We start from the raw sequence: 56,724 nt of genomic DNA, 5'->3' as shown, positions 1-56,724 counted from the left end.
CTTGGCGTAGCCCTTGGCGCCGGGCAACCGCGTTCCGGGGCCGTACGTCCCGTCGGCGATCTCGCTGCGGAGCTGGGCGGCAATCTCCCGGGCGTTGGGCTTCGAGTCCATCAGTAGAGCGTACCCAACCTAGGTCGTTTGGACTTTCCCACCCGGAGCCCTTGACGGCAACGAAGTGACCTAGGTAGCTTCTTCTCAGGCAACCGACCTAGGTTACCTAGTGATTGGTTCGGGGTGGCGCGTGGCAGCTCGGCTCCAGCCGAGTGAAGCGGACCCCAGGCCACCGCAACTGCATTCACCGCAAGCACCTGCACGACCCGACGGGCCCGGGGAGATCAGGCTCAGGAGCCCCGCATTGGACGGGGGGAGGTACCCGGCGCCTTTGCAGTCCGGAGGGCACAGACCGAAAGGTCACGTCTCTGCCTAAAACGGGCCATGGCCACGCTACCTGATACGGGCGCGGCAGTCCCGAAGGAGACATGCACAGCACTTGCTCAGCCTTCCGCAGCACCGATTCTGCGCTGCGGCCGGTTGCCTCCTTCGCCCGTCCGGCCGTCGTGGTCGTACGGGCGGGGTTGAGGGGAGCCGGGATACGGCTTCGCCCCGGGGTGGTCACCTCTCGCCAAAGACGTACGGCTGCCCCGGGTCCCTACCCCTTCCCGAAGGTCAGGAGATCCCTGCCATGAAGACCTATGTCGGCGGCCAGCGGGCCGCCAGTGCCGACGAGTTCATCGAGTTAGCGCTCGGTACGCCGCTTGAGCTGTGGCTCGGCGAGCCGGATGAGAGCGCGGAGGAGCGGGCGGCGCGTCTGGACGCGGCGCGGGACATCCTTGCGGACGACCCGGCTCTGGTCGACTCGGTCACCCAGCTCGCCGTGGAGGTCCTCGGTGCCCACGCTCCCGCGCTGCTCAACGTCACGGTGCTCGACCGGCCGCGCACGGGTCGGGGGCGGGCGTCGGGTAGGGCGGTGGCGGCGTGATGAACGCCTTGGTCACCGCATCGGTTGCCGCCGGTCCGCTCGCGGTCGGCTGGTCGCTCCACGCCCTGCTTCTCCGTCGCGAGGTCGCCCTTGCCCGGCGCGACCCGCTGACCGGCCTGCTTGGCCGTGACTCCTTCACCACCACCGCCCGCCGTCGGCTGCGTGCCCCCGGTGGGGTGGTCGTGCTGGTGGATCTGGACGGGTTCAAGCAGGTGAACGACACCTACGGCCACGCCGCCGGTGACGAGGTCCTGGCCACCGTCGCCGTGCGGCTGAAGTCGTGGGCGCAGGTGCGTGGCGGGTGCGCGGGGCGGTTGGGCGGGGATGAGTTCGCCGCCACGATCACCTGTCCGGCGCTGCGTGACCTGCCGTGCGAGCTGCACATCCTGTTCGACCTGCTGTGCGTCCCGGTCACCTTCCGGGACACGGCACTGCCCGTGGGGGCGTCCATCGGCGCGTTTCCCGTGGCCGGCCTCCCCGATCCCGTCTTGCACCGTGCGCTGCGGCGGGCGGATGAGGCGATGTACACCGCGAAGCGGGCCGGTGGCGGGTGGCAGATCGCCGACGGACCGATCCCCGCGATGACGACCACCAATGGCCGGCGTACCGGCCGCCCCGGCACCAACCCCCGGTCTGGAGGATCCCGATGACCGCGCTGCGCCACCGTCTCTACCGCCGTCTGCACCCGCGCCGCTACCGGGCCGGGCAACTGGCGGAACAGCGGCACCAGTTCCTCGACACCGACTCGCGGCCGGTGCCCGCCGACTACCCCCGGACCTGCAACCAGGCCACGGTCGCCCGCCAGGAGCTGGCGAACCAGGCCGGTGCGAACCCCTTCGGAGGTGCGGCATGAGCGCCCCGGCCCTGTCGGCGCTGAACGCTCCCCTGCTCGCTCTGCGGGTGTTCAGCACGGAGTTCGCGCACCTTCCCGCCCCCGCCCTGAGCGTGTCCACGATCTTCCCGGACCGGCTGGAGCTGTCCTTCCACGACGACCTTCGCGCGTTCGAGGCATGGCGCAGCGCCCTCGGGATCGCCCCTTCGTCGGTCAGCTACCACGAGCAGAGCGGTGGCCGTACCCGTGTCCTGACGGCAGAGACCGACTGCGAAAGCGCCCGGGTGCATCTGATCGGCTATGCCCAAATCCCCGACGATGGCGGGGGGCGTTCACGACAGGGGGCGGACCTGTGAACGCTGCTCAGGTCCGTTCAGCCGAGTGTGCTCTGTCGGTGGGGATGTGGCTGATCGTCGTCGGGGCCATGCTCTACTCGGTCCTCACCGTCACCCCGCTCATGGCCGCCCACACCCCGGACGCGTGGGACTGGACGTCGCCGATCCTGCCGCTGGTCGTGGATGCCGCTGTGGTGATCGTGGTCCGCCTCGACTCCGCCCTGGCCCGTCTCGGCGGGCGCGGCGGCCGGTGGCCCATCGCCCTGCGGTGGATGACCGGCGGCATGACGCTGGCCCTGAACGTGGGCGATTCCGCGCTGCTCGGCGACATGGTCGGCGTGGCCGTGCACGGGGTGGCGCCGTTGCTGCTGATCGTCACCGCGGAGACCGGGCTGGCCTACCGGCGGGCCATCGCCGCCGCCGTAACGGCCCTGGAAGCCCGGCAGCGGGACGAGCGCGAAGCGGCACGGAAGGCCGCTGCCGAGCGTGAGGAGGCGGCCGATCGGCGGGCCCGTGAACAGCGGGACCACGAAGCCCGGGTGGCCCGTGAACAGCGTGAACACGAGGCCCGTCTGGCCCGCGAGCAGGCCGAGCGGGAAGAGCGCGCGCGGCGGGAGGAACGCGACCGTGCGGAGGCCCGGGAGCGTCAGGAGCGGGCCGAGCGTGAGCGCCGTGAACAGGAGCGTGAACAGCAGCAGCGCGAGCATGAACGCCGTGAACGCGAGGCTGCCGAGCGTCGTGAACGCGAGCGTCAGCAGCGCATCGAGCGTGAGCGTCGTGAACGGCAGGAGCGTGCCGAGCGGGCCGCGCGTGAACGCGCCGCACTGCTGGCCGCCGGGCCGGCCACGGAGAAGCAGCCGGAGGAGCGGGCCCGCGCTACGGTCCGCGCCGCCTTCGAAGCGGGCCTGCCCGTGCGCACGGCGGCGGAGCTGACCGGCTGGTCTACCGGCTGGGTCTCCTCCCGCTACCAGGAGCTGCGCGACAACCCCACCCCGACGCCCCGGGTTCTCGAAGGAGTCGCCCCGTGAAGCCCTCGCCGAACGCCAGCCCGCTGGAACCAGCGGACTTGCTCATCCGGATGCACAACCTCGTCGGTGCCGCGGTCGACGTCACCGGCCGCAGCTACGGCAAGAACTCCCGGTGGACGTGCCACGGCTGCGGTGCCACTTCGGAACACCCCGTGCGCGACTTTCTGCCCTTCACCAGTGGCAGGGCCAACGCGCACGCCGCACAGTGCCGGGCCGCCTACCACCGCCTCGGCTGATGTCGCCGACCTTCGGCCGGTGCTACGACCCCACCGGGGCCCGGTACGGGATACCGACGTACCCGTGGCGCCTGGCCCCGGACGGCCTGGCCACCCGCCGACAGCTCCGCGCCCGCGGCCTACGCCCCGGTGGCCAGCCGATCGCGGCGCAGCTCATGCGCCAAAACCGCCGCCGGGGCGGAGTGCAGGTCGCCTACCTCTACCCGCTCACCGGGGCGAAGCCCGTCCGGCCGATGACACCCGGCCGGCGGGCCGCCCTCGACCGGGCCATGACGGCCCGCCGCACCTGCCCCAACTGCCGTGCTGACGCCGGTTACTGCATCCCGACCTCGCTCGGGATGTGCGTGACCTGCGCCTACCCCGAGGCGCAGCGCACCGCCTGACCACCTCAACCGTTCAAGGAGTTCTGCTGTGACCACCCAGACCGAGCAGAGCAGCATCCCGGCCGCCCAGACGCAGGGATCCCACCACTGGATCATCACCCTGGAGCTGCCGGGCCGTCTGACCTCCAGCCTCTACGGCACGTGGACCCCGCCGGCCGGAGCGACCCGCCACGACGTCTTCACGGCCATCAAGAACCACATCACCTCGGCCAACCCGGACCTGGCCGGAGCCAACACCATGTTCTTCGCCCTGGAGCCCAACCAGCTCTGAGGGGTGTCGACTTGAAGCGCCGACTCGGCCGTCTCCTCTTTCCCGCTGCCGCCACCGTCGGCGCGGGCGTCGCTGTCTCCTACGCGGTCCGCCTCCACGCCTGCAAGGTCCCCGCCCTGGACCTTGCGGCGTGTGTTCTGGCGCTCTTCGCCACGGTCACGACGGCGGTGCACCACCTGTTCGAGGCGGCCACCGCGACTACGCACCGGTGCCGCGTCGACGGCTGTGACTTCCGGGTGCGGATACGGACCACCGACCCGGGCGAGAGCCGCCGGTGGCAGGAAGCCGCCGCCTCACACCCCTCCCACACCCTCACCCAACGCCCCTGACCGGGAAGGACACGTCATGGATTGGAACTGCCAGCACTGCACCACCCAGAACCCCGCGGACGCCGAGAACTGCCGTTCCTGCGGCCAGCCCTGGGGTTCTCACCCCGCCCCGCTGGTCGAGCCGCGCGACTGACCCGCGCTGCCCGGACTGCGCCGGTGTTTCGGCGCCCCCGGCCCGCTTGTCTAGGGCCTGGCCGGGGGCGCCTTCTCTCACTCCGAAAGGAGAGCATCACCAGTGTCTGACACCGACTTCCTTGTTGACGACGACACCGAGATATCCGAGACAGATGAGCAGACCCGGCCCGGATCCGACCCGGGCTCCGGGCTGCGGCATCCGGAGCGGGCGTCGACTCCGACGCCGCATGTTCCTGGTGGTCTGCCGGCCGTGCCGCTGACGGTCATCGGCGCGAACACCACCGTGGCAGCCGCGTCCGCCGCTGTGGTCGCTGCTGGTGGCCTGGCCACTGGTCTTGCGGCCGGGGGTGTGGTGGCGGCTGCGGCCGGTGCGGCCGCGTTGCGCCGCCGTGCGGCTGCCAGGCAGGCCAAGGCCCTGTCCGCAGGCTCGGTTGGGGCGCGGGGCGGGGGCTTTCGGGCCCGTGCGGCTGCCGCCCGGGTCGCCCGCGCTGCTGGTGCGTCGGCAGCTGGCCGGCGCGGCGGATCCGGCGCCCGGACCGCCGCCGGGCGGGCCGGTGGCGCGACCCGCCCCGCCCGGGGTGCCGCGGGTTCGCGGTCGGTGGGGGCGGCGAAGGGGGCGGGCAGGAGTGGGGCGCGGTCGCTGCGTGCTGCCGGTGCTGCCGCTAAGCAGCGGGCTCGTGATGCGGGCCGCACGGCCAAAGGGGCATCTGCCCGGGCCAAGGGGGCTCTCGGTGCGGTTCGGGCGGCGCGGGCTGCCCGGCAGGCCGCGGGCCCGACGCGGGGGCAGCGGCGGAGCCAGGATTCGGCCGGCCAGCGGCGTCTGGCCGATGCGCGCCGCGCGGCAAAGGCCGCCCGCAAGCAGGACAAGCGCTCAAGGAAGGCCGCGAGCGCGGCCCGGGGCGGCTCCGGGCACGCGCCGGGCGGCAAACGTTTGGGCCTGTCGAAGTCCCCGAAGCCGGGGGCCGGTGGCCGCCGGGGCGGTGCCCGCGGTGGCCACGGCGGTACGGGCAGGTCCGGCCGTACTCGCACCCCGGTCCGGGAGAGGCTGCGGCAGGCCGGGCGGCAGGCGCGGGCCCGGGCCCGCGCGGTGCGGGACAAGGTGACCGCTGGTCGTCTCGCCCGTGCTCGTGCGGTGCGCAGGCGTGCGGGTGCCCGGGCGCGGATGTGGCGGCGCCTGACCGCCTCGGCCTTGCGGTGCTATGCCCGCAAGTTCCTGGCGGCCGCTGTCGCGGTGCCGTTCTTCGCGATCGGGATGCTCACTCATCCGCTGGGGGAGCGGCTGGGGTGGCGGTGGCTGATGTGGCCCGGCCAGCGCGTCTACCGGGCCCTCGCAGGCCAGGCGAACCGGGCCCGCCAGGCCCGTGACGCTGCCATCCGCGCCGACTACGCCGCGCAGATCAAAGCCGCCACCGCCCCGGCCGCCGCACCTGTCGCGGCGAAGGTCCGCCGGGCGCCCCGCACGCACACCAATCATCGTGCCAGTTTTGGAGGTTCGAGCATGACGACCCCCGCCGGTCCCGGCTTCCTGTTCAACGAGGCCGCCTCCGACATGGAGAACGCGGCCGCGTCCTACAACCCGGACGGCATGATGCACGTCCACGACACGATCCAGGGTTTCCCCGACGCCCTGGAATCCGTGGCGAATACGTTCGCGATCCTGGCGCGTAAGGCCGACGACGAGATGCCGTTGGAGCCGGAGGTCGGCGCCGCCCTGGACCAGATCTACAAGGCATTGCAGCAGGCGATCGACGAGGCCGAGGAAGCGTTCAAGGTCTTCCGCACGGTCCATGAGCAGGACATCAAGCGCCACGAGAGCCCCCGCAACGGTGACGAAACGGGCTGGGACACCACCAACAACTAACCCGCCTTCTCCACTCCGTCTGTCCGGGCCCGTACACCGCTTGGTGTGCGGGCCCGGGCCTTTCCGGCAGGAGCCGCAAGGTGACAGAGGAAACGACCACGGCCCGGGAGCGCCGCTCCAAAGATCTGGGCCTGAAGAGCACGAAGAAGACGTCAGGCGACGACAGTCGGTTGCCGCCGCTGGACTGGGCCCGGGGCCACGGCCCGATCACCGGGGCCCTGTCCGCGACGACCGGGGCGGCCGCTGTCGCGCTGCTGGGGACCGCTACCGGGATGCCCGACGGGTGGCCGCTGCTGATCGGCGCGGCCGGGGCGGCCGGCCACGGCATCGGGCACACCATCCACCGCAAGCTCACCATCCGGACCGCTGTGGCCCGCGCCGCGTCCTGGCTGGTCGCCGGTGGCTGGACCACCTGGGCCATGGCCCACGGCCCGCTGTCGTGGACCGCGGCCGGGACGCTCGCCGCGATCGGGGTCGGCACCTGGGCGGCCGCCTCGCACACCGCCATCTGGGAAGAGGCCGCGGAGGAGGAGCGGTTCAGCGCGGCAGCCAGGGCGGCGGCCGCTGGGATGGACGCCCGCCGCCGCGAGATCGCCCGCGTGTGGCAGGACCGGATCCAGCGCGTGACCACGGTCGACGTGAAGGTGATCGCGGTCGAGTTCTGGGACACCGGCGCCGGATACTCCCTGGAAGCCGAACTGCCCGGCGGGGGCGTCACTTGGGATCGCATCAGCACCCGCTCTCGCGCCCTGGCGGCCGATGCCCGGCTGCCGTTGGGCTGCACGGTGCATGTGGAAGAGGGCGAAGCCCAGGGGCTGGTCGTGCTGGACGTCATGACCGTGAACATCATGCGGGAAGAGAAGCTCTACCCCGAGGACTACAGCCCCCTGTCGGTCCTCACGGGTATCCCGTGGTGCCTGCGGCCCAACGGTGAAGAGATCCGGGTCTTCCTCCGTGAGGCGTGCGCGCTCTTCCTGGGTCCGCCCGGGTCGGGGAAGTCGACGTTCCTGGACGTCATCCTGGCGGGTTTCGCCCGCTGCACGGATGTCCTGACCTGGGTCATCGACCTCAAACAGGGCGCCGTCGGTATCCCGTGGGTGACCCCGTGGCTGGAGGCAGAAGGGCTCATCGAGCCGGACGACGCGAACAACAAGGCCCCGGCCGGCACCCGCCCGGGCGTCGACTGGCTTGCGTCCACTCCCGCCGAAGCGATCCGGATGCTCAAAGCCGCGCTGAGGATCAACAAAGCCCGCCAGCTCCACTACCAGAAGCTGATGCGCCTGAAGGACACCAACCTCCTGCCGGTCTCCGCGTACCTGCCGCAGATCGAGATCGTCATGGACGAGGGCGCCGAAGCCCTGGCCCACGCCAACAACCGCCGCCAGCCCGAGAAACGGGAGCTGGCAGAGCTGATCACAGAGGTCATGCGCACCACCCGGGCCATGGGCATCCGGGAAGTCCTCACCGCCGTCGACGGCAACCTCTCCTCGATCGGCGACACCGTCGTGAAACGGTTCTCGCCGGTGTCCGTCGCGCTGACCTCGGGGGAGAACAGCGGACACAACGTCGGCAAGCTCTTCCCGAAGGTGCGCATCGACTCCTCCCAGCTCAACGAGAAGGGCGCCGGCATCATCGCCGACAGCGGCGCGGACGGATTCGCCGCCACCGAGTTCAAGGGCTGGAAGTCCCGTCCGTCGATGGTCCGCCGGGCCGTCCTCGCCACCAACGCCCTGCGCCCCACGCTGGACCAGGTGTCGGTGGAAGCCGCAGGCGAGGACTACTGCAACCGCTGGAGCCCGGACCGGATCGGCTGGCTGGTCACCGCAGCCAAGACCACCACCGAAGATGACAGCGGGGACACCACGCAGACCCCGGCAACCGGAACGGCGACCGCCGTCCTGGACCCGCCCGAGACCGGCTCGGCCTCGTCCCGGCGAGACCGGTCGCTGAACCTCTCCTACCGGCGCAAGGACGCGGAAGACCCCGACGACCTTGCCGCCCAACTGCTCGCCGAGATCGACAAGACCTTCGGCACCACCGACGAACCCACCCACCCCACACCGCCACCCCAGCCCGAGCGACCCGGCCTGAACCTCTCCTACCAACGCCACGAGGATGAGGGGGAGCCGCCGGCCGAACCCGACGAACCCGGCCCGGAGCAGACCCCACCGCCGGAACCGCCCGCACAGTCAGGGGCGGCCGGGCCCGACTGGCTTCCCCGGGCCATCGAAGCGATCCGGGACGCCGGTCCCGACGGGCTCAAGCCCAGTGCGGTCGCGGACATCGTCGGCCGCTCCCGGGCCACCGTCCGCACCGGCCTGCAGAGCGCCGCGGACCGGGGAGAGCTGATCTACCGGGACAACGGCCCGTACTCCGTGTACATCCACCACTCTCACGCGGACGGTAACTGAGAGCTACTGGTCACTGGTCAGTGGACACCATCCACTGACCAGTAGAACCCGCGCCCACAAGCCAAAACGCCAGGGATCCCGGGTCTCCACTGGCTAACCACTGACCACTGACCAGTAGCCACTGACCACTAACCAGTAACGCAACGTCACTATCGCGGGCGGCCTCCACCACCACCGGGGGCCGCCCGCGTCCTGAGAGGAGCACCCACCACGTGATCGTCACCGCATCCGCCGCCGTCCTCCTGGCCGTGATCGTCGTCCTCCTCCTGCGCTCCAAACGCCTCCACTTCGGGCCCGGCCTCGCCGCCCTGTTGCTCGGGTTCTGCCTCGCCTCCACCGGCGCTGCCCCGACGGTCAACCGCTTCCTGCTCGCCTGCGCGTCCGCGCTCAGCAAGCTCGGCGCCTGAACCCCGCACCACCCCCAACCGAGAGGGAACCTGCATGCGCCACGAACCCCCGCCCGACGGGCGGTTAGGGCCGATGGCCCCCCACATCCCCGCCGACCTCTACCGCCAGGCGCAAGCCGACGGACGCCCGATCGTCATCGTCCAGCGCGCCGACCCTGCCCGCCCGGCGCGGTCCCACCTCGGCCCGGTCCTGATCGGCCTGGCCGTCGCCTTCGCCGCCATGGGCATGGCCGCCGCCGCCCTGGCCCTCTTCGAGTTCGCGGTGCGGACCGCCGCGATCATCGGCTCCCTCTCCGGACCGATCACCCTCGGTCTCGGCCTCAAGCTCTTCAACCCCAAAACCAAGTAGAGAGAGGGGACGACCATGCGAGCACTGCCCCGCGTGATCCGCCGCATCCTCGCCCGCCATCGCCTCGCGGTCCGCTGCTGGTCCGGCTGGGTCTCCACGAGCCGCTGGGGCCGACCCATCGGCCCCCGCCCGATCCTGGCCCTGCACCGCACCCCCGACCCGCACTGCACCACCTGCGGCGGCACAGGCACGGTGATGTGCGCTGGCCCCTACCCGGACGAGCCGGACTTCGACGAATGCGATTGCACGCCTTTCCTGCCCCTCGCCTGGATCTGGCTCCCCAAGCCGCCGGGCTGGGCGCGACAACACCTCCAGGCACGCCGCATCCGGCGCGCCGTCTACTCCGACGAACCGCCGTTCTAACCCCGAGAGGAAACGTCGTGTTCGAGATCCGCGCCATCCGCAAGGCGTACGCCGACGCCCCGAAAATCGTCGACGAAATGGCCGACGTCTTCACTCTGGCCATGCGCCTCCACAAGCCCGGCGGGCACAGCCCGGCCGCCGACCGGGAGTACAGGCTCCGGAAGGCGGTGCTACTCGACCGAGTCGCGCTGAGTAAGGGCAAGCCGTGGGACCCGGAAGCGGCGGCCGACGCCGAATGGGCCGCCGAGGAAGCAGCGGTGGCATTCACCTCCGCTGACCGACTCGACGGCTCCGACGCGGGGCCCATGACACCTGAAATCGCCCGCCAGCAAGGCGCCTACCGGGACTACGTGCGCCAGGAGTACGCCCGCTGGCTGGCTGACCAGTAGCTACGCCCGGGGCGGCCGCCCTCTCGCCAAAGACGCGCGGCCGCCCCGGTCTCTACCCCCCCGTTCCCGAAGGAACAGGAGAACCTCAGCATGGCCGAAGCCTCCGACGCTTTACGGGTCGGATCACTGTGCACCGGTTACGGCGGCCTGGATGCCGCCGTGATGGGCGAGTTCGGCGGGTCCCTCGCCTGGGTCGCGGACAACGACCCCGGCGCGAGCCGGATCCTCGCCCACCATCACCCCGCAGTGCCGAACCTCGGCGACATCACCACGGTCGACTGGTCAGCCCTCGAACCGGTCGACATCCTGTGCGGCGGCTACCCCTGCCAGCCGTTCAGCACCGCCGGCCGACGGAAGGGAACCGCTGATGCCCGCCACATCTGGCCCCACATCGCCCGTGCCCTTGGCGTTCTACGACCCCGATACTCGGTCTTTGAAAACGTCGCAGGGCACCTTTCCCTCGGATTCGACACCGTCCTCGCCGACCTTGCCCGCCTCGGGTTCGATGCGGAATGGGTGTGTGTACGCGCGTCGGACATCGACGCCGCCCACCAGCGCAAACGCCTCTTCCTCCTCGCCCGCCCTACCGACGCCCAGGGCCCGCGACTCCAAAGGCCGGGGCTTCCCCGACGGCCTGCCGACCGGGGCAGCCCTGTTGCCCACCCCCTCCACCTCGGAGCACACCGGGGCGGGACACGCGGCACAGGGCGGGATGAACCTGCGGCACGTCGTCTCTCTGCTGCCCACACCGGCGACAGCGGACTCGAGGGACACGGCGAATTTTCGTCCGGACGGGACGCCCTACGGAAGCGGATACGGGATGACCCTGACCGACGCCACGCGGCTGCTCCCGACACCCCGGGCCTCGGACGGGGAGAAGGGCGGTCCGAACCAGCGCGGATCAAAGGGGGACCTGCCCCTGCCCTCGGCAGCTCACCGGATTGGGGCCCCTACTCAGCCGCCATCGCCCGATGGGCAAACGTCATCGGACGGCCCGCTCCCCGGCCAACTGACGCTCTGGGACGGCTGAACCCACACCTGGTGGAATGGCTGATGGGCCTGCCCGCCGGCCACGTCACCAGTGTTCCCGGCCTTTCCCGCGCGGCCCAGCTCAAAGCCCTCGGCAACGGCGTCATGCCCCAACAGGCCGCCGCCGCCCTCCGCCTACTCAACAACTGCCCCGCACCCACGGACCCACACCTGCCCAGGGTTCCCGCGGTCTAGATATGCCCCGGGGCGGCCGCCCTCTCGCCAAAGACGTGCGACCGCCCCGGTCTCTACCCCCGTTCCCGAAGGAACAGGAGACCTCCAGCATGACGCATACCCGCAACCACGCGCTGCTCACTGCCGCGCTGAACGCCGCCAAACGCGGCTGGTACGTGCACCCCCTCCTACCCGGCCGTAAAGCCCCGGCCCTGCACGGCGAGCAGTTCTGCCCCCGCACCGGCGACTGTGGACCAGGGCACCGCAAATGGGAGCAGCGCGCCACCCTCGACGCCGACCGCATCCACACGGCGTGGGCGGTGCGACCGTTCAACGTCGGGATCGCCCCCGGCCCTTCGGGGCTGATGGTCGTGGACCTCGACACGCTCAAGCCGGAAGACGATCCGGACACGCCTGACGGCGTGGCCGCCTTCCATGCGCTCTGCGAGCGCGCCGGGCAGGCCGTGCCCCTCACGCACACGGTGCGGACTCCCAGCGGCGGGGCGCACCTGTACTTCAGCACCCCGCCCGGGGTCCGTCTGCCGAGCAGCAAGGGCACGTTGGCCAAGAAGATCGACACCCGGGCATGGGGCGGGAACATCGTCGCAGCCGGAAGCACCACGAGCAGCGGCGCCTACGAGACCGTGGGCACGGCCCCGCTCCTTCCGTTGCCCGACTGGCTGCGTGAAGCCCTCACGCCCCCGAAGCCGCCGAGCAAACCCCTCTCCCTCGTGGTTCCGGCGCAGGTGGGCCGGTACGCCGAAACGGTGCTGCGGAGGGAGGAAGCAGCGATCCGGGCTGCCCGGAAACCGAACCGTGAGGCGACGCTGTTCCGGGCCGCGCGCGCCATGGGGCGGTTCGTCGCGTGGGGCGACATCCCCCGGCACGTGGTCGAAGACGCTTTTCACCCCGCCGCAGAGTCCACCGGACTGCCGCCGGCACGGTGCCGCTCGACTCTACGCAGCGCGTTGAACTGGTCCATCGCCCACACGCACCCCCGGGGGACGACATGAGCACCCCTCCCACCCCCGTGGTGAAAAGCAACTCCCCCACCACCACCGGCCCCAGCCCCGCCGAACCCACCCCGGCCTCCGCCGACAGTGGCGCGCCGAAGGTCGCCGCCCGCCAGGGCGTCCATTCAGCTCTTCGCCCTGACCCGCGCAGGGCAGACGGGCGGTACCCGGTCGCGTGGCTCCACATCACCGCACCCCCCGAACGCAACGTCACCCCCCACGCCACCTCGTGGTGCCAGTGCGGCCGTGAGCGCTCCGCCATGGGACGCCGCGCCGTGCTGCGCCTGATCGAAACCCACACTGCCCACCGGGCCGTCTGCCCGGTGCGTACCGCCGAAGGGAGGAACCCGGCGTGAGTACCCCTGAGGAGATGAGCCCGGATCTGTGGGAGGGGTTCGACCAGCTCGACCCCGAACAGATCACCGGCCCGGCATGGGACGAGCCTGTCCCCATCACGGCCCGCCCCGCCCTGCCCACGTTCCCCGTCGACACCCTGCCCGCGTGGCTGGGGGACATGGTGCGGGGTGTGGCGGAGGAGACGCAGACGCCCGTCGACCTTGCCGGGTGCCTGGCGCTGGCGGTCATCGCTACAGCGGCCGGCGGCCGGGCGAAGGTGTGCGTCCGGGGCCATTGGCGCGAGCCCGTCAATCTCTACACGGCCATTGCCCTGGATCCCGGCAATCGTAAGTCCGCGGTCTTCGACCTCATGGTCCGCCCGCTGCTCGATGTGGAGAAGACCCTCATCGAGCTGTCCGGGCCGGTGCGGGCCGAAGCCGAGACCACCATCCGTCTGGCCAAGTCCGCCGCCGACAAAGCCGCCCAGAAGGCCGCCACCGCTGAGCCCGTTGCCCGGGATGCCCTCACTGCCGAAGCGGTCGCCCTGGCACAGACGGTGGAGGAGATGACCGTTCCGGCCGTGCCGCAGCTCATCGCCGACGATGCCACCCCCGAAACCATCGGCACCCTGCTCGCCCAGCAGGACGGGCGGATCTCCTGCCTGAGTGCCGAAGGGGAGCTGTTCGACATCATCGCCGGGCGCTACAGCGGCCGCCCCAACATGGGCATGTTCCTCAAGGGCCACGCCGGAGACATGGTCCGCGTCAACCGCCAGGGGAGGGACTCCGAACACATCGACTCCCCGGCCGTCACCATCGGCCTGGCCATCCAGCCCGAAGTGCTGGACTCCCTGGCCCGGATCGACGGGGCCGACGGGCGCGGCCTGCTCGCCCGCTTCCTGTACTCCAAGCCCCAATCCCTAGTCGGCAGCCGCAACCTGTCTCCCGCCCTGCTATCCGAGGACACAGCCGACCTCTACGCCCGCAAGCTCGGCGGCCTGACGCTGGCGCTGGCCGACTGGACCGACCCCGCGATCCTGACCCTGACCCCCGAAGCGGACGCGGTGATCCTGGCCTTCCAGAAGGTCACCGAATCCCGGCTGGGGAAAGGTGGAAGCTTCGCCCCGATCGTGAAGTGGGCTTCCAAACGCGACGGTGCCGTGGCCCGCATCGCCGGACTGCTCCACCTGGCCACCCACCCCGAGGACGGATGGCACCGGCCGATCGAAGCCGCGACCATGGCAGCCGCTACCGAGCTGGGCGACTACTTCACCGCCCACGCCCTGGACGTCTTCGACGCCATGACCGCAGCACCCGCTCGTGACGCCGCCTACGCCGTGCTCGCCCACCTGCGGGCCAGCCGGATGGATGGGTTCTCCAAGCGGGAGCTGTTCCGGACGCTGTCCCGGGCGGACTTCCCCGCCATCGGCGACCTCGACCCTGCCCTGGCGTTGCTCGAAGAGCACGGGTGGATCCGCCAGCAACCCCAGCCCCCGCGCACCGGACGCGGCGGCCGGCCGCCTTCCCCCCGCTACGACACCCACCCCCGCCTCAACAGAAGCGCGTGACGCAACCCCCAACCCGCTGACAGAACCGACAGAACCTACCGCGCAGGCTTCTGACCTGCGCAAACCCCCGTGATCGCGGCTATGACAAAACCTCCGGAAACTCCGACAGAACCCCCGAGCCTCAAGCGGGCCCCCGTGACAGAAGCCCGCCCCTGGAGGTTCTGTCGGAGTTTTTTCGAGTTCTGTCACAAGATCCCGATTCGTCGAAACCGCAGGCCAGCGGCCTAGCGGGCCGATTCTGTCGGTTCTGTCGGCGCTGCGGGGGTTTCCGTACCCTGCCCTGCCCGCCAAGGAGGCACCGCATGACCACCTCGGTCAAGCATCGAGGTCTTCTCACCGTCACTGAGATCTGCGAGGAACTCGGCATCCCGCGCAGCACCTTCTACGACTGGCGCCAGAAGAAACGCGCGCCGCGCTGCATCAAGCTTCCGAATGGCGACCTTCGGGTGCGGCGGAGCGACCTGGATCACTGGCTTGACGACCACGAGGACGCCGCCTGATGGAGAGCACGTACAAGGTCAAGTTTTGGAAGACGGCCGTCTACAAGGGCAAGCGCGGCACGACCTATACGGTTCGCTGGACGGTCGACGGCCGGGAGTGGCGCGAGCCGTTGGGGACGCGCGCCCTCGCGGACGCGTTCCGTTCAGGTCTGGTGAGCGCCGCCCGCCGGGGCGAGCCGTTCAGCGTCGAGACCGGCCGCCCCCTCTCCTACCGGTCGGGGGCGGCCGCTGTGTCCTGGTACGACTTCGCGGTCCAGTTCGCGGATCACCAGTGGCGGCGGACAGCAGGGAACAGCCGGAAGAACACCGCCAAGACCCTCACGGCAGCGACGATCCCTCTGCTGCGCACCGCACCGAGCCGCTTCAAGCCCGTCGACGTGCGCACCTCGCTGCGGGAGTTCGCCTTCAACACGAACCGCCGGGCAGAGGCTCCACCTGAGGTGGCGGTGATCCTCAAGTGGGTGGAGCGCAATTCCCTGTCCATGGCGGCGTGGGAAGATCCGGACACGGTCGATGAAGTGCTGCACACTCTCTTGGTCAAGCTGGACGGGACGCCTGCGGCTGCCTCCTCGGTCAAGCGGCACCGCCGCATTCTGAACGTCGCCATGGAGCACGCGGTCACGCGCAGCATCCTGCGGTCGAATCCGCTGCCCAAGGGACGCGGAGCCGCCCCGAAGACGTCGATGGCGGTGGACAAGCGGTGCCTGATTGACGATGTGCGGGCAGCGCGGCTCCTGGACAGGATTCGCCGGCGGCCGCGCGGGGGCAGAAAGCTCCACGCCTTCTTCGCTACCTTGTACTACGCGGCACCACGCCCGGAGGAAGGTGTGGCCATGTACGTGGAGGACGTCGTCCTGCCCGACGAGGATGCCGAGGACCAGTGGTCTGACCTGCTGTTCCACACGGCACAGCCGGAGGTCGGCAAGCACTGGACCGATACCGGTGAGGTCCACGAAGAGCGCGGACTGAAGGGCCGGGCAGCGGACGACACGCGAACGACTCCGGGGCACCCGTCCCTGACGAAGATCCTGCGCGAGTACATCAGAGCCGAGGGGCTGAAGCCTGGCGACCGGCTCTTCTCCGGCGAGAAGGGTGGTCTGCTCTCAGGATCGGTCATACGGCGTGCGTGGAGAGGGGCCCGACAGGACGTGCTCACCCCTCACGAGTTCGACTCACCCTTAGGCAGGCGGGTGTACGACCTGCGGAACACCCGCCTGACGAAGTGGCTGAACGCTGGGGTCCCGCCCGCTCAGGTCGCGGAGTGGGCGGGCACCAGCGTTCAGGTGCTGCTCGCGATCTACGCCCGCTGCATCGTCGGGCAGCTCCCGGACCTCAAGAGGCGCATCGAGGCCGGGGGAGACCTCCCCGAGCTGCCCCAGGACTGACCACGGGCGCGGAAAACTTCCCCGCGCATTCTCCGTGGCCACCCGTAGAACACCGGTGACAGCCGGACACAGCCGGACAGCAACGACTCACGTGAGTCGTTGCTGTCCGGCTTCACTGCGACCAACGACACGGCCCCTGACCAGCAGAAACGCCCCTCCCGAGGGGAGGGGCGTGCGGTGGAAACGGAGCGCCCCCGGCAGGACTCGAACCTGCGGCCAAGCGCTTAGAAGGCGCCTGCTCTATCCACTGAGCTACGGGGGCCGGTGTTGTGGCGGTCGCGGACGGCTGAAGCCCCGGGCTCGGTGGTGCCGTGACCTTGCCGGGGACAAGGATAGGGCTCCGCGTACCTCGTCCCGGTTGCTTCACCTCCGTGACACGATGTGGAGGTTCGGTGAAGCGGTCCTGATAATCGCAGGCAGGTGCGAATTTTGCATCGCTTTTGACGCCTCACGCGCCGGGTGTTGTGTACTCGTTATGCCTGGGCCTCATTCGCCACGCCTCGCGCGCCATGGGCTATACGCTTCAAAAACACAACAGAATTGGGCATTCTGCACGTGTGGCGACCTTGGACGTACGGCCCCGACTGCTCGACGCGCTGTCCGCACTGCGTGACCGTGTCGACGCCGCACGCTTCCCGCTCCCCCTTCCCGGCGCGGCCCGCGCCCGTCGAAACCGTGCCGAACTCCTGGCGCAGCTCGACGACTACCTCGTGCCCCGCCTGTGCGCTCCCGAAGCGCCCTTGCTCGCGGTTGTCGGGGGATCCACCGGGGCCGGCAAGTCCACGCTGGTCAACTCCCTGGTGGGCCGTCGGGTCACTGAGGCCGGGGTCCTGCGGCCGACAACCCGCACGCCAGTTCTCGTCTGCCACCCGGACGACCACCACTGGTTCGCCGGGCCGCGGGTCCTGCCGGAGCTGCGCCGGGTGTGGGTGCCGGCCCAGGACACCATGGTCCGGGAAGCGTTCAGCGTGTTCGAGGGGGACGGCCCGGCCGGGCTCCAGGAGGCGAGGGACGACCTCGACGGCGGGGCCGACGAACCCGCCTCCCTGCGGATCGAGACCGACCGGTCCCTGCCGCGCGGTCTCGCCCTCCTCGACGCGCCCGACATCGACTCCCTCGTCACCCGCAATCGTGAACTCGCCGCCGAGCTGATCTGCGCCGCCGACATCTGGGTACTCGTCACCACCGCCACCCGGTACGCCGATGCGGTGCCCTGGCACCTGCTGCGGACCGCCAAGGAGTACGACGTCACGCTCGTCACCGTGCTGGACCGCGTGCCGCACCAGGTGTCCGCCGAGGTGTCCCGGCAGTACGCGGCGCTGCTGGAGGCCGCCGGGCTCGGGGACGTACCCCGCTTCACCATTCCGGAGCTCCCCGAGTCCGCCGGCGGGGGCAACGGGCTGCTGCCCGCCACCGCCGTCGCGGGACTGCACGCCTGGCTCGCCCAGCGGGCCCAGGACCCGGCGGCCCGGACCGTCGCCACCGCCCGCACCGTCCGCGGCGTCCTCGCGTCCCTCCAGTCACGGCTGCCCGGCCTCGCCGGGGCGTCGGCCGTGCAGCACGCCGCGGCCGTGCGACTGCTCCAGCGGGTGGAGGACGCGTACGGGCGGGCCGTCGAGCGCGTACGGCGGCAGACCGCCGCCGGCGAGGCGCTCGCGGGTGACGCCCTCACCCACTGGCGCGGCCAGCCGCTCGACAGCACCCCGGACGAACTGCTCACCGCCCTCACCGGCTCCCTCACCGCCCTTCTGTGCTGCGCGGCCGACGCCGCCGACGAGGACATCGCCACGGCCTGCGGCGCCGACCCCGCCGCCGCGGCCGCCCTCACGCCGCGCGACCCGGACGGTGCCGCCGGCCGGATCGGCGTGGCCGCACGCCGCTGGCGGCGCTGCCTGGAGGAGATCGTGGAGGAGGAGGTACGGGCCCTGGAGCGCGGCGCGTCGGTCGACGCCGAGCGGGTCGCCGCCCTCCTCGCCGCGGGCCTGCTGGGCGGCCGGCGCGCCCGTACGGCCGGGGAGACGCTCGCCGAGACACTCGGGGCGCAGGGCGCGCTACGACTGCGCGACCGGGGCGGGCAGTTGCTGGCCGAATGCCTGCAGCAGGTGCTCGACGCCGAGCGGGACCGGCGGACCGCCCCCCTAGACGCCCTCGACGTGACCCCCGACCCCCAGGTCGAGCTCATCGCCGCGCTGTCCGTACTGCAGAAGGAAAGGTGACGGCCGTGCACTCCGCCGACAGCCGCGACGAACCCGACGGGCGCACCGGACGACGCCAAGAGCGAGGGGAGCAACAGTTTCCCGACCGCTCGCCCCAAACCTGGGACGACGGGCTGATCGCACGCCGTGCGCAGCCGGAGCGCTCCCGGCGGGGCGGCCGCGACGGCGCTCCCGCGCGGGACCACGACCGCCCGCCGGCCCGGCCCCCGGTCGCGCCCCCACCCAGAGTCGCGACGCCGACCGGCAACGCCCTGCGGCCCCGTCTGGACGCGCTGCGGGAACTGGTCGGGCTGTCGCGGGCGCGGCTGGACCGGCGCACGCTGGCCGAGGCCGGGCGGGTGCTGGAGGAGGCCGAGGCGCGGCAGCGGCACTCGCTCGACCTGACGGTGGTGGCGCTCGCCGGGGCGACCGGCAGCGGCAAATCGACGCTGTTCAACACGCTCGCCCGGGCGCCGCTCTCGGAGGCCGGGGTGCGCCGGCCGACCACCGCCGCACCGGTCGCCTGCACCTGGACGGACCGCGCGGGCGGCCTGCTCGACCGGCTGGGCATCCACCCGAGGGCGCGTCGGCTGCCGTCCCGCCCGTACGACCCGGGGCTGAGCGGGCTCGTCCTGCTCGACCTGCCCGACCACGACTCGGCGGCGCCGGGCCACCGGGAGCAGGTGGACCGGTTGCTGGGGCTGGTGGACGCGGTGATCTGGGTGGTGGACCCGGAGAAGTACGCGGACGCGGTGCTGCACGAGCGCTATCTGCGGCCGCTGGCGGGCTACGCCGAGGTCACCTTCGTGGTGCTCAACCAGGTGGACCGGCTGTCGGGCGACGCCGCCGACCAGGTGCTGGACGATCTGCGGCGGCTGCTGGACGAGGACGGCCTCGCGCTCGGCGAGCACGGTGAGCCGGGGGCGGTGGTGCTCGCCCTCTCGGCCCTGACGGGGGAGGGTGTCGGCGAACTGCGTCAGATGCTGGGACAGTTCACTGCGCGGCGCAGCGCGGCGGAGCTGCGGCTGGCCGCCGATGTGGACGGCGCGTCGGCGCGGCTGCGGCCGGCGTACATGGCCGAGGGACGGCCGGGGCTCACGGAACGGGCGCGGCAGGAGTTCGAGGACCGGCTGGCGGAGGCCGTGGGCGCCCAGGCGGCCGGGCTGTCGGCGGAACGGGCCTGGCTGCGGGACGCGGAGCGCGCGTGCGGGACGGCGTGGGCGCCGGTGCGACGCTGGTACGAGCGGAAGCGGGCGGCGGCCAAGGGCGGCGCCGGACGGGGCGCGGACAGCGGGGTGCCCGGCCTGACCGGCCTGGCCGGCGCGAGGAGCGGTGGCGGACGGGGGCCGCGCGCCGCGCGGGCCGACGCCGTGGCGAGGGTGGCCGGCGCGGCCCGCCGAGGCGCCGCCGCCGGGGCGGGGAGTGACGCTTCGGCCGCTGTCCCGGCCTCGGGTTCCGGCCGGGCCGCTGACTCTGTGTCAGGTTCCGCTTCACGTTCCGTTTCGATCCTCGGCTCGAATCCTGGTGCGAGTCGTGGTGCGAGCTCTGGTGCGAGTCATGGTCCGGGTCGCGGGTCGAGTCCTGTTTCGGGATCCGCCGCGGATCTCGTGCCGGGCGCCGTGCTCTGGCCGGGTTCCCGGGGAGCCGGAGCATCCGTGACCGGTGGCTCGGGCGGTGTCTCGGACGCCGGCCCCGGCGGCGTCCCGGCCGGTGCTTCCGGCACCCCCGGCACCCCCGGCATCCCCGCCTCGTCCCGCCGCACGGCCTCCCGGCCGCTCGTCGAGCAGGCTGTGCGGACCCTCGCGTACGAGGCCTCCGTCGGGCTGCCCGGACCCTGGGCGCAGGCCGTGCGCGAGGCGGCGGGGCGCGGGACGGAGGGGGTGGCCCAGGCGCTGGACGAGGCGGCTTCGGCGGCGGCCGGGGCGGCGCGGCCACCGCGGCCCAGGTGGTGGGCGGTGGTGGCGGTCGTGCAGGTCGCGCTGCTGGTCGTGCAACTCACGGGCATGGTGTGGCTGATGGGTGCGGTCACGGGAGTGTTCGGCGGGGAGTGGTGGGCCCCGGGGTTGCTGATCACCGCCGGCGGAGTGGGCGGGCCGATCCTCGCGTGGGCCTGTCGGCTGGCGGCGCGCGGCCCGGCCCGCGGTCACGGGGCGGAGGCGGAACGCAGGCTGCGGGGCGCGGCGGCGGGATGCGGGCGAGCGCGGGTGCTGGAACCGGTGGTGGCCGAGCTGCTGCGCTACCGGGAGGTGCGGACGCAGTTCGTGATCGTGGCGGGGGAGACGCAGACGTAGGCGGATGGGGGCATGACGCCCCACCTCTCACCCCTGTGGGGGACGGCTTTTTCCACAACCGATCGGTCGTCCACAGGGCCCGGCGGGCTCCGCCGATTCGGGGCAGCATGAGGTCACCGGTCAGGACGGAGCAGGCAAGGCATTGGGGGCGGTCGGTATGAACGAGACGCTGGTGACGGTCGTGGGGAACGTCGCGACGCAACCGGACTTCAGGGAATCGGCGAACGGGGCGGCGGTGTCGCGGTTCCGGCTTGCGGCCACGGTGCGCCGTTGGGACCGGGGGCGCGAGGAATGGGCGGACGCGTACACGAGCTTTTACACCGTGTGGGCATGGCGGGCTCTGGCCGCGAATGTGGTCGCCTCGGTGACCATCGGTGAACCCCTCGTCGTACAGGGGCGGTTGAGAATCCAGGAACAGGAGCGCGAGGGGAAACGGTGGCTTTCGGCGGACATTGACGCCACGTCGATCGGGCACGATCTCGCGCGCGGCACCTCGGCGTTCCGACGGGTCTCGCCCGCCCGGCCGCTGCCGCTCGAACCTGTGCGGATGACCGGGGTGGCGAGCCCGGTCGACGCCGGTGAACCGCTCGCCGCACGGGAGTCCACGCGAGAACCCGCGCGAGAGTCCGCACGGGAGCCCGGACGGGAGCCCGCGGGGGCGGCGACCGCCCTGTGAAATGAGGGGTTTGTCCCGGTGATTTATCGATAATGCCGGGACGAATGCGCCTTCCCGGTAACGATTCCGATTCGGATCGGTTGAGCGCACGCATGGGTGGGCATCGGGCCGCGGCCGCTCCTTAGGATCCCGTTCGTATCAACGAGGGCTTCTGAGTATTGAGTTCGCCGGCGAGCCGCACCGATCGGGGTCGATCCACGCTTGCCTGAAAGGAAATCGATGATTTCTGTAACGAGGCGCGGAGCTGCCCGCCTTACCGCAGTGGCCCTGGCCTCCACCCTGGCGGTGACGGGCGCGATAGCCGCCGCGATCCCCGCCGCGGCGGACGAGGTGCCACAGAACGCGGGCGGCGTCAGTGCCTCGCTCGGTCGGATCACGGCCGGCTCCGAAGCCGTCGTGCGCGACGCGCGCAAGGCCGGGAGCGTCCAGGCCGGCCTGTTCGAGATGAAGGTCGACGGCGGCGGCACGCTGCAGACGTACTGCGTCGACATCCGCACCAACACGGTGGACGGCGCGAGGTACAAGGAGACCGGCTGGAGCGAGTCGTCCCTGCACGGCAACAAGGACGCGGGCAGGATCCGCTGGATCCTCCAGCACTCCTACCCCCAGGTGAACGACCTCGCCGCGCTCGCCAAGGACGCCGGGTCCGGCCCCCTCGACGCGAACACCGCCGCGGCCGGCACCCAGGTCGCGATCTGGCGCTACTCGGACCACATCAAGGTCGACGCCAAGAACCCGGCGGCCCAGAAGCTCGCCGACTACCTCCACAAGAGCGCCGAGGACGTCGAGGAGCCCAAGGCGTCCCTCACGCTCTCCCCGTCGGCCGTCTCCGGGAAGTCCGGGCAGAAGCTCGGTCCCGTCACCGTCCGCACCAACGCCGGCAGCGTCTCCGTGGCCCTCGCCGGTGACGCCGCGGGCAAGGGCGTAAAGATCGTGGACAAGGCCGGGAAGCCGGTCACCACCACCGGCAACGGCGGCCGGCTCTTCTTCGACGTGCCCTCCGGCGCGGCCGACGGCACCATCTCGCTCAAGGCCACGGCCGCCACCAAGGTCCCGGTCGGCCGCGCCTTCATCGGAGACCACACCAAGACCCAGACGCAGATCCTGGCCGGTTCGAGCGAGAGCACCGTCTCCGCCACCGCCACCGCGAACTGGGCGGAGAAGGGCGCCATACCGGCGCTGTCGGCCAGGAAGAGCTGCGCCAAGGGCGGCATGGAGATCACCGCGGTCAACAAAGGCGACCAGGCTTTCACCTTCGAGCTCGAGGGCAGGAAGCACACCGTCAAGCCCGGCGGCTCCGAGACCACGCTCGTGAAGGTGGCCGAGGACCAGGCCTACAAGTTCACGATCAAGGGGCCGAACGGCTTCGCCAAGACCTTCGCCGGGATCATGGACTGCGAGACCGCGCAGAACGCCCAGGTCTCCCGGGTCAACACCCACGGCGCTCCGGGCGGCGCCGCCCCCTCCCCCCGCCCGAGCCGGACCCCGGCCGGCTCCACCGGCGGCTCCCACGGCTCCACCGGCAACGGCACCACCTCCGGTGATCTGGCGAGCACCGGCGGGAGCACCGCCACCCCGAAGATCGCGGGCGTGGCGATCGCCCTGATCGTGGTCGGCAGCGGCGCGGTCTACCTCCTCCGCAGGAACAGGACGGCGGGCCAGTGACGCGCGGCGGGGAGCCCGGCGGGAGCCGGGGCCACGGCCCGGGGGAGAGCCGCGCGTGAGCGGCTCCGCGGCCCCGGCGGGCCCCGCCGCGCCGGGACCGCGCCCGCAACCCGTTTCCGCCCAGGGCGCCCGGTGCGGCAAGATGGGTTGTATCTGCCCACTCATCGATTGCCGGACGGTTTCTCTTGGCTGAGTACATCTACACCATGCGCAAGACGCGCAAGGCGCACGGCGACAAGGTCATCCTCGATGACGTGACGCTGAGCTTCCTGCCCGGTGCGAAGATCGGTGTGGTCGGCCCCAACGGCGCCGGTAAGTCCACCGTCCTCAAGATCATGGCCGGGCTGGAGCAGCCTTCCAACGGCGACGCGTTCCTCTCGCCGGGCTACAGCGTCGGCATCCTGATGCAGGAGCCGAAGCTCGACGAGTCCAAGACGGTCCTGGAGAACGTCGAGGACGGTGTCGCCGAGATCAAGGGGAAGCTCAACCGCTTCAACGAGATCGCCGAGCTGATGGCGACCGACTACTCCGACGCGCTGCTCGATGAGATGGGCAAGCTCCAGGAGGAGCTCGACCACGCCAACGCCTGGGACCTCGACGCGCAGCTCGAGCAGGCCATGGACGCGCTGGGCTGCCCGCCCGGCGACTGGCCGGTCGTCAACCTCTCCGGTGGCGAGAAGCGCCGTGTCGCGCTCTGCAAGCTGCTGCTCGAGGCCCCCGACCTGCTGCTCCTCGACGAGCCCACCAACCACCTCGACGCCGAGTCGGTGAACTGGCTGGAGCAGCACCTCTCGAAGTACGCGGGCGCCGTTGTCGCCGTCACCCACGACCGCTACTTCCTCAACAACGTCGCCGAGTGGATCCTGGAGCTCGACCGCGGCCGGGCGCTTCCCTACGAGGGCAACTACTCGACGTACCTCGAGAAGAAGGCCACCCGCCTGAAGGTGGAGGGCCAGAAGGACGCCAAGCGCGCCAAGCGGCTCAAGGAGGAGCTGGAGTGGGTCCGCTCCAATGCCAAGGGCCGCCAGACCAAGTCCAAGGCCCGTCTCGCTCGCTATGAGGAGATGGCGGCCGAGGCCGACAAGATGCGGAAGCTGGACTTCGAGGAGATCCAGATCCCGCCGGGCCCGCGTCTGGGCTCCGTCGTCGTCGAGGTCAACAACCTCTCCAAGAGCTTCGGCGACAAGCTGCTCGTCGACGACCTCTCCTTCTCGCTCCCGCGAAACGGCATCGTCGGCATCATCGGCCCGAACGGCGCCGGCAAGACGACCCTCTTCAAGATGATCCAGGGCCTGGAGACCCCGGACTCCGGCTCGATCAAAATCGGCGAGACCGTCAAGATCTCGTACGTCGACCAGAGCCGCGCCAACATCGACCCCAAGAAGACGCTGTGGGCCGTCGTCTCCGACGAGCTGGACTACATCAACGTCGGCCAGGTCGAGATGCCCTCCCGCGCGTACGTCAGCGCCTTCGGCTTCAAGGGCCCGGACCAGCAGAAGCCCGCCGGTGTCCTCTCCGGTGGTGAGCGCAACCGCCTGAACCTGGCGCTCACGCTCAAGGTGGGCGGCAACCTGCTGCTCCTCGACGAGCCGACGAACGACCTCGACGTCGAGACTCTGTCCTCGCTCGAGAACGCGCTGCTGGAGTTCCCCGGTGCGGCCGTGGTCATCTCCCACGACCGCTGGTTCCTCGACCGGGTCGCGACGCACATTCTCGCCTACGAGGGCAACTCCAAGTGGTACTGGTTCGAGGGCAACTTCGAGTCGTACGAGAAGAACAAGGTCGAGCGGCTCGGAGCGGACGCGACCCGTCCGCACCGTGCCACGTACAAGAAGCTGACCCGGGGCTGACCGTGGCGCGTCACCTGTACTCCTGCCCCCTGCGCTGGTCGGACATGGACGCGTTCGGCCATGTGAACAACGCGGTCTTCGTGCGCTATCTCGAAGAGGCGCGCATCGACTTCATGTTCCGGCTGGCGCCGGGGGAGGGCAGCGAGTCCTTCCAGGGCGGGTCCGTCGTGGCCCGGCACGAGATCGACTATCTGCGGCCCCTGGTCCACCGGCATGAGCCGGTGACCATCGAGACGTGGGTGACCAAGGTGGGTGCCGCGTCCCTGACCGTTGCCTACGAGGTCAAGGACGCCGACCAGGTGTACGTCCGGGCCTCCACCGTCGTCGTCCCGTTCGACTTCGACCGGGGCAGGCCGCGGCGGATCACCGCCGAGGAGAGGATGTTCCTGGAGGAGTTCCGGGACGACGCCGGCCCGGTGGCCGCCGATGCGGGCGGGCAGCGGGACACCCCCGCGAAGGAGGCCGTCGCCGTATGACGGCGAACCGGGCCCCGTACGGTCAGCGGCTGCGTTTCGCCGATGCCGGGGAGGCGGCCGACCTGGCCGCCTTCCTGGCCCGGCTGATCCACTACGACCGTGCCGCCGCCGTCCGTCTGCAGGCGGGCGGCGGGGTGCTCGGCGTCTTCGGCCGGCCGCCGTCGTTCGAGGTGCTCGCCATCCGTACCGCCCGGCTGACGGAGGACGTCCCGCTGGACGTCACCGTGTCGGCCGGGCAGCTCGCGGACGCCCTCGACGCGGCCGGGGCCGGTCGCGCCGCCCGGGCCGACGGCCCGGAGATCACCGTGCCCGAGTCCGTCACCGGCCCGCCGTGGGCCGGGCTGCTGCCGCCGCGCGGCGGCTGGCAGCGCGTGGCGGGCCTCCCGGACGTGGTGGCCGTACGGGACGCGGTCGCCGCCGCGGTCGCGGAGTTCCGCGCCCGCGACGAGGCGCTCCCCGAGCAGCACCGGACCCGTGCCGAGCGTGACCGCATCGGCCGTGAGATCTGGTCCCGCACCCTCGGCGACACCCGGTTGCCGCTGCGCGCGGTCCACGCCGCGCAGTCGCTGGGATTCCTGCGCCCCCCGCGGACCGCGGCCGTGCCCCGCACCCGGTCCGGGGCCGCCGAAGCCGCGCACACCATGCCCGGCACGCCCCGCGCGGCGGTGGCGACGGTCCTCGCCCCCGAGCCGCTGGCCCTCTTCACCGCGGGCGGCTGGCTGCGGCTGCGCACCCCCTACGGCTCGATAGCCGTCCGCACGGGCGGCCTCCCGGGCCTCACCGTCACCCCGGCCTGAGGCGGGACAGCGCGTGCCGCCGGGCGCGCTCAGCCCTCGGTGCCGACCGTTCAGCCTTCGGCGTTGACCGCTCAGCCCTCGGTGTTGACCATCGACGCGGCGGCGTAGGTCAGGTAGTTCCACAGCTGCTCGGTATGGGCGGGGGAGAGCTCCAGTTCGTCCACCGCGTCCCGCATGTGCCGCAGCCACGCGTCGTGCGCGGCCCGATCCACGGCGAAGGGCGCGTGCCGCATCCGCAGTCGCGGGTGGCCGCGGTTGTCGCTGTAGGTACGGGGGCCGCCCCAGTACTGGATGAGGAACAGCACCAGGCGCTCCTCGGCCGGGCCGAGGTCCTCCTCCGGGTACATCGGCCGCAGCAGCGGGTCCTCCGCGACGCCCTGGTAGAAGCGGTGGACCAGGCGCCGGAAAGTCTCCTCGCCGCCGACCTGCTCGTAAAAGGTCTGCTCCTGAAGCGTGCCGCGTGGAATCTTGTTCACGCTCCCATGGTCTCAGACCGCCCGGCCGAGGACCGGCGATGTAGGACCACCGGCAAACGGGACGCGGTCCCCGTGCGGCCGCGCCCGGCCGCATCCGGCCGTACTCGCGAGTAGCCGCGGAGAGGGGCCACAGGAACGTTTCGGCGTCACCGTGTCCGGCCGTCGCCCTCGCCGTCCGCCCCCCCCGGCCGCGGCCGGATGTCAGCCCCGGTGGACCGTGATCGTGGTCCACGCCCCGACGTGCACCCGGTCACCGTCCTGGAGGGGGACCGGGACATAGGGCTGGATGGAGTCCTCGGAGCCGTTGATCGTCGTGCCGTTGGTGGAGTCCTGGTCGACGACCGCCCAACTGCCGTCCGGCTGCTGGACGAACATGGCGTGCTGATGCGAGACGCCCGGGTCCTCCGGCGGCCGGGACAGATCGATGTCGGGCGACTCGCCCGTGCTGTGCCGACGGCGGCCGATGGTCACCTGGTGGCCGCTGAGCTGGAGACGCAGCTCGGGGGAGTACGCGGGGAGGTTCAGCCCGGACGCCTCGGGGCCGCTGCGGTTCATCATCGACCGGAAGTACTCGCGGTCCGGCCCGATGACCGCGACCCAGCTCGCGGGCGGCGCGAGCGGAGGCCCCTGCGACGGCACGGGCGGAGGTGCCCCCTCCGCGACGGCGGCCCGGGACTGCGGCTGCCCCTCGTATCCGTACTGCGGGGCCGACGGGGTGCTCGGCGGCGGCAGCACCCAGTCGTCCTCGCCGAACGTCTGCGGCTGCGGCGTGAGCGGCTCGGCGGGACGGTTGATCTGGGACGGGCGTGAACCGTGGTACTCGAAGCTCTGCGGCGGCGGTGTCTGCCGGGACGGGGGCGGCGGTGCCGACTGGAAGCCCTGCGCCTGCGACGGCGGGGTCGCGTACGGGTTCGTCGCCTGCGTCAGGAAGTTGTAGCGGCACTCCTCGCAGAACGGCGCCTGCGCCTCACGGGGGGTGCGGCAGTGCGGGCACAGCTCCGCCTGCATGGTGGCGTCCCCACCGGGATCCGGGAAACCGTAGGTCCCGGAACCGCCCCCGGGGACCGCGCCGGGAGCACCGCCGGGCACGCTCTGCGGGCCGCTCGCGCCGGTCAGGGGCGGTCCGGGCGGCGGGGGAGGGGGCGGGGGGACGGCACCCGTGGGTGCGGGAGCCCCCGACATCCGGCGGCCGCACACCTCGCACCAGTCCTCGGCCGCCGACTGATGGCCGTTCGGGCAGGTCGGCATCTCGGTTCATTCCCCCTCGTGTGCCGTTCGGCGACGGTCTCCGCCGCGGCCGCCCCATGCGTCCGCCGCGCCCATTCTTCCCTGTTCAGGTCTTCACTTCTTGACGCGAACCGTTTTGGTGGAGCGGGTTTCCAGCGTCATCCGCGCCTCCGCCGAGACCTTCGCCTTCAGCCGCACAGTACCCGCCGCCGCGTCCACGACGTCCACTACCTTCGCGAGCAGTTTCGCGGTGTCGTCGTTGCCCGAACGGCTGGCCAATTGCACGGCCCGCCCCAGTTTGGCCGTGGCGCCGTCGAGGTCCCCCGATTCGCGCAGTTCCAGGCCCTGTTGGATGACCTGGGCCAGTTCGGCCTGGCCGGTGTAGTGGGCGACCTGCGCGTTGATGGCGGTCGACGCCGCCAGATCGTCCGTCCACACCGCCCGCACGAGCCCCTGCGCGAGCACCTGCGGCGGCGAGCCGTCCGGCGCGGGCAGGACGAGCGAGACCCGCGCGGCGAGCATCTCCTGTCCCACCTCGGCGTTCGGCACCCGTACACACACGTGGTAGTCCCGCGACTCGTCGCCCCACGAGCCGGTGGGGTAGTCGCCCGCGCGCGGCCCGGCCTCGGTGCGGCGACCGGTCAAGTCCTCCACGGTCGGTGCCACTTGTTTGACGAAGCGCACCTCGGCGCCCAGCGGGGTCCACAGCCGCAGGGAGACGTCCGCGATCTCCTTGCCCATGGCGGACTCCATCATTCCGGTGAAGTCCGCGGCCAGCCCGGCCGGATCGGCGACGATGTCGGCGGTGCCCAGGAGCGCCGACGCGATGCCGGTGACCTCCTTGACCTCCCAGTCCGTCCCGACGCCCCGGGCGTCACAGGTGAACCGGCCCGCGCACGCCTCCAGCGTCGCGAGCAGCTCCTTGGGGCCCTCGTGTTCGTTGCGGCCGTCGGTGAGCAGGATGCCGTGACGTATCGCCGCGTCCGAGGAGGCGAGCAGCTTGTCGGCGAGGCGCAGCCAGGTGCCGATGGCGGTACCGCCGTTCGCGCTGATCTTCCGCAGGGCCTCCTTGGCCTGGCCGCGGGTGGTGTCGTCCGCCACCGCGAGCCGGCCGCCGCCGGGGTAGATCTCCTTCGCCTGGTGGGTGCCGGAGACGACGGCGAAGGCGACGCCGTCGCGCAAGGTGTCGATGGCGGCGGCGGTGGCGTCCCGGGCGTTGCGCATCTTGACGGGCGGGTACTCCATCGAGCCGGAGGAGTCGACCATGATGACGACGGCCGCGTCCGGGGCGGCCGCGGGGAAGGGCCCCGAGGGCGAGGGGGAGGCGAAGGCCGGGACGGGTGTCTCTCCGGTGGTGCCGCCGCCGGTGGCGGTGACCGTGACGATCGCGTTGACCTCACGGCCGCCCTCGGGCAGATGCGTGTTCTGGTAGACCTCGGCGGAGAACCGGGGCACGCGCGGCTTGGAGAAATTCGCCATCGGATCCGCTCCTTCGTTCCACGTGGACACATGAACGGGCGGACAGGCGCGCCGGTGCCCCGAACTGACACCGGCGTGCGATCCCCCCGTGGACGCTTCTTCGGCCGTCAGGCCGATCCTGCCCCTTCCGACGGGGTGGGGAACGGCAGGATCGCCACTGTTACGTTGTCGTGGCCCCCTCCGTCCAGGGCGTGGCCCAGCAGATGGCGTGCGCACTCCAGTGGCCGCGAGCGGGCGTCCGGCGGCACGACCGCGGCCATCTGCTCGGCGGATTCGGCGTAGTTCCACAGTCCGTCGGTGCACACCACGACGACGCCCGGCCGGTCGGGGTGGAAGGAGGCGGTGTGCGGCTCGATCTCGTACGCGTCCGCGCCGAGCCAGCCGGTGATGGCGTGCGCGCGCTCGTCGGCGTACGCCTCGGCCTCGGACATCAGGCCCGCCGCGACCATCTGGGCGGCCCAGGAGTCGTCCTCGGTGAGCCGGGCGGGCTGGGTGGTGCGGTCGTCCGGCACCCAGTACGCGCGGCTGTCGCCGATCCAGCCGACGGTCAGCAGATCGCCGGTGACGACGGCGCTCACGATCGTGCAGGCCGGAGCGTTCTCCTGGCGGTGCCGGTCGTGGTCGCGCGGCCGGTGGCCGGGTGCGGCGAGGGCGCCCACGGCCTCGGCGGCCCGCAGGATCGCCTCGTGGGTGGCCTCCTTCGGGGCCGTGCCCAGCGGCAGGGCCGCCATCAGCGTCTCCCGCGCGGCCAGGACGGCCGCGGCGGACGCCTCGTCGGGGCGGGTCGCGGACGACACCCCGTCGCTGACGACGGCGATGACGGCCGTGCCGCCGTCGCCCTGGGCCGTGGTGGACACGGCGTACGCGTCCTCGTTCCGGTGGTGGCGCAGGCCCCGGTCGCTGACCGCCGCGACGCCTGCCGACTCGTGCTCCATGTGATCCCGTTCGCGCGGCTGTGCATGCCCGCAGTGTTCGCAGTACCCGTCTTTGTCGATCATCCCCGCCCGGCAGGCCCCGCAGGTCCGGCCGGTGCCGGGACACGCCGGACCCGAGCTGGGGGCGGCCGCCGGGCCGCCGTGTGCCTGGGCCGGCACCCCGGCCGGCGCGTCGGTGGCGCGCGGGTCGGGGACGGCCGTCCGGCCGGGTGCCCGGCCGGGCCCGGCCGGCCCGGGGCGCGGCTCGGCGGCCGGCCGGGCCGCGGGGTCCGTACGGCCCGCCGTGCCCGGCGCGGCGAGGCGGTAGTCGTCTCCCCGCTGCCCTCCGGGCTCCGGTCGCAGCCGTGCCGCGACGGGCCCCGCGCCGCCCCGCGCGGGGGGCAGCGCCGAGAGGTCGGCGCCGCAGCGGCCGCAGAAATTATCGGCCGGCTCCAGGGGCTCGTCGCAGGCGGGGCACACCGTCAGCTGTGGGGGTTGCGGCAGTTGCGACATCGATCACACCCATGTCCTGGGGCGGAAACGGTTGGCCCGCTCCACCAGTTCGATCCTTTCGTCACCGCGCTGGGCGAGCCGGGCGAGCACGCGGTACGAGCGTTCCAGCCCGAAGCGCAGCCCCCGCTCGTCCAGGTCGCTGCCGAGCAGCGTGCGCGGGCCCGGTGGCGCGCCGGGGCCGCCCGGCGCGCCACTGCTGCCGGACAGCACCCAGTCCAGCGCGCTGCCCAGCACTTCCGTGGACAACTGTTCGCGGCGCACCGCGTCCAGGCCGAAGTCCGCGAGCCGCTCCACCTGTCCGGCGGCGGCCGTGAGGTCGTTCAGCAGCGCGTCCTGGGCGGGGCGCTGCCGCAGCCGGGCCCGGACCGCCGCGACGCGCGCCGCCGTGTAGTGGATGGAGGCCTCCGGTACGGACTCCAGGGCGCGTACCGCGCCCGCGCGGTCCCCGGTGGCGAGCCGCACCCGGGCCAGCGCGAAGGCGGCGCTGACGAAGCTCGGGTCCGTCGTCCACACCAGGTGGTAGTACTCGGCGGCGTTGTCGAGCTGGCCGAGCACCTCCGCGCAGATCCCGAGGGCCAGCTTCGGGGCGGGCTCGCCCGGGAACGCGTCGTAGACGGCGTCGAAGGACAGCGCGGCGATCTCGTTGCGGCCGGAGGCCAGCGCCTGCAACCCGCGGTACCAGACGACCCGCCAGTCGTCGGGGTGCGCGGCGTCGAGCTCGGCGACGGCCCGCGCCGCCTGCTCCATCTCGCCGAGTTCCAGCTGGGCGCGGAGGCGGCGCAGCCGCACCTCCGGCGAGTCGGCGGGCGCGGCCTGGAGCGCCGCGTACACCTCGGCGGGCTGGGAGGCGAGCAGACCGGCGAGGAACCCCGCGTTGGGGTCGGCCGGGTCGACGAGGGGGACCGGCAGGGCGAGGGCGGCGGCCCGGGCGTCGAGCGCGGCACACGAGGAGACAGCGGCGCCGGCCGGGCGGGTCGCGAGGGCGCCACCGGGCGTCGGTGGGGCGGGCGGGGCCGGTGGCGCGGGTGCCCGGTGCTTGCGGCGCCCGTGGTGCGCCCGGCCGCCCAGCGTGGAGGTGACGTCCGACCGCTCCTCGAACAGCCGGGTGTCCACGACCCGCAGTTCCGGCCCGAACAGCGTGGACAGCGCGGGCCGCGGCCGTCCCGTCTGGAGCGCCACGACCTCCCGCAGCACGCCCGTCAGCTGGTCGGCCATCTCCGCGGCGGACGCGAACCGCCGCCCAGGGTCGGGGTCGGTGGCCCGGACGAGCAGCCGGTAGAAGGATTCGTAGCGGGTGAAGACCTCGATGTGCTCGGGGTCGGGGAGCCGGTCCGCGAAGACGTTCGTGTAGCCCTGGAAGTCGAAGGTGAGCACGGCGAGGGTACGCGCGACGGTGTAGAGGTCGGAGGCGACCGACGGGCCCAGCTCGGCGATCTCCGGGGCCTGGTAGCCGACCGTGCCGTAGATCGCGCTGCTGTCGTCGTCCATCCGCCGGACCGCGCCCATGTCGATGAGTTTGAGCTGGTCCTGCTGCTGAATGGCGTTGTCGACCTTGAAGTCGCAGTAGAGCAGATTGCGGCTGTGCAGATGGCCGAGCGCCTCCAGTGCCTCGATGCCGTACGCGCAGGCCTGCTCGACCGGCAAGGGGTCCCGGCGCCCGTCGGGCTGCCGCCGCTCGTTGGCGATCTCCTTGAGCGACTTGCCGCCGACGTACTCCATCACGATGTAGCCGTCGAGGCTGCCGGTCCGCTGGTCGAGGTGCTCGACGAAGTTGTAGATGCGGACGATGTTGGAGTGCTCGATCTCCGCGAGGAAGCGGCGCTCGGAGAGGGCGACCGCGAGCGCGTCCTCGTCACCGGTGTCGAGCAGGCCCTTGAGCACCACCCAGCGGTCGGAGACCGCCCGGTCGACGGCGAGGTAGATCCAGCCGAGCCCGCCGTGCGCGAGACAGCCCGTCACCTCGTACTGCCCGTGGACCACATCGCCCGGGCGCAGCTTCGGTACGAAGGAGTACGGGTGCCCGCACTTGGTGCAGAAGCCCTCGGTGCGCCCGGGGCGGTCGCCGCGCGAACGGCCGACCTGCGCGCCGCAGTCGCTCTTGCTGCAGAACCGCTTGCGCTCGGGCACCTCCGGGTCGGCCAGCACCGCCGCCCGGGGGTCGGGGCGCGGCACGCCGGGCATGGTGATCAGGCCCGCACCGAGTTTGTTGCGCCCGGAGGCGGCGCCGGAGGAGTGCGAGCTGCTGCGCACCGACACCGACTGCGCGGCGGTCCCTTCGGAGCCCCCCGACAGCGACCGCGACAGCCGCCCCGAGACGGACCGGCGGGACCCCGACGACCGCGAGGACCGTGAGGAGGACCGCGACGACGACTGCGACGAGGACGGGGAGGAGGCAGCGGAGCCGGACGCCCCGGACCGCTCGGAGGGCTCCGATGACGACCCCGATGACGACCCTGACGACGACACAGCCGCGAAGCCGCCGCCCGCGCCGGGGGAGCCGACGCGGCTGATGCCGGCCCGCCCGCCGCTCGTGACCCCCGTGGACGGCGAGGAGAGCGTCCCCACCGGGGTGACGACGGGCGCGAGCCCGCAGGTGTCGCAGTACCGCTCACCGCCGCCCACATCCTCGTACGTCCCGGCACAGCCGGGCCGCTGGCAGGCGCTGTTCATGATTCCCCCCTACGGTCGGTGGGCTCGTGCGCCGCGGCTCCGGCGGGCGGCGACAGCGTCTCGGCCACCGCCCGCTGATAGCGCAGCACGGCCTCCTCGGCGGCCATGAGGTCGCACGGCGCGCTCCACAGTCGGCGCCGCGCGTCGTCGTACCGCTCGATGAGGAAGGGGTCCTCCGCCAGCCCGTGCCGGGCGACCTTCGCCTTGTACGCGTCGAGGCGGCCGCGCAGTTCGGCCCGCACGGCCAGCGGCGCGGTCACCGCCGTCAGCGACTCGCGGGCGCGCAGCAACTCCTCCTCGGAGCGCTCCTCCAGGCTCTCCAGAAGCGGGGAGAGCCGGTGCCACTGGGCACGGCGGCGCTGGTCGGCGGCGGCCGACAACTGTTCGTACAGCGCGGTCGGCGGGCCGGAGACGGCGGGCACGTCGGACCCGGCGATCTTCGAGAGGACCTCGACGCGGGCCTGCCGGGCCTCGTTCAGCGTGCGGTCCGCGCGGGAGAGCACGTCGCGCACCCGCATCAGCCGCTGTTCGGCGTCCTGCCGGACGTCGAGGACGGCCTCGATCTCGCGCCGCACCTCCTCCAGGGCGCGGGCCGCGCGGTCGTAGCGGGCGGTGTCCGGGCGGCCGCCGCCGGGCGCCGAGCTGGGCGAGGCGCCGTACCAGAAGGCGAGCGGATCGGATATCACCTCGGCACGCAGCGAGGCCAGCTCGTGGGTGATCTGCTCCAGGTCGTCACCGGAGGGGTGCTCGCCGGGCCGCACGCCCACCGAGTGGGCGAGGGAGCGGGTGCGCTGGAGCTCGGCGGCCAGCAGATCGATCCGGGCGGGCAGCGCGGACCAGACGGCGTCGGCGGTGACGACCACGTCGAGCGCCTCCGCGTACCAGCCGTTCATCCGGTCGACCAGCTCGGTCAGGCTCAGCCGCTCGCTGAGCCGCGCGGCGGGGGCGAGCGCGGGGGTCAGCGCCAGGGTGCCTCCGCCGGGCAGGGTGACGCCGGAGCCGCGCAGCAGGTCGGTGAGTTCGGCCAGCTCGCCCTGGGTGGGCCAGCGGCGGCGGGCCCGCAGCTCGCGGGCGGTGGTCAGGACGTCGGTGTAGACGTCGAAGTGCGTCCACAACTGGGTGATGAGCTGCTCGGCGACGGCCCACCGGCTCTTGGTGGCGCCGGTCAGCTCCGCCCCCTCCAGGAGACGGCGGCCGGCGTGGTCCTGGAGGGCGAGCAGCGAGGATTCGACGGCCTCGTGCTCAGCGCCCAGTCTCGCCAGCGCACGGTCCACCTCCTCGCGGCTCAAGGCCGGCCCGGTGGGCCCCGCGACCGCCATCGATCCCCTCTCCTGTCCGCGGCCCGCGCCGCGTACGTCCGCTGCTCCCGCCTTCGTGGGGGGTTCCCCCGAAGGCGTCCGGCCCGTGTCCCGGGGCCGGCGGGTCCCTTCCGGCCCGGTGCTCGTCGTGCCGGTCAGTCCTTGTACTTGGGCACCGGTGGGCCGGTGATGCCCGGGAGTTCATGGGCGAGCCACTTCTCGTAGGCCCGCATCCACGCACTGGCGGTGCCGCCGCGGCGGTACTCCTCCAGAACCTCGTTGACCCGGCGTACCAGGTCGGCGTCCCGGAGATTCATCGCCACGCCGTACGGTTCGGTGGTGAACGGTTTACCGACGAGCCGCAGCGACGGGTCCTGGGCCGCCTGCCCGGCCGCCAGGGCGTTGTCGGTGATCACCGCGTCCACCCGGCCGAGTTGGAGCCGGACCAGGCAGTCGAGCTGATTGGGCACGGTCAGCACCTGAGCGCCGTGCGATTCATCGGTCAGCTCGCTCTCTCCCGTGGATCCCTTGGCCGTACAGACCTTCTTCCCCTTCAAAGTGTCGTCGAATGCCTTGATCGGTGAGTCTTTGGGGGCCAGTACCTGCTGACCCGCTTCGAAATAGGCGGTGGAGAAGGCGACTTGCTTGATCCGGTCACAGTTGATGGTCATCGTGCGAGCGATGATGTCCACCTTGCCCTTTTCCAGGGCGGGTATGCGCTGGTTCGTGGGTATCGCGAGAAAGGTGACCTTGTCGGCGTCGCCCAGGACGGCCTTGGCGACGGCCCGCACGAGGTCGATGTCGAAGCCGCTCAGTCGGCCGTTGGCCGGGTCGCGGTAGCCCCAGCGGAAGCTGTTCTGGTCGACGCCGGCGATCAGCCAACCGCGGTTCTTGATCCGCTGCACGGCCGGGCCGTCCGTGCCGCCCACGGCGGGCCGGAGGCTGGCCTCGGGGTCCTGGCACTTCGCGGCGGCCGCCGGGACCCGGGGGCCGGCCGCCGCCCGGTCCGCCCGGTGCCCGGCCCGGCCGCCGTCGGCACCGGCCGGGCCGGGGACCAGCAGCGCCGCCGCCGCGGCCAGCGTGCACACGGCCGCCGTCACGGCCCATGCGGTCGCCCCGCGCCGGGCTCCGTATCGTGTCGTCAACGCCCCGCCTCCCCCTGTCATCGGTACTCCGACAGCCTGCGGCCAATGCCGAGCACCGCGCCCGCCGCACCCAGCACGGCCAGCACGGCGGCGCCGGCCGTCAGCCCCGCGAGGGCCCCGCGCCCGTCGTCCGCCGCGCGGCGGAACTCGCCCTGTTCGTGGGCGAGCGCCCGGCGCAGCGCGTCGTCCACCCGGTCGAAGGACTCGCCCGTGCTGCCGTGCTCGCCGATCACCTTCGGCAGGGCCCGCTCGTAGTTCCCGCCGTCGTCGGCGGTGCGGGCCTCGCCGTGTCGCTGCTGCCACCGGCGGACGTCCTCGATCGCCGCTCGGACCGGGTCGCCGCCCGCGGAGTCGTCGGCGAGCGACCGGGCCCGCTCCAGCAGGCTGCCGCGCCCGGGTTCGCCCCGGTCGCCGCCGATGAGCCGGCGCATGCCCGCGCGGTAGCTCGCCTCGTACGCGTCGTCGCCGCCCGGGGTGAGCACGGCGCCGCGCGCCACGAGGGTGAGGTTCTCGTCGCCCCGGGCCTGGAGGGAGGCGATACGGGCCTCGTTGAGCACCTGGAGGGACTTGGCGCCGTGCGCGGAGGAGTCCCGCAGCTCCGCGCGGGCCACGCCGTGCCCGACGACCAGCCACAGCAGCACGACCGTGGCGGCGGCACTCGCGCCGAGCAGACCGTGGTTGAAGACGCGGTTGGTGCGCAGGAACTCGCGGCGCTGGGCCCAGCCGAGGGCGGCGAGGGCCAGCACCCCGGTGCCGAGCGCGGCCCAGGGCCAGCGCTCGGCGTCGTCGTAGTCCGAGCCGAGCCGGCCGGTCTCCGCCTCGTAGAGCCGGCGGGCGGCGGGCAGCAGATCCTCGCGCATGCGGTCGCCCGCGTAGCGCAGATAGGCGCCGCCGAGCGGGAGACCCTGACGGTTGTTGGCACGGGCCGACTCCACCAGACCGGTGTACTGCGGAAGTTGTTCGTTGAGCTTCGCTATCTGTTCGCGTGCGGAGGCCGAGCCCTCCGTGTTGGCCGCCGCCTTGACCAGCAGCCCGGACGCGAGGGCGATGTCCTTCTCGTATCTCTGCCGGACCGCGCGCGGCTCCTGGCCGCCCGCGAGGAAGCCGCTGGCGGCGGTGGTGTCGGCGTCGGCGAGCGAGCGGTAGATGTCCGCGGCGTCGGCGCTCAGCGGCTGGCTGGTGCCGACCACGGCGTCCGAGGCCGCCGCCCGGTCGGCGACCTGCCAGGCGGTGACCGTCCCGAAGACGATCAGCAGTCCGGCCAGCACCGCCCCGATGCCGCGCAGCCGGCCCGGTTCGGTGACCGCCGCGGCCCGCAGTCGGTCGAGCCCCTCGCGCCATGCCGTACGCCCGGGCCCCGGGCCCGGGGCGCCGCCGGTCGGCTGCGGGTATGACACGAGACCTCCCCCTCGGTCGCCACGGCACCCTCCGCCCGTCGGCGGGCTACGGATGCCCGGCCAGCAGTATGGCCGCAGGAACTGACAAAAACACCGGTAACGCATCGATCTTGTTCAGATCGCGATCTTGGTCGGTGGTGCCGAGCCGTTCCGCAAGGCGCATCTGCGCTCGTTCCCTCCTTCTCTCCACGCGAGCGCTCCGCGTCCGGTTCCCGGGCCGCCTCCCGCGCCCGCGCCACGCGCCCGCGCCCGCCCCTGGGGCCGGGGGCCGGAGGGGCGGGCGCGGGAGCAGGTCGCTACGGACCGTCAGTGGTCGTAGGTGTAGAAGCGGGTGTGGTCGAGCATGTCGGCCGGGGTGACGTTGTTCCAGGGGCGCATGGTGTCGCCCAGGTCCACGACGTTGGCGGTGCCGGCGGCCGGCAGGTACGTCGAGGTGGGGTGGGCGCGCTGCCACTCCGTCCACAGCTTGTCTATGAAGCAGTGGTGCAGCCAGAAGACCGGGTCGTTCGGCGAGACGCCGGAGGACATCTGGCCGCCCATCCACACGTGCACCCGGTTGTGGAGGTTCACCCCGCGCCACCCTTCGAGGTGGTTGCGGAAGCCGTTCGAGGAGCTGTTCCAGGGGGCCATGTCGTAAGTGGCCATGGCGAGGACGGAGTCGACCTCGGCCCTGGTGGGCAGCTGTGCGACGCCGGAGCCCATCTCCCGCTGGAGGTACGGGCGGCTGTCGACGTTCACGGTGATGGGCCACTTGCCCCCGCTGTAGGCGAAGGGCCCGGTGGTCACCTGTGCGTCGCGGGGGCGGCCGTTGCCGCCGAGGAAGTCCGCGCCCCAGATCGAGGCGGTGGTCGTGCGGTCGGCCGTCCAGTCCCAGTAGGGGAGCGTCACCGAGGCGTCGACGGTCTGGAGCTCCTTCTCGAACTGGATGAGGAACTGCCGGTGCCAGGGGAGGAAGGAGGGCGAGCGGTGGCCCACGCGGTCCCCGTTGTCGGTGTCGCTCATGATGAACTGGTTGTGCGTCCGGACGAAGCCGTCGTAGCGCCCGCTCTTCTTGAGCTCCAGCAGGGCGTTGACGAAATTGCGCTTCTCGGTGGCGGTCAGGCTCGCCTGGTTCTTGCGCACTGCCATGGTCGTGTTCCTTTCGGGGAGGGGCTGGGGGAGTGGCAGGCGTCAGGTGGCGATCGGGACGAGCGTCGCGCCGCGCAGCTTGTCCACGGCGGCACGGGCCGCGGCGCGCGGGTCGGCGTAGGTCTCGTAGTGGTTGATCACGCTGATGTAGGTGCCGTCGGCGTTCCGCATCAGGTGCAGTTCCCGGCCGTCGATCGTGACGGTGAAGCCGCCGCCGTGGTGGGCGCCGTGGCCGCCCTCGGCGGCCTTGCCCACGATGCGTCGCCCTTGGTGGAGCTCGTCGAACGGCACGGGCCCGGCAGGGGTCGCGGGGCCGCCGTGACCGGAGTGGTCGGTGCTCGAAGCGGCCTGGGCGAGGGTGCCGGTGCCGGCGAGCACGCCCGGGAGGGCCAGGGCCGCTCCCGCGACGGCCACGGCGGTTCCTCTGAGCACAAGACGGCGGTTGATGTTGGACGACATGCGTGAACCCCTGGGGATGAGTGATCAGGAGCAGGTTTTGTCACGAATGCACCGCAACGCCCTTTGGGCGGCGGTTGCTTGTCGTATTTCGTGACTAATCCATGCGGAGCCGGATGCTCGCATGACCACCGAGAAGGGGGTGAAACGGATAAGCGGAATGTGGACATTGGGTATATGAAGGGTCAACAAGCCGGAAGGGAGGAGTTGCTGCCCCATTGCGCTATTGACGCAGTGTCAGGAAAAAAGTCCGCGCGGAATGATCTTGAACGAATGTTTTACGGTGCGGGGTCGTTCCGGGTGACGTCTCTCACGGCGCGAAGGTGACGCGAAAGTCGCCACCGGCGAGGCGGTTCACGGCCGTTGGGTGCGGCCTCCGCGACGCCGATGGCGACGATGGGGTGACGGTGGGGGCGGTGTGGCCCGGGGGCGGCTTCGGCCGTCGTCACGTGTCGTGCGTACGTGCCTACATGTAGTGGGCACGCAATCGGTTGTGGGCGGCGTTCGGAACCCCGACGTGGTCGAATGCCAGCAGTGCCGCGCCCAGCACCGGCGGCGCCGTGACGACCACCGGCCGGGCCGCGGGAGCACGCTCCGCCAGCAGCTCCTCGATCTGGTCGAGCAGCAGGGAGTGCCGGGCCGCCAGGACGCCGCCGCCCAGCACGACGGGCACCTCCGCCTCCAGCAGTTCCAGCCGGGCCAGCGCGACGGCGGCCATGGTGACGATCTCCCGCGCCTGCTGGGTGACGATGCCCCGGGCGACCGCGTCGCCGTCGGCGGCAACCGCGAACAGCAGCGGGGTCAGCTCGTGGCGGCGCGCGGCCGACACCGCGCCCAGATGCAGCGCCTCGATCAACGCCTGCATGTCCGGCAGCCCGAAGTGCGCGGGTACGGCGTGGGCCAGCGCGCTCGCCTCGCCCCGGCCGTCGTGGGCCCGCGCGGCCCACCACAGCGCCTCCTCCGCCAGATGCCCGCCGCCGCCCCAGTCGCCGGAGAGCCGGCCGATCGCGGGGAAGCGGGCGATGCGGCCGCCCGGGGCCAGCCCCGCGCAGTTGATGCCCGCGCCGCAGACGACGGCGACGCCCGCCGGCTCCCCCTCGTCGGGCAGGCCCGCCCGCAGCAGGGCGAAGGTGTCGTTGGCGACGGTGACCGAGTGCCCCCACCCGTAGGCGGCGATCTCCGCGGTGAGCCGCTGCTCCTCCACGGGCAGATCGGCGTTGGCCAGACAGGCCTGCACGTGGTCCACCCGCAGGGGCCCGGTCAGCCCAGCCCGGGACGCGGCCTCGGCGACGAGCGGCACGAGTATCGCCACCGCCTGCTCGGTGCCCACGACCGGTGGCTGGAAGCCCCCGCCGCGCGCCTCGCCGAGGACCGTGCCGTCGGTGGCCACCACGGCCACGTCGGTCTTGCTGTTGCCGGCGTCGATGGCCAGCACGGCGCCGGGGACGGCCGCCGGGGAGGCCGGTTCCGTCTGGTTGCTCATGCCCACGCGAGGTGCTCCCGGTTGTGTGCGAGAAGGTCGTCGGTCAGTCGGTCCGCGTACTCGATCTGGCCCACCAGCGGGTGCGCGAGCAGCGCCTCGAACACCCGGTCGCGGCCGCCCTTCACCGCCGCCTCCAGCGCCAGCCGCTCGTACGCCGTGACGTGCCCGATGAGCCCCGCGTACAGCGGCTCCACGGGCCGTACCGGCAGCGGGCGCGCGCCGCGCGCGTCCACCGAGGCGGGTACCTCGATGACCGCGTCGTCGGGGAGGAAGGGCAGCGCGCCGGCGTTGAAGGTGTTGACCACCTGGACGTCACCGGTGTCGCGCAGCAGGGACGACGTCAGCGCGACGGCGGCCTCCGAATAGAAGGCACCGCCCCGCCGGGCCAGCAGCTCCGGCTTCTCGTCCAGCGCCGGGTCGCCGTACATGGCCAGCAGCCGCCGTTCCATGTCGGCCACCTCGGCGGCCCGGGAGGGCCCGGCCCGCAGCTCCCGCACGACGGCGTCGTGCTGGTAGAAGTAGCGCAGGTAGTACGAGGGCACGACGCCGAGCCGGTCCAGCAGGGCGCGCGGCAGACGAAGATCGGCCGCGATCGCCTCGCCGTGCTCGGCGATCAGCTCGGGCAGCACGTCCTTCTCCCCGACCCGCACCGACCGTTCCCAGGTGAGGTGGTTCAGCCCGACGTGCTCCAGGGTGACGTCCTGGGGGGAGACGCCGAGCAGGGCCGCGAACTTCCGCTGGAAGCCGATGGCCACGTTGCACAGCCCGACGGCCCGGTGCCCGGCGGTCAGCAGGGCCCGGGTCACGATGCCGACGGGGTTGGTGAAGTCCACGATCCAGGCGTCCGGGTTGCGCCGCCGGACCCGCTCGGCGATGTCGAGCACCACCGGCACCGTGCGCAGCGCCTTGGCGAGGCCGCCCGCGCCCGTCGTCTCCTGTCCGACGCAGCCGCACTCCAGCGGCCACGTCTCGTCCTGCTGCCGGGCCGCCTGCCCGCCCACCCGCAGTTGGAGCAGGACCGCGTCGGCGCCGTCGACGCCCGCGTCCAGGTCGGAGGTCCAGGAGATCCGGCCGGGGTGGCCCTGCTTGGCGAAGATCCGCCGGGCGAGCCCGCCGACCAGCTCCAGCCGGCCTGCGGCCGGGTCGACCAGGACGAGTTCCGTCAGCGGCAGTACGTCCCGCAGCCGGGCGAAGCCGTCGACGAGTTCGGGGGTGTAGGTCGAGCCTCCGCCGACCACGGCGAGCTTCATACGAGCCTCATGGACATCAGCCCTTTACTCCGGTGAGAGTGACGCCTTCGACGAAGGCCTTCTGAGCGAAGAAGAAAACGATGATGACCGGGGCCATGACCAGCAGCGTCGCCGCCATGGTCAGGTTCCAGTCGACGCTGTGCGCGCTTTTGAAGGACTCCAGGCCGTAGGACAGGGTCCAGGCGCCCGGGTTCTGCGCCGCGTAGATCTGCGGCCCGAAGTAGTCGTTCCAGCAGTAGAAGAACTGGAAGAGCGCGATGGCCGCGATGCCCGGCTTCGCCATGGGGACGACGACGCGCAGCAGGGTCCGCAGCTCCCCGCAGCCGTCGATCCTCGCGGACTCCAGGTACTCGGTGGGGATGGTCAGCAGGAACTGCCGCAGCAGGAAGATGGAGTACGCGTCGCCGAACGCCATCGGGATGATCAGTGGCCACAGCGACCCCGACAGATGCAGCTGCTGCGCCCACACCAGATACATCGGTATGACGATGACCTGCGGCGGCAGCATCATCGTCGCGATGACGAGGGTCATCGCCGTGCGGCGCCCGCGGAAGCGGAACTTGGCGAGCGCGTAGGCGACCGGGATCGAGGAGCACACGGTGAAGAGCGTGCCCAGTCCGGCGTAGATCAGTGAGTTCTTCCACCAGTCGAGGAAGCCGGGGGTGCGGAAGACCTCCGCGTAGTTGGACCACCGCCACTCGTGCGGCCACAGCTCACCGCTCATCGCCTGTTCGTCGCTCATGACCGAGGTCAGCAGGACGAAGACGAAGGGCAGGACGAAGAAGAGCGCGGCGGCGACGGCGGTGATGTGCACGGCGATCCAGTGCAGGACCCGGGTGCGAGTGCGTGCTGTGGTGCGGGCGGGGGTGGTCATGTCGGTTCAGTCCTCCGCCGTCTGCAGGCCGGCGCTTTTGCGCATCAGGAGCGAGGTCACGGCCATCGCGATGGCGAAGAGTACGAGCGAGAGCACGCACGCGGCACCGGTGTTGAAGTTCTGGAAGCCGAGCGAGTAGACGAGCTGCGGCACGGTGAGGGTGCTGTGGTCGGGATAGCCGGGCTGGATGCTCGAGCCCGGTCCGACGCTGACGCCGGAGGCGAGTTTTCCGGCCACGAGCGCCTGGGTGTAGTACTGCATGGTCTGCACGACGCCCGTCACGACCGCGAACATCACGATCGGGGTGATGGACGGCCAGGTGACATAGCGGAACTTCGACCAGGCGCCCGCGCCGTCCAGCTCGGCGGCCTCGTACTGCTCCTTGGGCACGTCCAGCAGGGCCGCCATGAAGATCACCATCAGATCGCCGATGCCCCAGAGCGAGAGCAGCACCAGCGACGGCTTCGCCCACGTCGGGTCGTTGAACCAGTTGGGCGCGGAGACGCCGATCGTGGCGAGGATCTCGTTGACCGGCCCGGTGCCCGGGTTGAGGAGGAAGACGAAGGCGACGGTCGCCGCCACCGGAGGGGCCAGATAGGGCAGATAGAAGAGGGTGCGGAAGAGCCCGACGCCGGACTTGATTTTGGTGACGAGCAGCCCGATGCCGAGGCCGAAGACGACGCGCAGGGCGACCATCACGACCACGAGCCACAGGGTGTTCCACAGGGCGGGCCCGAACAGCGGCATCTGGCCGAGGACGTACTTCCAGTTCCGCAGGCCCACAAAGGTGGGGGCCTCGATCTGGTTGTAGTGCATGAAGGAGAAATAGACGGTGGCGAGGAGGGGGTAGGCGAAGAAGACGCTGAAACCGACCAGCCAGGGGGAGAGGAAAGCGAGGGTGCGCAGCCGTGCGCGGCGGTGCTTGCGCCGCAGCTCGGGTGCGGGGTGCCGGGGGGCCATTGCGGTCTCCGTCAATCCTGGGACTGGAGGGTGTCGTTGTCTATTTGCCGGTCGAGTGCGCGCAGGCCCTTGGCGAGGTCACGGACCTTTCCGGCCTCGACGTCGTAGGCGAAGTCCGTGAACGTGACGATGTACTGACCGCCGTTGACGGACGCGGGCATGCCGACGCTGTGGCGATTGCGGGCGATGTCGAGGAAGGTGGCGAAGGCGGGGTCGCGGTCAAGTTTCGGTGAGGCGAGCGCGGCCTTGGTCGAGGGCACATTGCGCATGGCGTTGGCGAAGGTGACGACCTGATCGGTGTCGGCGGTCAGGAAGCGCACCAGCTCCCAGGCCGCGTTCTGGTGCTTGCTGCTGTGCGCGATACCGGCGACGGTTCCGGTCAGATAGCCGCGCCCGTAGGTGTCGGCCTTGTCGTCCGGCACCGGCAGGGGCGCGGTGGCCCACCGGAAATCGGGCTTGGCGTCGTCCAGCATCAGCCCACGCCATTCGCCGTCCAGATGCATGGCGAGCTTGCCGGTCACAAAGGCGTTCTGCGAGGACATCTCGTCACCGAAGGTGGTGCGGAAGTTCTCCAGCGGCCCGTATCCGCCGAGTGCGGTGACCAGGTCCCGCTGGAAGGTGAGGAACTCCTTCGCGGCCGTGCCCTCGGCGAGCCGGGATTTTCCGGCGGCGTCGAAATAGGTGGGCCCCCACTGGGCGAGGAGCCGGTCAGGTTTGTTCTCGTACAGCCTGTAGTTGGGCATGAAGCCCACCCGCCGGTACGAGCCGCTCTTGGTCCGCTCGGTGAGTTTGACGGCGGCCCGCTTGAATTCGGACAGGGTCCGCGGCGGCCGGCTGATGCCCGCCTGCTCGAACGCGTCCACGTTGTAGTACATGCCGTACGCGTCCGCGAGGAGCGGCAGCGCGCACTGCTTGCCCTCGTAAGCGGTGTAGTCCAGCAGGGTTTTCGGAAAGACGGCCTTCTTGTCCAGGCCGGTCTTCCGCATGAACGGGTCGAGATCGACCCACATGCCCGACGAGCAGTACTGGCCGACGTTGTTCGTGGTGAAGGACGACACGACGTCGGGGGCCTCGCCGCCACCCGCCCGCAGGGCCTGGTTCACGGTCGCGTCGGTGACGTTCCCGGTGGATTTCACCCGGATATTGGGGTGCAGTTTCTCGAACCGGGCGATCGACTCGTCGATCGCCTTGACTTCCTTCTTCTCCGACCACCCGTGCCAGAACGTCAGGGTGACGGGTGCCGTCGGGTCGTCCTTGTCGCTGCCGGTGGCCGGATTGGCGCAGCCCGCCAGGAGGAGGACCGCGGTGAGGAGAAGGGCGGCGGGGCGCATCGGCTCCGCCCGGTGGGGTGCCCGGATGCGTATTCGGCGTCGTAGGCGCGGCATGGCGGGACTTCTTTCACAGCGAGGGAGGGAGGAAGGGGGGACGGGCGGGGTCAGGCGGTGTCGAAGACGGTGTCGCGGGTGGCGGTGAGCGCGGTCAGGAGCGCGCCGTTCAGAATGGGGGCGCTTTCGACCGTGCTCAGCCGCAGCTCCGGCCGGGGCAGGGCCAGCCCGGACATCTCCGCCGCCACCAGCTCGCGCAGCCGCTCCCCGCCGGCCCGGCACACCTCGCCCGAGAGCACCACGAGCCCGGGGTCGACCACCGCGACCACCGCCGCGAGCCCGAGGGCGATGCGCCGGGCCAGATCGGTGAGGACGTTGTCACCGGTGCCCGGCACGGCGGCGGCCCGGGCCAGCGCCTCGGGGGCGGTGTGGGCGCCGAGGCCGTAGGTCCGGGCGAGTTCGAGCACGGCGGGTGAGCTGACGAGCATCTGGAAGCCGCCGCCCCCGTCCGGTCCGGTGGTGGCGCCAGGCCCGCCGCGCGCGAGCGGCGCGCCGGGCAGCGGCATATAGCCGACCTCGCCCGCGCCCCCGGTCGCTCCCCGCAGGGGTTTCCCGCCCAGCACGATCGCCGCGCCCACGCCCTCGTCGGCCCACAGCAGCACGAAGTCGTCGAAGCCTTGGGCGGCACCGCCGTGTTGTTCGGCGACGGCGGCGAGGTTGACGTCGTTCTCGATGACGACGGGCGTGCCGAGCACCTCGGCGAGTTCGGCGCGGAGCGTGCGCGCGTGCCAGCCCGGCAGGTGCGGGGCGTAGCGCAGGGTCCCGGTGCGCGGGTCGAGCGCGCCGGGTGTGCCGATGACCGTGCGGTGCAGCGCGTCCCGACCGAGCCCGGCACCCCGCAGCGCCCCGGCGACGGCCTCGGCCACCAGGGCGGCCGTCCGGGTCCGTACCTCTTCGGCGAGGGCGTCGGCCTCGACGTGGTGCTCGCCGACGACGCGACCGGTGATGTCCGCGACGGCCGCGGTGATCCCGTTCTCGTCGGCGGCGAGCGCGGCCACGTGCGCGATGGCCGGATTCACCTCGTACAGCCGTGCGCTGGGGCCGGGCCGGCCCGTGACGCTCCCGGACGACACGACCAGCCCGCCGGCCTCCAGCCGGCCGAGGAGCTGTGAGGCGGTGGGCTTGGACAGTCCGGTCAGCTCGCCGAGCCGGGTGCGGGTGAGGGGGCCGTGGGCGACGAGCAGCTCCAGCGCGGCGCGGTCGTTCATGGCCCGCAGCACGCGGGGTGTCCCGGGGGTCCCGGCCATGGCCTCGCACCCGCCCTTCGACGTCTCGGGAAAGTCTGTTAGGAAACCTTCCCATCGGGGAGGGACGATAGGGAGCGGATCGACACGGCGTCAACAGCTCCTCGGTATGCCGCTCGGGACATGACACGCGGCCGCGTCCTCCGGAACCGGCCGAGCATTCTCCGGTCGGCCGAAATTCGCCCCTTGGCGTGCGACTTTACCCGGCGGGAGCGTGCGGTCGCCGCGGGTGACGAGGTGGCGGCGAGGGTGTGTGGCGCCGCCTGTCCGGCCAGGGGTGCCCGGCGCCGGAAAAATCATGCGACGCCCGGACGGCACCGGTGTTAGCTTCAACCACCATGGAACCACTCGGCGAGAACGACATACGCGCCTCCTTCGTGAACTGCTCCAAGGGAGAGGCACGCAGGCTCAGCCTGCCCCGGGGACTGGCCGAACTCCCCTGGGCCGACCTCGACTTCCTGGGCTGGCGGGATCCGGGCGCCCCGGACCGCGGCTACATCGTCGCCGAGCGGGCCGGGGAGTTGGTGGGGGTCACGCTGCGCGTTCCGCAGGGCGGCCCGCGGAGCATGATGAAGACCACGATGTGCTCGCTCTGCCTGACCGGGCACGTCGCCTCGGGGGTCTCGCTGCTCGCCGCCCGCAAGGTCGGCGCCGCCGGCCGCGACGGCAACACCGTCGGTGCCTACATGTGCGCGGACCTGGCCTGCCCGCTGTATGTGCGGGGCAAGAAGCAGCCGCTGCTCGCGATGCGCTACAAGGAGACGCTGGACGTGGAGGAGCGGATCACGCGCACGCTCGTGAACCTGGACGAGTTCCTGGACAAGGTCTTCCGGGTCGAGGACGCGTCGGCGCGGGCCTGAGCCGGACGCGAGGAAGCCGGGGCATCCGCCCCGGCTTCCTCGGCTGTGAAGTGTGCGCGGCTCAGGCCTGTTCGGCCCGGGCCCGGCGGCGGGCGAGCAGTGCCTCGCGGCGCTCGTCGAACTTCGTCGCCTGGTCGTCGAGGCCGCCCATGTACAGGCCCAACTCCTCCTGGGCGCGCAGACCGTCCGGGCCCAGCCCGGTGATCTCCAGGACCTTCAGGAAGCGCAGCACCGGCTGCAGCACGTCGTCGTGGTGGATGCGCAGGTTGTAGATCCCGCCGATGGCCATCTGCGCGGCGGCCCGCTCGAAGCCGGGGATGCCGTGGCCCGGCATCCGGAAGTCGACCACGACGTCCCGCACGGCGCTCATCGTCTGGTCGGGCGCCAACTCGAAGGCCTTGCCCAGCAGATTGCGGTAGAAGACCATGTGCAGGTTCTCGTCCGTGGCGATCCGGGAGAGCATGCGGTCACAGACCGGGTCGCCGGAGTGGTGGCCGGTGTTCCGGTGCGAGATGCGCGTGGCCAGCTCCTGGAACGCGACGTACGCGACCGAGTGCAGCATGCTGTGCCGGTTGTCGGACTCGAACCCCTCCGACATGTGCTGCATGCGGAACCGCTCCAGCGCGACCGGGTCCACGGCGCGCGAGGTGAGCAGGTAGTCCCGCATCACGATGCCGTGCCGGCCCTCCTCGGCGGTCCAGCGGTGCACCCAGGTCCCCCAGGCGCCGTCGCGGCCGAAGAGCGAGGCGATCTCGTGGTGGTAACTGGGGAGGTTGTCCTCGGTCAGCAGGTTGACGATGAGGGCGGTGCGCCCGATGTCCGTCACCTTCGACTGCTCGGGCGCCCAGGCCTCGCCGCCCATGACCCCGTCGAAGTTCCGCCCGTCGCTCCACGGCACGTACTCGTGCGGCATCCATTCCTTGGCGACCTTGAGGTGGCGGTTCAGCTCGGTCTCGACGACCTCTTCGAGTGCGTACAGCAGGCGGCTGTCGCTCCACACGGCCCGGGAATGGTGGCGGAGGGGGGCGATGGTCACAGACAGCTCCTGATGCAGGGGACGATCTTACTTACGGATCCGTAGGTTACGACACCGTAGGTTAAGTGCGCGGTAAACGGCAAGGGCCGCCCTTTTCGGGGGACGGTGCGTGCGGTCGCCGTCACGGCGTGTGCGTCGGTGAGGTGTGCTCCGCCGGCCCGTCACCGGTCCGGAAACAGCAAAAAGCCCGGTGCCTCCGTCCAAACAGGACCGGGAGGCACCGGGCGGAAAAGCTCGGCGGAATTCGTAGAGCGGAACTCGGAAAAGAAGGGGTGGGACAGCCGTTACCGCGACGGGCGCGGGTGGTGGGTGTCGTGCGTGCGGGGGTTGTCCGAGTGCCGGGCCGCGACCATCGTGAGGCCCGCGATGACCAGGAAGGCGACGATCGGCGCGGCGACGTAGAGGCCGAGCGTGTTGATCACGCTCATGCTCGGACCCGGGTCGTCACCGTCGTCGCGGGTGAGCGCGAACGCGGGGGACGACATCAGCAGCATCAGCACAGTGCCGGCGGAGATGGCGCCGGCGCGCATGGCGTTCTTGTTGACCTTGTTGCTCACGGGCTCAACGTATCGGACCCGCGTCGGCCCCGCGCGCCCGGGGTCGCCTATGGGTGGCCGACCGGGCCGTTCGGGCTCGTCGCGGGCCATTCCCCCCACGTCCCGCCCCAGGTCTTTCCCCAGGTGCCGGCCCTCGGCGCGGTGCGCAGCTCGTCCATCAGGGCGTGCAGCCGCGGCGACGCCGCCAGGTCCTCCAGGGAGAGCGGGCGGCCCGTCGCGTCGGCGATGGGGAGCCGCCAGTTCGGGTACTGGTCCCAGGTGCCCGGCAGGTTCTGCGGACGCCGGTCGCCGACCGTGTCCGGGAGCCAGACGCCGATCAGCCGGGCGGGGGTGCGCAGCAGGAAGCGGTGGACGGCCTTGACCGCGGCCACCTCGTCGCCCGGGCCCTCGGGGAGCAGGCCCAGACGGCCGAAGAGCGCCATCCACTCCGCGACCGCCGTCGCGTCCTCCCGCTGCTCCACGCCGAGCGGACGGGTCAGCAGGCCGAGCCGGTGGCGCAGCTCGACATGGTCGCCGGTGAGGCGGGCGGCCGTGCTCGGCAGATCGTGGGTGGTGGCCGTGGCCAGGCAGTCGGTGCGCCAGCGCTCGGGCTCCAGCGGCTCCGCCTTTCCGCCCGCGCCGTCGTAGTCCCGCTCGAACCACAGCACCGACGTCCCCAGCACCCCCCGCTCGGCCAGCGACTCCCGCACGCCCGGCTCGACCGTGCCCAGGTCCTCCCCTATGACGGTCGCGCCCGCCCGGTCGGCCTCCAGCGCGAGGACGCCGAGCATCGCCTCCGCGTCGTAGCGCACATACGTCCCCCGCGTCGGCTCGCACCCCTGTGGCACCCACCAGAGCCGGAACAGTCCCATCACATGGTCGATGCGCAGCGCTCCCGCGTGGCGCATCAACGCGCGCAGCAGATCGCGGTACGGGGCGTACCCGGTGGCCGCCAGGGCGTCGGGCCGCCAGGGCGGCAGGCCCCAGTCCTGGCCGTGGGGGCTGAACGCGTCAGGGGGAGCGCCGACCGACATGCCGGTGGCGAAGGCGTGCTGCTGCGCCCAGGCGTCCGCGCCCGAGGGGTGCACCCCGACGGCCAGGTCGTGGACGAGGCCGACGCGCATGCCCGCCTCGCGCGCGGCCCGCTGGGCGGCGGCCAGCTGCTGGTCGGTGAGCCAGGCGAGCCAGCAGTGGAAGTCGACGCGGTCGAGGAGCTCGCCGCGGGTGCGGGCCGTACGGGCCGAACGGGGGTCCTTCAGCGCACCGGGCCAAGCCCGCCAGTCGGGGCCGTGCACCTCGGCGAGCGCGCACCACGTGGAGTGGTCGTCCAGGGCCTGGCCCTGCTCGGCGAGGAAGTCGCAGTACGCGGCGCGGCGGCCGGGGCTCAGCGGCACGGTCCGCACCAGCTCCAGCGCCTGGCGCTTGGCCGCCCAGACCGCGTCCCGGTCGATCAGGGCATCGCGCCGCAGCACGCCCTCGCGCAGCGCGGCGGCACGGCCGAGGAGCACCTCGGCGCGCTCGCGCGCCGGACCGTCGAGATAGGCGAACTCGGCGATGTCCTCGATGCGCAGATAGACCGGGTCGGGGAAGCGGCGGGAGGAGGGACGGTACGGCGAGGGATCGGTGGGCGCGCCGGGCACGGCCGCGTGCAGCGGGTTGACCTGCACGAAGTCCGAGTCGAAGGCCCGGCCCGACCAGGCGGCGAGCTCGGCGAGGTCACCGAGGTCGCCCATGCCCCAGGAGCGGGCGGACAGCAGCGAATAGAGCTGCACGAGGAAGCCGTGGGCGCGCTCGGGCGGGGCGGGCAGCCGCTCGGGGGCGACGATCAGCGGGACGCACGCGGTCCGGCCGTCGGGGGCGTGGGCGCGCAGGAGATGGCTGCCGAGCGGCAGGGCCTCCGCGAGGCCCGCCCCGCCGAACAGGGGCGTCCCGTCCCACGCGATCCCCTGCCCGTCCTCGGTGTCGACCCGCAGGGCCGTGCCCTCCGGCAGCGTGGGCAAGGCCGGCCCGTGGGCGCGCGGCGTCCCGTCCGCCGCCGCCCGCAGGACCACCGCCCCGGGCAGCAGCCGGCGGCGCTCGGTGGCGGCGTGGGCGTCCAGGGCGTCCCGGACGGCACGGGGGGTGGACGCGTCGACGCCCAGCGCGGCGAGGACCGCGACGACGGTGTCCTCGGGCACCTTCGATCCCTGGCCGGGCGCGGGCTCGTAGGAGGTGGCGACACCGTGCAGTTCGGCGAGCCGCGCTCGGCCCATTCAGACCTCCGAGGACTCCGTGCCGAAGGCCGGTCCGTGGACCGTGGCCGTGGGTTCGCTGGTGAGCGGCAGTTCGGTGGCCAGCGGGGGCTCGCTGGTCAGCGGGGTGGCATCGGCGAGCGGCGGCTCGCTGGTCAGCGGGGGCTCGGCCGGGGCGCCGGAGCCGGAGCCGGCCGGGAGCCGGCCGTCGAACTCCGGGAGGTAGGCGTCCTCGTGCGCGCACGCGCACGGGGACGGCACCGGTTTGGACAGGGCGGACAGCAGGAGCTGGGCGGACGCGGCCACAGGGGCCTCCCGGGGTGACGGCAGTGGGTCACGTCTGCACTACCCACTCGGGGCGGTCGCAGACGTACCGGACCAAGGAACGTGTCCCGGGTCACATTACGTTCCTCTATGTCGATTTAGCGGTGCTTTCGTGGGCTTCGTTTTCCGTTCGCTCATCGACTCGCCGGGCAATACCGGCACTTCGGTCACGTGCGTTGACACGCATCGCGCCTGGTGATGGGCTCACTGCCCACGAGCGTGCACCTTGGGGCGAGGAGAAAGCCGTGCGGTTCCCGGGTAACGAACCCTCGTACGACAGCCACGGCGGAGAGCGGCAGGCGGAGCAGCAGACAGGGCGACCGGCGGAGCGGTACGAGCAGCAACAAAAGGGACGCTCCCTCCGTGCCGTCGGCACCGGCCGCCTCGGCCGCCTGAGTGAACCCTTCGTCGCCCGCCCCCGCAAGGCCGGAGCCACCGTGCTGGCCGCGGCCCTCCTCGGCGGACTGCTCGGCGGCGCGCCCGGCGCCGTCGCCGACCCGCGCACCGGCGGCGCCACCACCACCGCGGGCCCCGCCGACCGGGAGAGCGCCGACGCCGCGCCCGCCGTCTGGCCGCGCCCACAGTCGCTGAGCGCGCAGGGCTCGTACGCGCGGATCGGCGACGAGGTCACCGTCATGGCCGACTCCGGCGCCGACCCCTACGCGCTGGAGGCGCTCCGCGAGACGCTGCGCGGCCTCGGCGCCCGTACCGTCGTGGACGCCGGAGCCGGCGGCACCCCGCCGCCGCGCGGGCTGATCGTCTACGCGGGCGGGCAGCCGGCCGAGGACGCCCTGCGGGCCCTCGGCGCCCCGGCCGTCGACGACCTGCCGTCCGGCGGCTACCGCCTCGCCACCGGGCAACTGGACGGGCGGCCGACGGTCGCGCTCGCGGGGCTGGGCCCGGACGGGCTGTTCCACGCGGCGCAGACACTGCGCCAGCTCGCGGTGGAGCGCGACGGCGGCAAGGCCTTCGCCGGCGTGGTGGTGCGCGACTGGCCGGGCACGGCCGTGCGCGGGCTGACCGAGGGCTTCTACGGCCGCCCCTGGTCGCGGCAGCAGCGCCTGGACCAGATCGACTTCATGGGCCGCACCAAGCAGAACCGCTATCTCTACGCCCCCGGCGAAGACCCCTACCGCCAGGCCCGCTGGCGCGACCCCTACCCAGCCGACCAGCGCGCCGAGTTCCGGGCCCTGGCCGAGCGGGCCCGCCGCAACCACGTGACGCTCGGCTGGGCCATCTCGCCGGGACAGGCGATGTGCTTCTCCTCCGCCTCCGACCTGCGGGCGCTCGGCCGCAAGGTCGACGCGATGTGGGCGCTGGGCGTACGTGCCTTCCAGCTCCAGTTCCAGGACGTGAGCTACAGCGAGTGGCACTGCGACGCGGACGCCGACGCCTTCGGCTCCGGGCCCAGGGCGGCCGCCGCCGCGCAGGCCAAGGTCGCCGGCGCCCTCGCCCGGCACCTGGCGGCCAAGGGCCCCGAGGCGGCCCCGCTGTCGCTGCTGCCCACCGAGTACTACCAGGACGGGCGAACGGCCTTCCGGCGCGCGCTCGCCGACGCCCTCGACCCGCGCGTGGAGGTGGCGTGGACGGGCGTCGGGGTGGTCCCCAAGACCATCACCGGCGGTGAACTGGCCGACGCCCGGGCGGCCTTCGGCCACCCGCTGGTCACGATGGACAACTACCCGGTCAACGACTACGCGCAGGACCGTATCTTCCTCGGCCCCTACACCGGCCGCGAGCCGGCCGTCGCGGTCGGCTCCGCCGCCCTGCTCGCCAATGCCTCCGCCCAGCCGGTCGCCTCCCGCATCCCGCTGTTCACCATCGCCGACTACGCCTGGAACCCGCGTCAGTACCGCCCCGAGGAGTCCTGGCGCGCGGCCGTCGACGACCTCGCCGGCCACGACGGCGCCACCCGCGAGGCCCTCACCGCCCTCGCCGGCAACGACCGCTCGTCCGTCCTGGGCGGCGAGGAGTCCACGTATCTGCGCCCCCTGCTGGACGCCTTCTGGGCGGCCCTGTCCACCACCGACGCCGGGCGGCTGACGGAGGCAGGTGACCGGCTGCGCACCGCCTTCCGGGCCATGCGCGACGCCCGGCAGCGGCTCTCGGGCTCCCTCGGCGGGCTCGACGCCGAGGTACGGCCCTGGCTGGAGCAGCTGGCGCGGCACGGCGAGGCGGGCGAGAAGGCCGTGGACATGCTCACCGCCCACGCGCGCGGCGACGGCACGACGGCCTGGCGGGCCCAGCTGGAGGTCCAGCGGCTGCGCGAGCGGATCCAGGACAGCCGGGTCACGGTCGGCAAGGGCGTCCTGTCCCCGTTCCTGGAGCAGGCCCTGGCCCGGGCCAACGGCTGGACCGGCGTCGACCGGCCGCTGCGCACCACCGGCCCGGCCACCGACGGCGACCCGACGACGAGCACCCCGTCCGCCCCCGGCGAGACCCTGACCGTGCGGCTGCCGCGTCCCCGCCCGCTGACCGCCGTCACCGTGCTCACCGCCCCCGCCCCCGGCGTGCGCGGCACCGTCGAGGCACACGACCCCGACCGCGGCTGGCAGCCGCTCGGCACGGTCTCCGACGGTGGTTGGACACAGGCACCCGGCAAGGGCCTGCGGGCCGACGCGCTGCGCCTGGTCTGGGCCCCGGGCAGCACGGCGCCGGCCGTCCACGAGGTCACCCCGTGGTTCGCCGACGACCCCTCGGCCGACTTCGAGCTCACCCGCCGGGACGCCGACGCCGAGATCGGCGGCCGCCCGGCCGTCGTCGACGCCCGGATGATCACCCGGCGGCCGGGGACGGTCACCGAGAAGCTCACCGTCCTCGCGCCCCCCGGGGTCACCGTGCGGGCACCGGGGGAGATCACCTCGCCGCGCGGCGGCGTCACCACGGCCAGGATCGAGCTGTCGGTGCCCGCCGGGTCCGCCGCGCGCACCTTCACCGTGCCCGTCCGCCTCGGCGACCAGGAGCGGACCCTGACCGTCCGGGCCTATCCGCCGACCGGCGGTCCGAACCTTGCGCGCGGCGCCCGGGCGAGCGCCTCGGGCCAGGAGACGGGCCGCTTCCCGGCCTCGGCGGCCGTCGACGGCGACCCCGGGACCCGCTGGTCCTCACCGGCCTCCGACGATGCCTGGTGGCAACTGGAGCTGGCCCGTCCGGCCCGCCTCGGCCGACTGGTCCTGCACTGGCAGGAGGCGCACCCGGCCCGCTACCGCGTGCAGGTCTCGCCCGACGGGCGCACCTGGCGGGACGCGGCCGTGGTGGCCGAGGGCAAGGGCGGCGCGGAGACCGTCCGCATGGACGCGCCGGGTGCGCGCTTCGTCCGGGTGCAGGGCGAGAAGCGGGCCACCCGCTTCGGCTACTCCCTGTGGGAGGTCGAGGCGTACGCCGTACAGGAACGGCCGGGGGCGGAGTCCAAGCAGGAGTCCAAGCAGGAGGCCAAGCCGGATTCCAAGCCGGATGACAAGCCGGATGACAAGCCGGAGGACAAGCCCTGAGACCGGGCCACCGCCGCGCACGCGCCCCGGAAGCGGACCCCCGGGAACGCTGTACGCCTGGACGACAATGGCCCGGTCGACTCAGGCGGAAATGCCGTCGATCCGGGCCATCGCGTCCTGGGCGCCGTATGCCTCCAGGTAAGGCAGCCAGCGTGGATCCCTGTGGCCGGTGCCGATGATGCGCCACGCCAGCCCCGACGGCGGGGCCGGTTGGTGCCGCAGCCGCCAGCCCAGCTCCCCGACGTGCCGGTCTGCCTTGACGTGATTGCAGCGGCGGCACGCGGCCACCACGTTCTCCCAGGCGTGCTGGCCGCCGCGACTGCGCGGAACGACGTGATCGACGCTGGTTGCGACGCCACCGCAGTACGCGCATCGGCCGCCGTCACGGGCGAACAGGGCGCGGCGGGTGAGCGGAACGGGCCCCCGAAAGGGCACCCGCACGAAGCGCTTCAGCCGGACGACGCTGGGTGCGGGGACGGTACAGGTCGCGCTGTGCATATAGGCGCCGGAGTCCTCGAGGCTGACAGCCTTCTCATTGAGGACGAGTATGAGCGCGCGGCGGAGCGGTACGACGCCGAGCGGCTCGTACGACGCGTTGAGGACCAGGACATGCGGCACGGGTGCCTCCTTGTACGCCGGCGGCGCGTGGCTCGCGCCGGGACGATCTCCTGCAAGTGTCCCCTGACCCCCGCTCGGAGCGCCACCACCACCGGGTAACGGGCCACAGGTGTTTTCGAGCACACCGCGTTCATCCCCCGCCCAAGACCTGTTGCATCTCGAACACAGCAACGGAACGCGACGTCTGCCCCGTTAGTGTGGTGAGTCCGCCCGTTCCGCTTCTCGGCGCGGGCGTGTCCCACACGAAGGGTTCCTGCTGTGTTCTGGTCCGCTGCTCTGGGCGCAGACTCACCGACCACCCCGCCGCCCTCGTCCCTGGACGAGGCGCAGAGGACGGCGAACGACGCCGCGGGCTGGGTCGAGGAGAACTGGTCCATCTGGCTCAGCAATGGCCTGCGCATGATCCTGATCATCGTGATCGCCGTGGCCATGAGGCATCTGGTCCGCCGGGCGATCACCAAACTGATAGCGCGCATGAACCGCAGCGCCGAGGCCGTCGACGGCACGGCGCTCGGCAGCCTCCTCGTCAACGCCGAACGCCGGCGGCAGCGCTCGGAGGCCATCGGATCGGTGCTGCGCAGCGTCGCCTCGTTCCTGATCATGGGAACGGCGGCCCTGACGGTGCTGTCCGTACTGAAGATCAATCTGGCCCCGCTGCTGGCCAGCGCGGGTGTGGCGGGTGTGGCCATTGGTTTCGGCGCCCGCAATCTCGTCACCGACTTCCTCTCCGGCGTCTTCATGATCCTGGAGGACCAGTACGGCGTCGGCGACGAGGTGGACGCCGGTGTCGCCACCGGCACGGTCATCGAGGTCGGTCTGCGCGTCACCAAGCTGCGCGGGGCGAACGGTGAGATCTGGTACGTCCGCAACGGCGAGGTCAAGCGCATCGGCAACCTCAGCCAGGGCTGGGCCACCGCGGGCGTCGACGTCCAGGTCCGGGCCACCGAGGACCTGGAGAGGGTCCGCTCCGTCGTCATCGCGGCCGGTGAGGAGATGGCGAAGGCCGAGCCCTGGAACGAGCGGCTCTGGGAGCCGGTCGAGGTCCTCGGCCTGGACGCGGTCTACCTGAACACCATGGTCGTCCGCGTCTCGGCCAAGACCATGCCGGGCAAGGCGCTCGGGGTCGAGCGGGAGCTGCGCTGGCGCATCAAGCAGGCCCTGGACGAGGCGGGCATCCGCATCGTCGGCGCCGCCCCCTGGGAGGCGGAGGACGAGGCCGCAGCCGACCCGAGCGCCGCCGTGGCGGCCCCCTCCGTGCTCGCCAACCCCACCTCCCCGCAGTCCCTGGCCACGGCCCCGATACCGGCCCCGCTCACGCCGGGCGCGGGGGCCCCGCTGGGCAAGTAGGCAGGCCCCGCCGAAGCGCGGGAATACGCCGGGGGGGGGGGGGGGGGGGGGGGGGGGGGGGGGGGATAACGGTTTTTTTTTTTCTCTGTGTTTGGTTGGTGCAAGGGTTGGTTTTTGTTT

The 56,724-nt window shown here is 72.2% G+C and carries 53 protein-coding genes, 1 tRNA gene and 1 pseudogene (1 of these 55 only partly in view); 32 read left to right on the top strand and 23 right to left on the bottom strand.

Annotated features, from left to right (window positions below; all coding sequences use genetic code 11):
* A protein-coding gene (locus ACZ53N_RS24045) for a GntR family transcriptional regulator (RefSeq protein ID WP_184738463.1) crosses the window boundary here: on the bottom strand, window positions 1-111 show its 5' end (the start). Its footprint begins 258 nt before the window's first position; the window shows 111 of its 369 coding nt (coding positions 1-111); its start codon is at window positions 109-111; its stop codon lies beyond the left edge, outside the window.
* A gap of 571 nt (window positions 112-682) precedes the next feature.
* Between ACZ53N_RS24045 and ACZ53N_RS24040 the strand changes: the two genes are divergently transcribed.
* The 22 genes and pseudogenes from ACZ53N_RS24040 to ACZ53N_RS23935 all read left to right on the top strand — a co-directional run bounded on the left by ACZ53N_RS24040 (window position 683) and on the right by ACZ53N_RS23935 (window position 16,312).
* Window positions 683-979, top strand: coding sequence for a hypothetical protein (locus ACZ53N_RS24040; RefSeq protein ID WP_184738461.1), 297 nt, complete (start codon window positions 683-685; stop codon window positions 977-979).
* Window positions 979-1,629 (top strand): GGDEF domain-containing protein, encoded by a 651-nt coding sequence (locus ACZ53N_RS24035; RefSeq protein WP_469142866.1) that lies wholly within the window; start codon window positions 979-981, stop codon window positions 1,627-1,629. Before ACZ53N_RS24040 ends, ACZ53N_RS24035 begins: the two co-directional genes overlap by 1 nt.
* Window positions 1,626-1,832 (top strand): hypothetical protein, encoded by a 207-nt coding sequence (locus ACZ53N_RS24030; protein ID WP_469142865.1) that lies wholly within the window; start codon window positions 1,626-1,628, stop codon window positions 1,830-1,832. Before ACZ53N_RS24035 ends, ACZ53N_RS24030 begins: the two co-directional genes overlap by 4 nt.
* The gene (locus tag ACZ53N_RS24025; RefSeq protein ID WP_469142864.1) at window positions 1,829-2,167 is read left to right on the top strand and encodes a hypothetical protein; all 339 of its coding nucleotides are present in this window, start codon (window positions 1,829-1,831) and stop codon (window positions 2,165-2,167) included. Before ACZ53N_RS24030 ends, ACZ53N_RS24025 begins: the two co-directional genes overlap by 4 nt.
* Window positions 2,164-3,174: a DUF2637 domain-containing protein gene (locus tag ACZ53N_RS24020; RefSeq protein WP_469142863.1), complete on the top strand. Its 1,011-nt coding sequence runs from the start codon at window positions 2,164-2,166 to the stop codon at window positions 3,172-3,174. Before ACZ53N_RS24025 ends, ACZ53N_RS24020 begins: the two co-directional genes overlap by 4 nt.
* Window positions 3,171-3,410: a hypothetical protein gene (locus ACZ53N_RS24015; RefSeq protein WP_469142862.1), complete on the top strand. Its 240-nt coding sequence runs from the start codon at window positions 3,171-3,173 to the stop codon at window positions 3,408-3,410. Before ACZ53N_RS24020 ends, ACZ53N_RS24015 begins: the two co-directional genes overlap by 4 nt.
* Window positions 3,410-3,793 carry an RRQRL motif-containing zinc-binding protein gene (locus ACZ53N_RS24010; RefSeq protein WP_469142861.1) on the top strand — a complete coding sequence of 128 codons (384 nt, stop codon included), beginning with the start codon at window positions 3,410-3,412 and terminating at the stop codon, window positions 3,791-3,793. The genes ACZ53N_RS24015 and ACZ53N_RS24010 overlap by 1 nt, the downstream gene beginning before the upstream one ends.
* Before the next feature lie 28 nt (window positions 3,794-3,821).
* Window positions 3,822-4,064, top strand: coding sequence for a hypothetical protein (locus ACZ53N_RS24005; RefSeq protein ID WP_467065172.1), 243 nt, complete (start codon window positions 3,822-3,824; stop codon window positions 4,062-4,064).
* An 11-nt stretch (window positions 4,065-4,075) separates the two neighbouring features.
* Complete coding sequence (locus ACZ53N_RS24000) at window positions 4,076-4,393, top strand: hypothetical protein (RefSeq protein WP_469142860.1); 318 nt, start codon at window positions 4,076-4,078, stop codon at window positions 4,391-4,393.
* Window positions 4,394-5,660: 1,267 nt separating this feature from the next.
* A complete protein-coding gene (locus ACZ53N_RS23995) occupies window positions 5,661-6,389 on the top strand; it encodes a hypothetical protein (RefSeq protein WP_469142859.1) in 729 nt (242 codons plus the stop codon).
* A gap of 80 nt (window positions 6,390-6,469) precedes the next feature.
* Window positions 6,470-8,800, top strand: coding sequence for a P-loop NTPase family protein (locus ACZ53N_RS23990; protein WP_469142858.1), 2,331 nt, complete (start codon window positions 6,470-6,472; stop codon window positions 8,798-8,800).
* A gap of 212 nt (window positions 8,801-9,012) precedes the next feature.
* On the top strand, window positions 9,013-9,207 hold the full coding sequence (locus tag ACZ53N_RS23985; RefSeq protein ID WP_469142857.1) for a hypothetical protein: 195 nt from the start codon (window positions 9,013-9,015) through the stop codon (window positions 9,205-9,207).
* Window positions 9,208-9,241: 34 nt separating this feature from the next.
* The gene (locus ACZ53N_RS23980; RefSeq protein WP_469142856.1) at window positions 9,242-9,556 is read left to right on the top strand and encodes a hypothetical protein; all 315 of its coding nucleotides are present in this window, start codon (window positions 9,242-9,244) and stop codon (window positions 9,554-9,556) included.
* A 15-nt stretch (window positions 9,557-9,571) separates the two neighbouring features.
* Window positions 9,572-9,919 (top strand): hypothetical protein, encoded by a 348-nt coding sequence (locus ACZ53N_RS23975; protein ID WP_469142855.1) that lies wholly within the window; start codon window positions 9,572-9,574, stop codon window positions 9,917-9,919.
* A 17-nt stretch (window positions 9,920-9,936) separates the two neighbouring features.
* Window positions 9,937-10,308 carry a hypothetical protein gene (locus ACZ53N_RS23970; protein ID WP_469142854.1) on the top strand — a complete coding sequence of 124 codons (372 nt, stop codon included), beginning with the start codon at window positions 9,937-9,939 and terminating at the stop codon, window positions 10,306-10,308.
* Between the two features lie 90 nt (window positions 10,309-10,398).
* Window positions 10,399-10,830: pseudogene (locus ACZ53N_RS23965) on the top strand (DNA cytosine methyltransferase); the annotation flags it as partial.
* 531 nt (window positions 10,831-11,361) lie between these two features.
* The gene (locus ACZ53N_RS23960; RefSeq protein ID WP_469142876.1) at window positions 11,362-11,532 is read left to right on the top strand and encodes a hypothetical protein; all 171 of its coding nucleotides are present in this window, start codon (window positions 11,362-11,364) and stop codon (window positions 11,530-11,532) included.
* An 89-nt stretch (window positions 11,533-11,621) separates the two neighbouring features.
* Entirely contained in the window at window positions 11,622-12,524 is a 903-nt protein-coding gene (locus tag ACZ53N_RS23955) for a bifunctional DNA primase/polymerase (protein ID WP_469142853.1), read from the top strand.
* Window positions 12,521-12,880, top strand: coding sequence for a hypothetical protein (locus ACZ53N_RS23950; RefSeq protein ID WP_469142852.1), 360 nt, complete (start codon window positions 12,521-12,523; stop codon window positions 12,878-12,880). Before ACZ53N_RS23955 ends, ACZ53N_RS23950 begins: the two co-directional genes overlap by 4 nt.
* A 14-nt stretch (window positions 12,881-12,894) precedes the next feature.
* Window positions 12,895-14,427: a YfjI family protein gene (locus ACZ53N_RS23945; protein WP_469142874.1), complete on the top strand. Its 1,533-nt coding sequence runs from the start codon at window positions 12,895-12,897 to the stop codon at window positions 14,425-14,427.
* Between the two features lie 302 nt (window positions 14,428-14,729).
* Window positions 14,730-14,927 carry a helix-turn-helix transcriptional regulator gene (locus ACZ53N_RS23940; protein ID WP_469142851.1) on the top strand — a complete coding sequence of 66 codons (198 nt, stop codon included), beginning with the start codon at window positions 14,730-14,732 and terminating at the stop codon, window positions 14,925-14,927.
* Window positions 14,927-16,312: a tyrosine-type recombinase/integrase gene (locus tag ACZ53N_RS23935; protein ID WP_469142850.1), complete on the top strand. Its 1,386-nt coding sequence runs from the start codon at window positions 14,927-14,929 to the stop codon at window positions 16,310-16,312. The genes ACZ53N_RS23940 and ACZ53N_RS23935 overlap by 1 nt, the downstream gene beginning before the upstream one ends.
* Window positions 16,313-16,501: 189 nt before the next feature.
* On the opposite strand, the gene ACZ53N_RS23930 is transcribed toward ACZ53N_RS23935, so the two are convergent.
* Window positions 16,502-16,574: transfer RNA gene (locus tag ACZ53N_RS23930), tRNA-Arg, on the bottom strand.
* A gap of 304 nt (window positions 16,575-16,878) precedes the next feature.
* Here ACZ53N_RS23930 and ACZ53N_RS23925 point away from each other — a divergent pair.
* The 7 genes from ACZ53N_RS23925 (at window position 16,879) to ACZ53N_RS23895 (ending at window position 26,262) form a co-directional block, all read left to right on the top strand.
* Window positions 16,879-18,528: a dynamin family protein gene (locus ACZ53N_RS23925; RefSeq protein ID WP_469142873.1), complete on the top strand. Its 1,650-nt coding sequence runs from the start codon at window positions 16,879-16,881 to the stop codon at window positions 18,526-18,528.
* Between the two features lie 5 nt (window positions 18,529-18,533).
* Window positions 18,534-20,798, top strand: coding sequence for a GTPase (locus tag ACZ53N_RS23920; protein ID WP_469142849.1), 2,265 nt, complete (start codon window positions 18,534-18,536; stop codon window positions 20,796-20,798).
* A 157-nt stretch (window positions 20,799-20,955) separates the two neighbouring features.
* On the top strand, window positions 20,956-21,474 hold the full coding sequence (locus ACZ53N_RS23915; RefSeq protein WP_469142848.1) for a single-stranded DNA-binding protein: 519 nt from the start codon (window positions 20,956-20,958) through the stop codon (window positions 21,472-21,474).
* Window positions 21,475-21,693: 219 nt separating this feature from the next.
* Window positions 21,694-23,139 (top strand): Cys-Gln thioester bond-forming surface protein, encoded by a 1,446-nt coding sequence (locus ACZ53N_RS23910; protein WP_469142847.1) that lies wholly within the window; start codon window positions 21,694-21,696, stop codon window positions 23,137-23,139.
* 185 nt (window positions 23,140-23,324) lie between these two features.
* Entirely contained in the window at window positions 23,325-24,989 is a 1,665-nt protein-coding gene (gene ettA, locus ACZ53N_RS23905) for an energy-dependent translational throttle protein EttA (RefSeq protein ID WP_469142846.1), read from the top strand.
* 2 nt (window positions 24,990-24,991) lie between these two features.
* On the top strand, window positions 24,992-25,465 hold the full coding sequence (locus tag ACZ53N_RS23900; RefSeq protein WP_469142845.1) for an acyl-CoA thioesterase: 474 nt from the start codon (window positions 24,992-24,994) through the stop codon (window positions 25,463-25,465).
* Complete coding sequence (locus tag ACZ53N_RS23895; RefSeq protein WP_469142844.1) at window positions 25,462-26,262, top strand: DUF8010 domain-containing protein; 801 nt, start codon at window positions 25,462-25,464, stop codon at window positions 26,260-26,262. The genes ACZ53N_RS23900 and ACZ53N_RS23895 overlap by 4 nt, the downstream gene beginning before the upstream one ends.
* 71 nt (window positions 26,263-26,333) lie before the next feature.
* Here ACZ53N_RS23895 and ACZ53N_RS23890 read toward each other — a convergent pair whose 3' ends face one another.
* From ACZ53N_RS23890 to ACZ53N_RS23815, 16 genes are all read right to left on the bottom strand, one after another.
* The gene (locus ACZ53N_RS23890; protein WP_362217961.1) at window positions 26,334-26,738 is read right to left on the bottom strand and encodes a globin; all 405 of its coding nucleotides are present in this window, start codon (window positions 26,736-26,738) and stop codon (window positions 26,334-26,336) included.
* Between the two features lie 201 nt (window positions 26,739-26,939).
* Window positions 26,940-27,986, bottom strand: a complete 1,047-nt coding sequence (locus ACZ53N_RS23885) for an FHA domain-containing protein (protein WP_469142843.1) — start codon at window positions 27,984-27,986, stop codon at window positions 26,940-26,942.
* A 93-nt stretch (window positions 27,987-28,079) separates the two neighbouring features.
* A complete protein-coding gene (locus tag ACZ53N_RS23880; protein WP_469142842.1) occupies window positions 28,080-29,444 on the bottom strand; it encodes a vWA domain-containing protein in 1,365 nt (454 codons plus the stop codon).
* Window positions 29,445-29,551: 107 nt separating this feature from the next.
* Window positions 29,552-30,871 (bottom strand): PP2C family protein-serine/threonine phosphatase, encoded by a 1,320-nt coding sequence (locus tag ACZ53N_RS23875; RefSeq protein WP_469142841.1) that lies wholly within the window; start codon window positions 30,869-30,871, stop codon window positions 29,552-29,554.
* A 3-nt stretch (window positions 30,872-30,874) separates the two neighbouring features.
* Window positions 30,875-33,541: a serine/threonine-protein kinase gene (locus tag ACZ53N_RS23870; RefSeq protein WP_469142840.1), complete on the bottom strand. Its 2,667-nt coding sequence runs from the start codon at window positions 33,539-33,541 to the stop codon at window positions 30,875-30,877.
* On the bottom strand, window positions 33,538-34,860 hold the full coding sequence (locus ACZ53N_RS23865; protein WP_469142839.1) for a hypothetical protein: 1,323 nt from the start codon (window positions 34,858-34,860) through the stop codon (window positions 33,538-33,540). Before ACZ53N_RS23865 ends, ACZ53N_RS23870 begins: the two co-directional genes overlap by 4 nt.
* Window positions 34,861-34,994: 134 nt before the next feature.
* Window positions 34,995-36,005 carry a glutamate ABC transporter substrate-binding protein gene (locus tag ACZ53N_RS23860; RefSeq protein WP_469142838.1) on the bottom strand — a complete coding sequence of 337 codons (1,011 nt, stop codon included), beginning with the start codon at window positions 36,003-36,005 and terminating at the stop codon, window positions 34,995-34,997.
* A complete protein-coding gene (locus ACZ53N_RS23855) occupies window positions 36,002-37,381 on the bottom strand; it encodes a hypothetical protein (RefSeq protein ID WP_469142837.1) in 1,380 nt (459 codons plus the stop codon). Before ACZ53N_RS23855 ends, ACZ53N_RS23860 begins: the two co-directional genes overlap by 4 nt.
* 306 nt (window positions 37,382-37,687) lie before the next feature.
* The gene (gene melC2, locus ACZ53N_RS23850; protein WP_469142836.1) at window positions 37,688-38,509 is read right to left on the bottom strand and encodes a tyrosinase MelC2; all 822 of its coding nucleotides are present in this window, start codon (window positions 38,507-38,509) and stop codon (window positions 37,688-37,690) included.
* Window positions 38,510-38,551: 42 nt separating this feature from the next.
* The gene (gene melC1, locus ACZ53N_RS23845; RefSeq protein ID WP_469142835.1) at window positions 38,552-38,968 is read right to left on the bottom strand and encodes an apotyrosinase chaperone MelC1; all 417 of its coding nucleotides are present in this window, start codon (window positions 38,966-38,968) and stop codon (window positions 38,552-38,554) included.
* A 463-nt stretch (window positions 38,969-39,431) separates the two neighbouring features.
* The gene (locus ACZ53N_RS23840) at window positions 39,432-40,448 is read right to left on the bottom strand and encodes an N-acetylglucosamine kinase (protein ID WP_469142834.1); all 1,017 of its coding nucleotides are present in this window, start codon (window positions 40,446-40,448) and stop codon (window positions 39,432-39,434) included.
* Window positions 40,445-41,698 (bottom strand): 6-phospho-beta-glucosidase, encoded by a 1,254-nt coding sequence (locus ACZ53N_RS23835; protein ID WP_469142833.1) that lies wholly within the window; start codon window positions 41,696-41,698, stop codon window positions 40,445-40,447. The genes ACZ53N_RS23840 and ACZ53N_RS23835 overlap by 4 nt, the downstream gene beginning before the upstream one ends.
* A 16-nt stretch (window positions 41,699-41,714) precedes the next feature.
* A complete protein-coding gene (locus tag ACZ53N_RS23830; RefSeq protein WP_469142832.1) occupies window positions 41,715-42,572 on the bottom strand; it encodes a carbohydrate ABC transporter permease in 858 nt (285 codons plus the stop codon).
* 6 nt (window positions 42,573-42,578) lie between these two features.
* Window positions 42,579-43,532: a carbohydrate ABC transporter permease gene (locus ACZ53N_RS23825; protein ID WP_469142872.1), complete on the bottom strand. Its 954-nt coding sequence runs from the start codon at window positions 43,530-43,532 to the stop codon at window positions 42,579-42,581.
* An 11-nt stretch (window positions 43,533-43,543) separates the two neighbouring features.
* Window positions 43,544-44,863 carry an ABC transporter substrate-binding protein gene (locus ACZ53N_RS23820; protein WP_469142871.1) on the bottom strand — a complete coding sequence of 440 codons (1,320 nt, stop codon included), beginning with the start codon at window positions 44,861-44,863 and terminating at the stop codon, window positions 43,544-43,546.
* Window positions 44,864-44,967: 104 nt separating this feature from the next.
* Window positions 44,968-46,164, bottom strand: coding sequence for an ROK family transcriptional regulator (locus tag ACZ53N_RS23815; RefSeq protein WP_469142831.1), 1,197 nt, complete (start codon window positions 46,162-46,164; stop codon window positions 44,968-44,970).
* Between the two features lie 335 nt (window positions 46,165-46,499).
* Between ACZ53N_RS23815 and ACZ53N_RS23810 the strand changes: the two genes are divergently transcribed.
* On the top strand, window positions 46,500-47,021 hold the full coding sequence (locus ACZ53N_RS23810) for an FBP domain-containing protein (protein WP_469142830.1): 522 nt from the start codon (window positions 46,500-46,502) through the stop codon (window positions 47,019-47,021).
* Between the two features lie 61 nt (window positions 47,022-47,082).
* Here ACZ53N_RS23810 and ACZ53N_RS23805 read toward each other — a convergent pair whose 3' ends face one another.
* From ACZ53N_RS23805 to ACZ53N_RS23790, 4 genes are all read right to left on the bottom strand, one after another.
* The gene (locus ACZ53N_RS23805) at window positions 47,083-48,057 is read right to left on the bottom strand and encodes an acyl-ACP desaturase (RefSeq protein ID WP_184729739.1); all 975 of its coding nucleotides are present in this window, start codon (window positions 48,055-48,057) and stop codon (window positions 47,083-47,085) included.
* A gap of 284 nt (window positions 48,058-48,341) precedes the next feature.
* Window positions 48,342-48,614 (bottom strand): hypothetical protein, encoded by a 273-nt coding sequence (locus ACZ53N_RS23800; protein WP_469142829.1) that lies wholly within the window; start codon window positions 48,612-48,614, stop codon window positions 48,342-48,344.
* A gap of 47 nt (window positions 48,615-48,661) precedes the next feature.
* Window positions 48,662-50,845: a 4-alpha-glucanotransferase gene (gene malQ / locus ACZ53N_RS23795; RefSeq protein WP_469142828.1), complete on the bottom strand. Its 2,184-nt coding sequence runs from the start codon at window positions 50,843-50,845 to the stop codon at window positions 48,662-48,664.
* Entirely contained in the window at window positions 50,846-51,130 is a 285-nt protein-coding gene (locus ACZ53N_RS23790; protein ID WP_469142827.1) for a hypothetical protein, read from the bottom strand.
* Between the two features lie 458 nt (window positions 51,131-51,588).
* On the opposite strand from ACZ53N_RS23790, the gene ACZ53N_RS23785 reads away from it, so the two are divergent.
* A complete protein-coding gene (locus ACZ53N_RS23785; RefSeq protein ID WP_469142870.1) occupies window positions 51,589-54,639 on the top strand; it encodes a beta-N-acetylglucosaminidase domain-containing protein in 3,051 nt (1,016 codons plus the stop codon).
* Between the two features lie 81 nt (window positions 54,640-54,720).
* Here ACZ53N_RS23785 and ACZ53N_RS23780 read toward each other — a convergent pair whose 3' ends face one another.
* The gene (locus ACZ53N_RS23780; RefSeq protein ID WP_469142826.1) at window positions 54,721-55,257 is read right to left on the bottom strand and encodes an HNH endonuclease; all 537 of its coding nucleotides are present in this window, start codon (window positions 55,255-55,257) and stop codon (window positions 54,721-54,723) included.
* Between the two features lie 258 nt (window positions 55,258-55,515).
* Between ACZ53N_RS23780 and ACZ53N_RS23775 the strand changes: the two genes are divergently transcribed.
* The gene (locus ACZ53N_RS23775) at window positions 55,516-56,604 is read left to right on the top strand and encodes a mechanosensitive ion channel family protein (RefSeq protein ID WP_469142825.1); all 1,089 of its coding nucleotides are present in this window, start codon (window positions 55,516-55,518) and stop codon (window positions 56,602-56,604) included.
* The last annotated feature ends 120 nt before the right edge of the window (window positions 56,605-56,724 follow it).

Source organism: Streptomyces sp. NPDC033229 (assembly GCF_055576875.1).
Note: the sequence above shows the minus strand (reverse complement) of the source record. Positions and strands in the feature narration are given on the sequence as shown.

Excerpts from the sequence above, each read along its gene's own strand:
- ACZ53N_RS24010 (WP_469142861.1), top strand. The coding sequence starts at position 3,410 with ATGTCGCCGACCTTCGGCCGGTGCTACGACCCCACCGGGGCCCGGTAC.
- ACZ53N_RS23825 (WP_469142872.1), bottom strand. The coding sequence starts at position 43,532 with ATGGCCCCCCGGCACCCCGCACCCGAGCTGCGGCGCAAGCACCGCCGC.
- ACZ53N_RS23950 (WP_469142852.1), top strand. The coding sequence starts at position 12,521 with ATGAGCACCCCTCCCACCCCCGTGGTGAAAAGCAACTCCCCCACCACC.
- ACZ53N_RS24030 (WP_469142865.1), top strand. The coding sequence starts at position 1,626 with ATGACCGCGCTGCGCCACCGTCTCTACCGCCGTCTGCACCCGCGCCGC.
- ACZ53N_RS23880 (WP_469142842.1), bottom strand. The coding sequence starts at position 29,444 with ATGGCGAATTTCTCCAAGCCGCGCGTGCCCCGGTTCTCCGCCGAGGTC.
- ACZ53N_RS23865 (WP_469142839.1), bottom strand. The coding sequence starts at position 34,860 with ATGGCGGTCGCGGGGCCCACCGGGCCGGCCTTGAGCCGCGAGGAGGTG.
- ACZ53N_RS24040 (WP_184738461.1), top strand. The coding sequence starts at position 683 with ATGAAGACCTATGTCGGCGGCCAGCGGGCCGCCAGTGCCGACGAGTTC.
- melC2 (WP_469142836.1), bottom strand. The coding sequence starts at position 38,509 with ATGGCAGTGCGCAAGAACCAGGCGAGCCTGACCGCCACCGAGAAGCGC.
- ACZ53N_RS23870 (WP_469142840.1), bottom strand. The coding sequence starts at position 33,541 with ATGAACAGCGCCTGCCAGCGGCCCGGCTGTGCCGGGACGTACGAGGAT.
- ACZ53N_RS23945 (WP_469142874.1), top strand. The coding sequence starts at position 12,895 with ATGAGCCCGGATCTGTGGGAGGGGTTCGACCAGCTCGACCCCGAACAG.
- ACZ53N_RS23975 (WP_469142855.1), top strand. The coding sequence starts at position 9,572 with ATGCGAGCACTGCCCCGCGTGATCCGCCGCATCCTCGCCCGCCATCGC.
- ACZ53N_RS23885 (WP_469142843.1), bottom strand. The coding sequence starts at position 27,986 with ATGCCGACCTGCCCGAACGGCCATCAGTCGGCGGCCGAGGACTGGTGC.
- ACZ53N_RS23820 (WP_469142871.1), bottom strand. The coding sequence starts at position 44,863 with ATGCGCCCCGCCGCCCTTCTCCTCACCGCGGTCCTCCTCCTGGCGGGC.
- ACZ53N_RS23895 (WP_469142844.1), top strand. The coding sequence starts at position 25,462 with ATGACGGCGAACCGGGCCCCGTACGGTCAGCGGCTGCGTTTCGCCGAT.
- ACZ53N_RS23860 (WP_469142838.1), bottom strand. The coding sequence starts at position 36,005 with ATGACAGGGGGAGGCGGGGCGTTGACGACACGATACGGAGCCCGGCGC.
- ACZ53N_RS23935 (WP_469142850.1), top strand. The coding sequence starts at position 14,927 with ATGGAGAGCACGTACAAGGTCAAGTTTTGGAAGACGGCCGTCTACAAG.
- melC1 (WP_469142835.1), bottom strand. The coding sequence starts at position 38,968 with ATGTCGTCCAACATCAACCGCCGTCTTGTGCTCAGAGGAACCGCCGTG.
- ACZ53N_RS23915 (WP_469142848.1), top strand. The coding sequence starts at position 20,956 with ATGAACGAGACGCTGGTGACGGTCGTGGGGAACGTCGCGACGCAACCG.
- malQ (WP_469142828.1), bottom strand. The coding sequence starts at position 50,845 with ATGGGCCGAGCGCGGCTCGCCGAACTGCACGGTGTCGCCACCTCCTAC.
- ACZ53N_RS23910 (WP_469142847.1), top strand. The coding sequence starts at position 21,694 with ATGATTTCTGTAACGAGGCGCGGAGCTGCCCGCCTTACCGCAGTGGCC.
- ACZ53N_RS23835 (WP_469142833.1), bottom strand. The coding sequence starts at position 41,698 with ATGAAGCTCGCCGTGGTCGGCGGAGGCTCGACCTACACCCCCGAACTC.
- ACZ53N_RS23840 (WP_469142834.1), bottom strand. The coding sequence starts at position 40,448 with ATGAGCAACCAGACGGAACCGGCCTCCCCGGCGGCCGTCCCCGGCGCC.
- ACZ53N_RS23980 (WP_469142856.1), top strand. The coding sequence starts at position 9,242 with ATGCGCCACGAACCCCCGCCCGACGGGCGGTTAGGGCCGATGGCCCCC.
- ACZ53N_RS23875 (WP_469142841.1), bottom strand. The coding sequence starts at position 30,871 with ATGTCGCAACTGCCGCAACCCCCACAGCTGACGGTGTGCCCCGCCTGC.
- ACZ53N_RS23815 (WP_469142831.1), bottom strand. The coding sequence starts at position 46,164 with ATGGCCGGGACCCCCGGGACACCCCGCGTGCTGCGGGCCATGAACGAC.
- ACZ53N_RS24025 (WP_469142864.1), top strand. The coding sequence starts at position 1,829 with ATGAGCGCCCCGGCCCTGTCGGCGCTGAACGCTCCCCTGCTCGCTCTG.
- ACZ53N_RS23810 (WP_469142830.1), top strand. The coding sequence starts at position 46,500 with ATGGAACCACTCGGCGAGAACGACATACGCGCCTCCTTCGTGAACTGC.
- ACZ53N_RS23830 (WP_469142832.1), bottom strand. The coding sequence starts at position 42,572 with ATGACCACCCCCGCCCGCACCACAGCACGCACTCGCACCCGGGTCCTG.
- ACZ53N_RS24035 (WP_469142866.1), top strand. The coding sequence starts at position 979 with ATGAACGCCTTGGTCACCGCATCGGTTGCCGCCGGTCCGCTCGCGGTC.
- ACZ53N_RS23960 (WP_469142876.1), top strand. The coding sequence starts at position 11,362 with ATGGGCCTGCCCGCCGGCCACGTCACCAGTGTTCCCGGCCTTTCCCGC.
- ACZ53N_RS23940 (WP_469142851.1), top strand. The coding sequence starts at position 14,730 with ATGACCACCTCGGTCAAGCATCGAGGTCTTCTCACCGTCACTGAGATC.
- ACZ53N_RS23955 (WP_469142853.1), top strand. The coding sequence starts at position 11,622 with ATGACGCATACCCGCAACCACGCGCTGCTCACTGCCGCGCTGAACGCC.